The 57,671-nt window shown below is 46.5% G+C and carries 53 protein-coding genes and 3 pseudogenes (1 of these 56 only partly in view); 34 read left to right on the top strand and 22 right to left on the bottom strand.

The genetic code is table 11. The features are described from left to right. Window positions 1-410 carry the 5' portion of a hypothetical protein gene (locus RAC86_RS00550; RefSeq protein ID WP_072565913.1) on the bottom strand. It extends 121 nt beyond the left edge of the window, so the window shows 410 of its 531 coding nt (coding positions 1-410); the start codon lies at window positions 408-410; the stop codon falls past the left edge of the window. Between the two features lie 196 nt (window positions 411-606). On the opposite strand from RAC86_RS00550, the gene RAC86_RS00545 reads away from it, so the two are divergent. The 4 genes and pseudogenes from RAC86_RS00545 to RAC86_RS00530 all read left to right on the top strand — a co-directional run bounded on the left by RAC86_RS00545 (window position 607) and on the right by RAC86_RS00530 (window position 3,546). Then, window positions 607-1,479, top strand: coding sequence for an STAS domain-containing protein (locus RAC86_RS00545; protein ID WP_014112979.1), 873 nt, complete (start codon window positions 607-609; stop codon window positions 1,477-1,479). Between the two features lie 156 nt (window positions 1,480-1,635). Further along, window positions 1,636-1,803, top strand: coding sequence for a YezD family protein (locus tag RAC86_RS00540; RefSeq protein ID WP_061187094.1), 168 nt, complete (start codon window positions 1,636-1,638; stop codon window positions 1,801-1,803). Window positions 1,804-1,911: 108 nt separating this feature from the next. Further along, on the top strand, window positions 1,912-2,556 hold the full coding sequence (locus RAC86_RS00535) for a Bax inhibitor-1/YccA family protein (protein ID WP_072565914.1): 645 nt from the start codon (window positions 1,912-1,914) through the stop codon (window positions 2,554-2,556). Continuing rightward, window positions 2,556-3,546: pseudogene (locus RAC86_RS00530) on the top strand (DMT family transporter). Before RAC86_RS00535 ends, RAC86_RS00530 begins: the two are co-directional and overlap by 1 nt. Before the next feature lie 23 nt (window positions 3,547-3,569). Here the strand turns inward: RAC86_RS00530 and yetL are convergent. After that, window positions 3,570-4,073 (bottom strand): transcriptional regulator YetL, encoded by a 504-nt coding sequence (gene yetL, locus RAC86_RS00525; protein WP_072565915.1) that lies wholly within the window; start codon window positions 4,071-4,073, stop codon window positions 3,570-3,572. Between the two features lie 159 nt (window positions 4,074-4,232). Between yetL and RAC86_RS00520 the strand changes: the two genes are divergently transcribed. Further along, entirely contained in the window at window positions 4,233-5,342 is a 1,110-nt protein-coding gene (locus tag RAC86_RS00520; protein ID WP_072565916.1) for an FAD-dependent oxidoreductase, read from the top strand. Window positions 5,343-5,378: 36 nt separating this feature from the next. On the opposite strand, the gene RAC86_RS00515 is transcribed toward RAC86_RS00520, so the two are convergent. Then, a complete protein-coding gene (locus RAC86_RS00515; protein ID WP_072565917.1) occupies window positions 5,379-6,449 on the bottom strand; it encodes a DUF3900 domain-containing protein in 1,071 nt (356 codons plus the stop codon). Window positions 6,450-6,598: 149 nt separating this feature from the next. Between RAC86_RS00515 and cypD the strand changes: the two genes are divergently transcribed. The 7 genes from cypD to RAC86_RS00480 all read left to right on the top strand — a co-directional run bounded on the left by cypD (window position 6,599) and on the right by RAC86_RS00480 (window position 17,193). Further along, the gene (gene cypD, locus RAC86_RS00510) at window positions 6,599-9,784 is read left to right on the top strand and encodes a bifunctional P-450/NADPH--P450 reductase (protein ID WP_072566817.1); all 3,186 of its coding nucleotides are present in this window, start codon (window positions 6,599-6,601) and stop codon (window positions 9,782-9,784) included. A gap of 436 nt (window positions 9,785-10,220) precedes the next feature. Further along, a complete protein-coding gene (ltaS1, locus tag RAC86_RS00505; protein ID WP_003222974.1) occupies window positions 10,221-12,140 on the top strand; it encodes a lipoteichoic acid synthase LtaS1 in 1,920 nt (639 codons plus the stop codon). Window positions 12,141-12,376: 236 nt separating this feature from the next. After that, window positions 12,377-13,141, top strand: coding sequence for a glucose-1-phosphate cytidylyltransferase (locus tag RAC86_RS00500; RefSeq protein ID WP_014112990.1), 765 nt, complete (start codon window positions 12,377-12,379; stop codon window positions 13,139-13,141). 6 nt (window positions 13,142-13,147) lie between these two features. Beyond that, entirely contained in the window at window positions 13,148-14,116 is a 969-nt protein-coding gene (locus RAC86_RS00495; RefSeq protein WP_014112991.1) for a GDP-mannose 4,6-dehydratase, read from the top strand. 23 nt (window positions 14,117-14,139) lie between these two features. Continuing rightward, on the top strand, window positions 14,140-15,051 hold the full coding sequence (locus RAC86_RS00490) for a putative nucleotide-diphospho-sugar transferase (RefSeq protein ID WP_061187089.1): 912 nt from the start codon (window positions 14,140-14,142) through the stop codon (window positions 15,049-15,051). A 28-nt stretch (window positions 15,052-15,079) separates the two neighbouring features. Continuing rightward, window positions 15,080-16,243, top strand: a complete 1,164-nt coding sequence (locus RAC86_RS00485; RefSeq protein WP_072565918.1) for a glycosyltransferase family 2 protein — start codon at window positions 15,080-15,082, stop codon at window positions 16,241-16,243. A gap of 14 nt (window positions 16,244-16,257) precedes the next feature. Then, the gene (locus tag RAC86_RS00480) at window positions 16,258-17,193 is read left to right on the top strand and encodes a putative nucleotide-diphospho-sugar transferase (RefSeq protein WP_041520886.1); all 936 of its coding nucleotides are present in this window, start codon (window positions 16,258-16,260) and stop codon (window positions 17,191-17,193) included. A 28-nt stretch (window positions 17,194-17,221) separates the two neighbouring features. On the opposite strand, the gene RAC86_RS00475 is transcribed toward RAC86_RS00480, so the two are convergent. From RAC86_RS00475 to bcaP, 3 genes are all read right to left on the bottom strand, one after another. Beyond that, entirely contained in the window at window positions 17,222-18,451 is a 1,230-nt protein-coding gene (locus RAC86_RS00475) for an MFS transporter (RefSeq protein ID WP_072565919.1), read from the bottom strand. Window positions 18,452-18,562: 111 nt separating this feature from the next. Continuing rightward, the gene (locus RAC86_RS00470) at window positions 18,563-19,270 is read right to left on the bottom strand and encodes a YjjG family noncanonical pyrimidine nucleotidase (RefSeq protein ID WP_072565920.1); all 708 of its coding nucleotides are present in this window, start codon (window positions 19,268-19,270) and stop codon (window positions 18,563-18,565) included. Between the two features lie 92 nt (window positions 19,271-19,362). Further along, window positions 19,363-20,748 carry a branched-chain amino acid transporter BcaP gene (bcaP, locus tag RAC86_RS00465; protein WP_061187085.1) on the bottom strand — a complete coding sequence of 462 codons (1,386 nt, stop codon included), beginning with the start codon at window positions 20,746-20,748 and terminating at the stop codon, window positions 19,363-19,365. A 248-nt stretch (window positions 20,749-20,996) separates the two neighbouring features. Here bcaP and yfmT point away from each other — a divergent pair, with 248 nt between their 5' ends. From yfmT to RAC86_RS00435, 6 genes are all read left to right on the top strand, one after another. Beyond that, a complete protein-coding gene (yfmT, locus tag RAC86_RS00460; RefSeq protein WP_014112996.1) occupies window positions 20,997-22,454 on the top strand; it encodes a benzaldehyde dehydrogenase in 1,458 nt (485 codons plus the stop codon). A 13-nt stretch (window positions 22,455-22,467) separates the two neighbouring features. Beyond that, the gene (locus RAC86_RS00455) at window positions 22,468-23,328 is read left to right on the top strand and encodes a methyl-accepting chemotaxis protein (RefSeq protein WP_014112997.1); all 861 of its coding nucleotides are present in this window, start codon (window positions 22,468-22,470) and stop codon (window positions 23,326-23,328) included. Window positions 23,329-23,462: 134 nt separating this feature from the next. Next, window positions 23,463-25,352 (top strand): ABC-F family ATP-binding cassette domain-containing protein, encoded by a 1,890-nt coding sequence (locus tag RAC86_RS00450; RefSeq protein ID WP_072565921.1) that lies wholly within the window; start codon window positions 23,463-23,465, stop codon window positions 25,350-25,352. A 123-nt stretch (window positions 25,353-25,475) separates the two neighbouring features. Then, a complete protein-coding gene (locus tag RAC86_RS00445; RefSeq protein ID WP_072565922.1) occupies window positions 25,476-25,922 on the top strand; it encodes a YfmQ family protein in 447 nt (148 codons plus the stop codon). Window positions 25,923-26,045: 123 nt separating this feature from the next. Then, on the top strand, window positions 26,046-26,468 hold the full coding sequence (locus RAC86_RS00440) for a MerR family transcriptional regulator (protein WP_003223002.1): 423 nt from the start codon (window positions 26,046-26,048) through the stop codon (window positions 26,466-26,468). Window positions 26,469-26,532: 64 nt separating this feature from the next. Beyond that, window positions 26,533-27,723: an MFS transporter gene (locus RAC86_RS00435; RefSeq protein ID WP_014113000.1), complete on the top strand. Its 1,191-nt coding sequence runs from the start codon at window positions 26,533-26,535 to the stop codon at window positions 27,721-27,723. A 34-nt stretch (window positions 27,724-27,757) separates the two neighbouring features. On the opposite strand, the gene RAC86_RS00430 is transcribed toward RAC86_RS00435, so the two are convergent. Continuing rightward, complete coding sequence (locus tag RAC86_RS00430) at window positions 27,758-28,303, bottom strand: GNAT family N-acetyltransferase (RefSeq protein WP_072565923.1); 546 nt, start codon at window positions 28,301-28,303, stop codon at window positions 27,758-27,760. A gap of 192 nt (window positions 28,304-28,495) precedes the next feature. Between RAC86_RS00430 and RAC86_RS00425 the strand changes: the two genes are divergently transcribed. Continuing rightward, window positions 28,496-28,633: a hypothetical protein gene (locus RAC86_RS00425; RefSeq protein ID WP_014113002.1), complete on the top strand. Its 138-nt coding sequence runs from the start codon at window positions 28,496-28,498 to the stop codon at window positions 28,631-28,633. A 111-nt stretch (window positions 28,634-28,744) separates the two neighbouring features. Here the strand turns inward: RAC86_RS00425 and RAC86_RS00420 are convergent, their stop codons facing one another. Beyond that, window positions 28,745-30,301, bottom strand: coding sequence for an ABC-F family ATP-binding cassette domain-containing protein (locus RAC86_RS00420; RefSeq protein ID WP_072182914.1), 1,557 nt, complete (start codon window positions 30,299-30,301; stop codon window positions 28,745-28,747). Between the two features lie 171 nt (window positions 30,302-30,472). Between RAC86_RS00420 and RAC86_RS00415 the strand changes: the two genes are divergently transcribed. Both RAC86_RS00415 and RAC86_RS00410 read left to right on the top strand, forming a co-directional pair. Continuing rightward, window positions 30,473-31,603 carry a DEAD/DEAH box helicase gene (locus RAC86_RS00415; protein WP_072565924.1) on the top strand — a complete coding sequence of 377 codons (1,131 nt, stop codon included), beginning with the start codon at window positions 30,473-30,475 and terminating at the stop codon, window positions 31,601-31,603. Window positions 31,604-31,670: 67 nt separating this feature from the next. Beyond that, window positions 31,671-32,111, top strand: a complete 441-nt coding sequence (locus RAC86_RS00410; RefSeq protein ID WP_072565925.1) for a GNAT family N-acetyltransferase — start codon at window positions 31,671-31,673, stop codon at window positions 32,109-32,111. Window positions 32,112-32,163: 52 nt separating this feature from the next. On the opposite strand, the gene RAC86_RS00405 is transcribed toward RAC86_RS00410, so the two are convergent. From RAC86_RS00405 to RAC86_RS00380, 6 genes are all read right to left on the bottom strand, one after another. Next, window positions 32,164-33,183: an NADP-dependent oxidoreductase gene (locus RAC86_RS00405; protein WP_072565926.1), complete on the bottom strand. Its 1,020-nt coding sequence runs from the start codon at window positions 33,181-33,183 to the stop codon at window positions 32,164-32,166. Window positions 33,184-33,289: 106 nt separating this feature from the next. After that, the gene (yfmF, locus tag RAC86_RS00400; protein WP_072565927.1) at window positions 33,290-34,087 is read right to left on the bottom strand and encodes a Fe(3+)-citrate ABC transporter ATP-binding protein YfmF; all 798 of its coding nucleotides are present in this window, start codon (window positions 34,085-34,087) and stop codon (window positions 33,290-33,292) included. Between the two features lie 12 nt (window positions 34,088-34,099). Next, window positions 34,100-35,101: a Fe(3+)-citrate ABC transporter permease YfmE gene (gene yfmE / locus RAC86_RS00395; RefSeq protein ID WP_014113011.1), complete on the bottom strand. Its 1,002-nt coding sequence runs from the start codon at window positions 35,099-35,101 to the stop codon at window positions 34,100-34,102. Then, window positions 35,098-36,099 carry a Fe(3+) dicitrate ABC transporter permease FecD gene (fecD, locus tag RAC86_RS00390; protein WP_041520887.1) on the bottom strand — a complete coding sequence of 334 codons (1,002 nt, stop codon included), beginning with the start codon at window positions 36,097-36,099 and terminating at the stop codon, window positions 35,098-35,100. Before fecD ends, yfmE begins: the two co-directional genes overlap by 4 nt. 72 nt (window positions 36,100-36,171) lie before the next feature. After that, complete coding sequence (yfmC, locus tag RAC86_RS00385; RefSeq protein ID WP_072565928.1) at window positions 36,172-37,119, bottom strand: Fe(3+)-citrate ABC transporter substrate-binding protein YfmC; 948 nt, start codon at window positions 37,117-37,119, stop codon at window positions 36,172-36,174. Between the two features lie 109 nt (window positions 37,120-37,228). Beyond that, window positions 37,229-37,597, bottom strand: coding sequence for a YfmB family protein (locus tag RAC86_RS00380; RefSeq protein ID WP_072565929.1), 369 nt, complete (start codon window positions 37,595-37,597; stop codon window positions 37,229-37,231). 240 nt (window positions 37,598-37,837) lie between these two features. Here RAC86_RS00380 and RAC86_RS00375 point away from each other — a divergent pair, with 240 nt between their 5' ends. The 9 genes from RAC86_RS00375 to nosA all read left to right on the top strand — a co-directional run bounded on the left by RAC86_RS00375 (window position 37,838) and on the right by nosA (window position 48,179). Beyond that, window positions 37,838-38,185: a YflT domain-containing protein gene (locus tag RAC86_RS00375; protein ID WP_003223026.1), complete on the top strand. Its 348-nt coding sequence runs from the start codon at window positions 37,838-37,840 to the stop codon at window positions 38,183-38,185. A 192-nt stretch (window positions 38,186-38,377) separates the two neighbouring features. Then, entirely contained in the window at window positions 38,378-39,640 is a 1,263-nt protein-coding gene (locus tag RAC86_RS00370) for a pectate lyase (protein ID WP_072565930.1), read from the top strand. A 128-nt stretch (window positions 39,641-39,768) separates the two neighbouring features. Further along, complete coding sequence (locus RAC86_RS00365) at window positions 39,769-41,205, top strand: anion permease (RefSeq protein WP_014113016.1); 1,437 nt, start codon at window positions 39,769-39,771, stop codon at window positions 41,203-41,205. Window positions 41,206-41,384: 179 nt separating this feature from the next. Further along, window positions 41,385-42,971 (top strand): two-component sensor histidine kinase CitS, encoded by a 1,587-nt coding sequence (gene yflR / locus RAC86_RS00360; protein WP_072565931.1) that lies wholly within the window; start codon window positions 41,385-41,387, stop codon window positions 42,969-42,971. 13 nt (window positions 42,972-42,984) lie between these two features. Then, window positions 42,985-43,665, top strand: a complete 681-nt coding sequence (gene citT / locus RAC86_RS00355) for a two-component response regulator CitT (RefSeq protein WP_072565932.1) — start codon at window positions 42,985-42,987, stop codon at window positions 43,663-43,665. A 2-nt stretch (window positions 43,666-43,667) separates the two neighbouring features. Continuing rightward, window positions 43,668-44,627: a tripartite tricarboxylate transporter substrate binding protein gene (locus tag RAC86_RS00350; RefSeq protein ID WP_072565933.1), complete on the top strand. Its 960-nt coding sequence runs from the start codon at window positions 43,668-43,670 to the stop codon at window positions 44,625-44,627. Between the two features lie 189 nt (window positions 44,628-44,816). Then, window positions 44,817-46,118, top strand: coding sequence for an Mg(2+)/citrate complex secondary transporter CitM (gene citM, locus RAC86_RS00345; RefSeq protein ID WP_003242978.1), 1,302 nt, complete (start codon window positions 44,817-44,819; stop codon window positions 46,116-46,118). Between the two features lie 55 nt (window positions 46,119-46,173). After that, window positions 46,174-46,968 carry an MBL fold metallo-hydrolase gene (locus RAC86_RS00340; protein WP_072565934.1) on the top strand — a complete coding sequence of 265 codons (795 nt, stop codon included), beginning with the start codon at window positions 46,174-46,176 and terminating at the stop codon, window positions 46,966-46,968. 119 nt (window positions 46,969-47,087) lie between these two features. Further along, on the top strand, window positions 47,088-48,179 hold the full coding sequence (gene nosA / locus RAC86_RS00335) for a nitric oxide synthase (protein WP_072565935.1): 1,092 nt from the start codon (window positions 47,088-47,090) through the stop codon (window positions 48,177-48,179). Here the strand turns inward: nosA and RAC86_RS00330 are convergent. Next, window positions 48,170-48,445, bottom strand: coding sequence for an acylphosphatase (locus tag RAC86_RS00330; protein WP_013307940.1), 276 nt, complete (start codon window positions 48,443-48,445; stop codon window positions 48,170-48,172). The genes nosA and RAC86_RS00330 overlap by 10 nt on opposite strands. A gap of 66 nt (window positions 48,446-48,511) precedes the next feature. On the opposite strand from RAC86_RS00330, the gene RAC86_RS00325 reads away from it, so the two are divergent. After that, window positions 48,512-49,177 carry an MOSC domain-containing protein gene (locus RAC86_RS00325; protein ID WP_377885325.1) on the top strand — a complete coding sequence of 222 codons (666 nt, stop codon included), beginning with the start codon at window positions 48,512-48,514 and terminating at the stop codon, window positions 49,175-49,177. A gap of 47 nt (window positions 49,178-49,224) precedes the next feature. Here RAC86_RS00325 and RAC86_RS00320 read toward each other — a convergent pair whose 3' ends face one another. The 4 genes from RAC86_RS00320 to map all read right to left on the bottom strand — a co-directional run bounded on the left by RAC86_RS00320 (window position 49,225) and on the right by map (window position 50,938). Continuing rightward, window positions 49,225-49,356 carry a YflJ family protein gene (locus RAC86_RS00320; protein WP_014113026.1) on the bottom strand — a complete coding sequence of 44 codons (132 nt, stop codon included), beginning with the start codon at window positions 49,354-49,356 and terminating at the stop codon, window positions 49,225-49,227. A 172-nt stretch (window positions 49,357-49,528) separates the two neighbouring features. Further along, window positions 49,529-49,684: a hypothetical protein gene (locus RAC86_RS00315; protein WP_014113027.1), complete on the bottom strand. Its 156-nt coding sequence runs from the start codon at window positions 49,682-49,684 to the stop codon at window positions 49,529-49,531. A 109-nt stretch (window positions 49,685-49,793) separates the two neighbouring features. After that, window positions 49,794-50,108, bottom strand: a complete 315-nt coding sequence (locus tag RAC86_RS00310; protein WP_014113028.1) for a DUF3243 domain-containing protein — start codon at window positions 50,106-50,108, stop codon at window positions 49,794-49,796. An 80-nt stretch (window positions 50,109-50,188) separates the two neighbouring features. Continuing rightward, window positions 50,189-50,938 (bottom strand): type I methionyl aminopeptidase, encoded by a 750-nt coding sequence (map, locus tag RAC86_RS00305; RefSeq protein WP_003223067.1) that lies wholly within the window; start codon window positions 50,936-50,938, stop codon window positions 50,189-50,191. Between the two features lie 170 nt (window positions 50,939-51,108). Between map and nagE the strand changes: the two genes are divergently transcribed. Further along, complete coding sequence (gene nagE / locus RAC86_RS00300) at window positions 51,109-52,467, top strand: N-acetylglucosamine-specific PTS transporter subunit IIBC (RefSeq protein WP_072565937.1); 1,359 nt, start codon at window positions 51,109-51,111, stop codon at window positions 52,465-52,467. A 33-nt stretch (window positions 52,468-52,500) separates the two neighbouring features. Here the strand turns inward: nagE and ltaS are convergent, their stop codons facing one another. After that, window positions 52,501-54,450, bottom strand: a complete 1,950-nt coding sequence (ltaS, locus tag RAC86_RS00295; protein WP_014113030.1) for a lipoteichoic acid synthase — start codon at window positions 54,448-54,450, stop codon at window positions 52,501-52,503. Window positions 54,451-54,707: 257 nt separating this feature from the next. Between ltaS and RAC86_RS00290 the strand changes: the two genes are divergently transcribed. Next, complete coding sequence (locus RAC86_RS00290) at window positions 54,708-55,100, top strand: DnaJ family domain-containing protein (protein WP_061187068.1); 393 nt, start codon at window positions 54,708-54,710, stop codon at window positions 55,098-55,100. 127 nt (window positions 55,101-55,227) lie between these two features. Further along, the gene (locus tag RAC86_RS00285; protein ID WP_014113032.1) at window positions 55,228-56,643 is read left to right on the top strand and encodes an alanine/glycine:cation symporter family protein; all 1,416 of its coding nucleotides are present in this window, start codon (window positions 55,228-55,230) and stop codon (window positions 56,641-56,643) included. Here RAC86_RS00285 and RAC86_RS00280 read toward each other — a convergent pair. Together RAC86_RS00280 and RAC86_RS00275 are read right to left on the bottom strand one after the other, a co-directional pair. After that, window positions 56,640-56,951: pseudogene (locus tag RAC86_RS00280) on the bottom strand (endospore germination permease); the annotation flags it as partial. The gene RAC86_RS00285 and the pseudogene RAC86_RS00280 sit on opposite strands and share 4 nt — an antisense overlap. Further along, window positions 56,951-57,648, bottom strand: a pseudogene (locus RAC86_RS00275) (spore germination protein); the annotation flags it as partial. The pseudogenes RAC86_RS00275 and RAC86_RS00280, both read right to left, overlap by 1 nt. Window positions 57,649-57,671 lie beyond the last annotated feature (23 nt).

Raw genomic sequence — 57,671 nt, 5'->3', positions numbered from 1 at the left:
AACCAAAATGAGCTGCCGTTGGTTAACCAAACATAGGTAAACCGGAAGAGGCAAGGCTGAATGGCAACGGGTTCAACTAAATAAGCAACTCCCTGAGGGCTCTGCGGCTTTTTCGGTTTCGCCGGCTTTTTTGAAGGCGGGGGTCCCTGCGGCGCACCGCCGAAGCCAGGCGTAGCCCCGCTGCCAATGCCAGGGCCGGAGCCGCCGCCGAAGCCAGGCACAGCCCCGCCGCCAATGCCAGGGCCGGAGCCGCCGCCGAAGCCAGGTACAGCCCCGCTACCAATGCCAGGGCCGGAGCCGCCGCCAATGCCAGACCATGGGTAACCATCTGGATAACGATATTCGTAATCAAAAGCAGGCCATGGCTCATAAAAATGCCCGGCAAACATATAAGGATCAACATAATACATGTGATAACGTCCTTTCTCATTGTAAACTGTACATTTGCAATTTATGCGAGCGGACGTTTATTGGTGCATTCGCCTATGAATGAAATTGGAATGCGCTCAGGATGCAGAATCATTTGATTTTTCCCTAGTCCCATTCACAATTCCGATGTATCATTTTATAATGAAAGAGCTTCTATTATGAAAAAGGAGACAGACCGTGAATATCGATCAATTATTATATCAATATATCATAGACCACACGGCGGATATTACGGAGAAATGGTTCAGTTTGCGATGTCAGCTGAAAGGAGAGCTATATTCCGCCGACAATTTAAGTGAAGAAACGAAAAAGCTTTTAACCAAGCAGCATACGTTTACCAATATAACGATCGCAAGCGCATTCCTTGAGGATCAAACTGAGTTTCAAGAACATATGACAAAATGGGCGCAAACCGTTGCGAAAAACAGGGTTGAGCAAGATGTTCAGGTGCATGAGGTTGTGGAAGCCATATCAAACTCAAGAATCTCATTCTGGGATGCTGTCGTTGCGTTTATTAAAGAGAATCGGGATATCGTCACAGATGAGGATGCCGATCGATGGAACCGCATAGTGAATCAGGCGTTCGATAAGCTGATCATTGAATTTTCCGAGCAGTACCAAAAATTTATGCTGATGAGGCTCACATCTCAGCAGGAACTGATATCTGAGCTGGGCTGCCCGGTGATTTCCATTGCGGATGGAATCGGGATATTGCCGCTAATCGGCTCCATTGATACGAAACGGGCACAGGTCATTTTAGAAACAGTGCCGGTCCGCTGTATCGAGAGAAAAATCACAAGCCTTGTCGTTGACCTTTCGGGTGTTCCGATTGTGGATACCATGGTGGCGCAGCAACTGTACAACCTGTCAAAAACGCTTTTCTTATTAGGCGTCAAAGCCGTATTTTCAGGGATTCGCCCAGATGTGGCCCAGACATCGATTCAATTGGGGCTTGATTTCAGTGAATATGAAACGTACGGCACGCTGAAGCAGGCATTAGAAAACATGGGTGTTCGCTGCATTGTTGAGGAATTGGAAGAAAACAAATAGGACGTTTGACCAGGCATATGATTGTCCGCCATCGGGTGATCATATGCCTTTTTGAATTGGTCAGAAAACACCATTGATTTATCGAAAAAAACATAATATTATAATTCTTATAAGAATACTGTGAATTAAAATAAGTTCAACAGGGGGGAAGGTCTTTTGGTTTCAAAATCAACGATTGATCCGGAAGTGATTGAAAAAATAATCAGCTCGCTGGAAACACTCGATTTCGGCACCGTTCAGATTACGGTTCATGATTCTCAAGTTACCCAGATTGAGAAAATAGAAAAGCACCGTTTTTCGCTGAAAAGGAAAGAACCAAAGTGATCGTATAAGGGCGTTTGTTTTCATTAAATTCTCCTTAAAACATATACATATTTCATCCAATTTTTATATAATAGACCTTTAAGATCATTTTTTAGGAGGATTTTTGACATGCAAGCTACGGTTTACGAGAGTAAGCAATCGATCATGCAGCGCATTTTGACAGTCTTTGTCTTCACACTGCTAATCGCGACTATCGGTCTATTTATCGGCCAATTTGTTCCTGTCGCTTTGATGCTGCCGCTTTCTATTCTAGAAGTGGGGATGATTATTCTGGCCTTCTGGATGCGCAGAAGAAAAGCGGTCGGATATGCGTTTGTATATACATTCGCGTTTGTTTCCGGCATTACCTTATTTCCGATCGTCAGCCACTACGCTTCCATCGCCGGCGCATATGTCGTGCTTGAAGCCTTTGGCTCTACATTTGTCATTTTTGCCGTTCTGGGCACAATCGGCGCAAAAATGAAGAAGGATTTATCTTTCCTATGGTCATTTCTGCTGGTAGCGGTTCTCGCGCTGGCGGTGGTTGGCATTTTCAACATTTTCAGTCCATTAAACTCAGCGGCTATGATGGCGTATTCCGTTATCGGAACCATCGTCTTTTCCCTTTACATTTTGTATGATCTAAACCAAATCAAACACCGCCATATTACGGAAGACTTAATTCCGGTTATGGCATTATCGCTGTACCTTGACTTTATCAACTTGTTCATCAATCTGCTTCGCTTCTTCGGCATCTTGAGCAGTGATGATTAATCAGAGAGCGCCTGTCATTGGATAGGCGCTTTTTGCCATACATAAAAAGGGTGGTGGAGTTATGATGCAAAAACAACTGGTCGCTTATGTTTCCTTGGCAACAGCCATGGCGATCGTCGGCAGCTCGGTCGTCGTCGGCAAGCTGATGGTCGAGCGCATTCCGGTCTTTCTATCCTCGGGACTGCGTTTTTTGCTGGCTGCTATTGTATTGCTGACGTTGCTGTTTTACATTGAAAAAGGGTTTCCGGCTTTGACAAAAAAAGATGTGTTTGTATTGCTGGTACAATCATTCACAGGCGTGTTTTTGTTCAGTATTTGCCTGCTGTATGGTGTTCAATATACGACTGGAACGGAAAGCGGCATTTTGACAAGCACAACCCCGATGGTAATCGGTATTTTATCCTTTTTCCTGCTGAGAGAAAAAATAGAGAAAAAGACGCTGATCGGCATTATGCTGGCGGTTTGCGGCGTGATGGCGATTAATCTATTTGGAGCGGGGAGCCAAGACGGGACGCCACATGCCTTATTTGGCAACATGCTAATCATTGCTGCAGTCATTGGCGAAGCGTTGTTTACATTGCTGGCCAAGCTGTTATCTCCGCATATTTCGGCATTGGCGATTTCGACCGTCGTTTCGCTCTTCGGTTTTCTGTTTTTTCTACCGTTTGCTTTGTTTGAGGCCTCTTCATTTGATTTTAGCGTGCCGACAGTTTTGGATTGGTCGTATGTGTTGTATTACGCGCTTTTTGTCACCGTTTTGGCGTTTTACTTATGGTATAGCGGGTTGAGGAAGGTGCCAGCGGGGGTGTCGGGCATTTTCACATCCGTTCTTCCGGTCTCCGCTGTCATTTTGTCAGGTGTGATATTGAAGGAGCCGTTTGAGCTTGTGCATTTGATTGGTATCGCATGTGTCATCAGCGGCGTATTTGTTACGGTTATAAAGAAAAACAGCCGGATACGTATCCGGCTTCAGAAGAGAAGACGCTGTAGCCTGTCCTGGTCGGACGGGTTTTTTAGTCTTTAAACACGCTTAGCCTTTCAAAAAGATCACCAAGCATCTTCACGAACATGTCTTTTTCCTCGTCGCTGTAGTTTTCCATGACCGCGGAGATTTTGCTGAAATGGCCGGGCAGAAATTGCTCTAGCCGTTCTTTGCCCTCCTTTGTGAGTTCAATGCTGATTCTTCGTTTATCCTCTGTGTGATGCCTGCGGCTGACAAAACCGTCCCTCGCCAGCCCGTCCAGCAGTCCTGTAATTGTTGCTTTCGTGACGTTTGATTGCTTGGCAAGCTCTGTCGGACTTAAGGTCTGATCCTTGGCATCAAAGAGCAGCATCAAGATTTTGAATTTTCCTTCTGACAGCCCGCTGCCTGCAAAGTAATGCTCCATCACATGATTCATTTTTTTAGAGATATCAAATAGAGATAAAAACAATTCAAGAGAACCGGCGTCGATATTGGCATACGTCTCGGCGTGCTCTGTTATATGCTTATATTTCGGTAAATGTTTTAATTCCATGATAATAAGCTCCCGTACGTTCGTTGTGACACGATTATAAAGGAGCGAAAACCATAACGCAACTGAGATTGGAGATGATTGACAGCTTTTTGCGAGACATAGTAAAGTAATATAGTTAGGTGCCTAACTATGTATAGAGCTGAAAAGGTGGTTATTGATATGAAACATATTTTAATAGCAGGAGGCGGAATCGGCGGATTGTCAGCGGCCATTTCTCTTAGTAAGGCAGGGTTTTCTGTCACCTTGTGTGAAGCGGCTTCAGAAAACCGCAAAACAGGTGCAGGAATTCTTCAGCCGCAAAATGCACTGGCTGTCTTGAAAGAATTGGGCGTATTCGAAGAGTGCTGTAAGCATGGCTTTCAAACAGAATGGTTTAAAACGTTTGATGAACAGGGGAATTTGCTGTTTCAAGTCAGTGAATCCTTTTTAGATGACACACTTCCGGGACGCAATAATATCCTTCGAAAAACGTTAAATGACATTCTCGTTAAGCATGCCGAGGCTGCGGGTGTAAACATCAAGTGGGGGAAGAAGGTTGTCGCCTATGAAGAAACGGTTGAATCGGTCACTGCCGTATGTGAAGACGGAGAAAAGATGAAGGCTGACATTCTGGCAGGCTTTGACGGCATTCACTCCGTTGTTCGCGATATAATGCTGCAAAAGGAGACGGAAAAAGAGCATCTCGGCATGGGGGCGTGGCGCTTTTATATCGAGCTTCCTGATTTTACATTTGAGGACGCGACATTGATGTACAGAAGCGGAGACACACAAATTGGCGTCGTGCCATTGGCAGAACACGCTGGCTATGTCTTCGTCCTCCAGCCTTGCACGAGCGATTATTGGGATGAGGAAGATACCCGGTTTGATAGAGTAAAAGAGATTCTCTCTGGCTTTTCGGGGCTGGATTTTGTCACAAAGCATATGTCAAAAGAGCATCCTGTCATGTTTAACAAACTGGAACAGGTCGCAGTGCACGAGCCATGGCACAAAGGCCGTGTTGTCATCGGCGGAGACGCCGCCCATGCCGGAGCGCCGACCTTGGCACAAGGAGCGGCGATGGCCGTCGAGGATGCTATCGTGCTCGCCGAAGAACTCAAAAATCACGACGACATCAAAACCGCATTTCATGCGTATTACGAAAGAAGAGCCCCAAGAGCGCTCAAAGTCCAGAACCTCTCCTCAGAAATCGTCCGCCGCGGGCTGAAAGGAGAGCCGGGAGCGGAAGAGTTGATTGGGGAGTGCTATGCGGTGTTGAGGGAAGGGTATTAAATAGGAAAAGTCCAGAAAGTGATTTCTGGACTTTTTTTATTCTTGCTCTGTTTTGTGGCTTATCCGCTCAATCACCTCATGCAATCCCTCAGGCTTGTAAAACTCCACCGGCGAACTCCCCTTCTCAAACGAAATCGTCTCGGCTTCAATCAGCGCGACATAGCGCCCGTTCACTTTTGCGAGATGAATCGAATCGCCAAAATCCGCTAGCAATCCCTTAATCTCGGTTTCTCCGACTTTCATTTTCAGTTGGGCCTCTGGTGTGTGCTCGATGATTTGGGCGGAGGCTTCGATCACTTGATGGGTGTCGAGACGCTCTTGGATTTCCCGTTTTTCGCTCGCTTCCCAAATTTCGATGTCTTGTTCAAATTGCTTGAGCTCTTCGCTGTTGTCTTCAAATGTCTCGTAGACGTGCTCCTGCACCATGTTCATGACCTGGTTTTTCATGATTTCCGGCATCGATTCTCCGTACTCGACGAATTTCAGAAAGTCCTCAAAATAGCGGGCGTGCGAGGCCTGGTGGATTTTCAGCTCGCCTTCCTCGACCATTCCCTCTTCGGGCATGTACGGGTATTGGATGCTTTTCATGTTTTTTGTCGTGATCGCCATTTCGACTTTTTTAATGAGGGAAGATGCGTCTGAGATGCGGGCGACCTTCGGCTCAAAATCACATTTCATAATGAAGACAAATGACTCGTCGAAGTATTTTCTCGGCATGGCTGAAGCGACGAGGAACACGCCGCCGCGGACTGCGCTCGTGTCGAGGTACGTGCGGACGAACTGCTCGCTCAGCTCGTTAAAGTCTTCTTTTGTTTCCGCCAGTCGCGCCCGGTTGAACATGTTGTAATTCGGGTTGGAATCGAGCTCGTGGCCGGGCTCGACGATAAAATGGCCGATTTTCGTCGGCACCTGTTCGGACTGCGGATGGCGGTCGGCTTTCCGTTTGACGATTTTTTTCAGCTCCCCGTCGAGAAAGTCCTTCAGCTCGCTTTCTTCAAATTCACCCGTATCAAGGGTTTGGAAGTGCTTGAACTGCTTGTTCGCCTGCTCATCCTTGCCTTCCACCTGTATGACATAAAAGGATAAAAATCGAATTTCAAAATCCATATATGAACTCACCTTATTCGCGTATTGTACAGCTTCTCAAGTATAGAAAAAACAGCGATCATGCGTCAATTGGGAGAATGGAATAATCATGGCCATGAAAGGGAAATGTAGTCAGATAGAAGGCATTTCATATGGAAAGGAATGGTTCGATGAAGGAAACAAGCCCGATTCCTCAGCCTAAGACCTATGGTCCGCTCGGCAATCTGCCTTTAATTGATAAAGACAAACCGACACTGTCGCTGATCAAATTGGCAGAAGAGCAGGGCCCGATTTTTCAAATCCATACACCTGCGGGCACGACGATTGTAGTGTCCGGACACGAACTGGTGAAAGAAGTTTGTGATGAAGAGCGATTCGACAAAAGCATTGAAGGCGCCTTGGAGAAGGTTCGCGCGTTTTCCGGTGATGGATTGTTTACAAGCTGGACGCATGAGCCTAATTGGAGAAAAGCACACAACATTCTGATGCCGACGTTCAGCCAGCGGGCCATGAAGGACTACCATGAGAAAATGGTCGATATCGCCGTTCAGCTCATTCAAAAATGGGCCAGGCTTAACCCGAATGAAGCAGTCGATGTCCCAGGGGATATGACCCGGCTGACGCTCGACACAATTGGGCTGTGCGGGTTTGACTATCGCTTTAACAGCTACTACAGAGAAACGCCCCACCCGTTTATCAACAGCATGGTGCGGGCGCTGGATGAAGCGATGCACCAGATGCAGCGGCTTGATTTTCAAGATAAGCTTATGGTCAGAACAAAGCGCCAATTTCATCATGATATTCAAACAATGTTTTCATTAGTCGACAGCATTATTGCGGAGCGGAGATCGAATGGAGATCAGGATGAAAAAGATTTGCTTGCCCGCATGCTGAATGTGGAAGATCCGGAAACAGGTGAAAAGCTCGACGATGAAAATATCCGCTTTCAAATCATTACGTTTTTGATTGCCGGGCATGAAACCACGAGCGGACTGCTTTCCTTTGCGATCTACTTTTTATTGAAGCATCCTGACAAACTGGAGAAAGCGTATGAAGAGGTCGACCGGGTGCTGACGGGTGCAGCGCCGACCTATAAACAAGTGCTCGAGCTGAAATACATACGGATGATTTTAAATGAATCACTGCGCTTATGGCCGACGGCTCCGGCTTTCAGCCTTTATCCAAAAGAAGACACAGTCATTGGCGGAAAGTATCCGATTACAACCAAAGATAGAATTTCTGTGCTGATTCCGCAGCTTCATCGTGATCAAGACGCTTGGGGAGAGGACGCTGAAGAATTCCGTCCAGAACGGTTTGAACATCAGGACCAAGTGCCTCATCATGCGTACAAACCGTTCGGAAATGGACAGCGGGCCTGTATCGGCATGCAGTTTGCCCTTCATGAAGCTACACTTGTGCTGGGCATGGTTTTAAAATATTTCACGTTAATTGATCATGAGAATTATGAGCTTGATATCAAACAAACCTTAACACTCAAGCCGGGCGATTTTCGTATCAGGGTTCAAACACGGCATCAGGAAGCCATTCATGCGGACGTTCCGGCAGCTGAAAAAGCGGCGCCTGATGAGCAAAAAGAGAAAACGGAAACAAAGGGCGCATCGGTTATCGGTCTTAACAACCGCCCGCTTCTCGTGCTGTATGGATCTGATACCGGCACCGCAGAAGGCGTAGCCCGCGAGCTTGCCGATACAGCCAGTCTTCATGGCGTAAGGACTGAAGTGGCACCTCTGAACGACCGGATTGGAAAACTGCCGAAAGATGGAGCGGTTGTCATTGTGACCTCGTCTTATAACGGAAAACCGCCAAGCAATGCCGGACAGTTCGTGCAGTGGCTTCAAGAAATCAAACCGGGTGAGCTTGAAGGCGTCCATTACGCGGTATTTGGCTGCGGTGACCACAACTGGGCGAGCACGTACCAGTACGTGCCGAGATTCATTGATGAGCAGCTTGCGGAGAAAGGCGCGACTCGGTTTTCTGCGCGCGGAGAGGGGGATGTTAGCGGTGATTTTGAAGGGCAGCTTGACGAGTGGAAAAAAAGCATGTGGACAGACGCCATCAAAGCATTCGGACTTGAGCTTAATGAAAACGCCGATAAGGAACGAAGCACACTGAGCCTTCAGTTTGTCAGAGGGCTGGGCGAGTCTCCGCTGGCTAGATCGTACGAAGCCTCTCACGCATCCATTGCCGAAAATCGTGAACTCCAGTCCGCAGACAGTGATCGCAGCACCCGCCATATCGAAATCACATTGCCGCCGGATGTTGAATATCGGGAGGGCGATCACCTTGGCGTATTGCCGAGGAACAGCCAAACCAATGTCAGCCGGATTCTTCACAGATTCGGCCTGAAGGGAACCGACCAAGTGACATTGTCGGCAAGCGGGCGCAGTGCGGGGCATCTGCCATTAGGGCGTCCTGTCAGCCTGCATGATCTTCTCAGCTACAGCGTCGAGGTGCAAGAAGCCGCCTCAAGGGCGCAAATACGGGAGCTGGCGGCATTTACAGTCTGTCCGCCACATAAACGCGAATTAGAAGATCTGGCGGCAGAGGGTGTCTATCAGGAACAAATATTGAAAAAACGGATTTCTATGCTGGATCTGCTTGAACAATATGAAGCGTGTGATATGCCGTTTGAACGATTTCTAGAGCTTTTACGGCCGTTAAAACCGAGATATTATTCGATTTCAAGCTCTCCAAGGGTAAATCCTGAGCAAGCATCAATTACAGTTGGTGTCGTGCACGGCCCTGCGTGGAGCGGCCGCGGCGAATACAGGGGCGTATCTTCAAATTACTTAGCTGAGCGTCAAGCGGGTGATGATGTCGTGATGTTTGTCCGCACACCGGAATCCCGGTTTCAGCTTCCGGAAGACCCTGAAACCCCAATCATTATGGTCGGGCCGGGCACAGGAGTAGCGCCATTCCGCGGTTTCCTCCAAGCACGCGCAGTTTTAAAGCGGGAGGGAAAAGCGCTCGGCGAAGCTCATCTCTATTTTGGATGCAGGAACGATCATGATTTTATTTACCGTGACGAGCTTGAGCAGTTTGAAAAAGATGGAATCGTCACTGTCCACACAGCCTTTTCCCGAAAAGAAGGCATGCCGAAAACGTATGTCCAGCATCTCATGGCTGACCATGCAGAAACATTGATTTCGATTCTTGATCGCGGAGGCAGGCTCTATGTATGCGGTGATGGCAGCAAAATGGCCCCAGATGTGGAGGCCGGACTGCAAAAAGCGTATCAGTCTGTTCATGGCACCGGTGAACAAGAAGCACAAAACTGGCTGAAACATCTGCAGGATACCGGTATATATGCAAAAGATGTTTGGTCGGGGATTTAAAGACTGGAGATATCCAGTCTTTTTTTTTGCTCTTTCGAAAAAATTGTGATCACGCTAAACATGAGTGCATACAATAGCCACAGTCCGCCAGAGGGCGGGCTTTCTGCAAAACCTATTTTTCGTTTTTGCTAGTTTATGTTATTCTTATACTCGGTATCTATTTCTTTTTTCAAAGGCACACATGACAAAAGAAACCCTTTTTTTATTTCCGAGAAAAAATGTGAAACGAAATGAAGGCTTCTTTCGTCCAGTGTTTGGTCGAAATGGTTGCAATAAAATTGGTATGGTGCGAAGCGTAAATATTCCGGCTTACCGCGGTGTATTTATTTGTTGTGTGATGCCTTGATTTTGTTTGGAAAGAAGGAATTGAAAGGCAGGATAAAGAGCAGGTAAATATGAATGAAGACTTAAAGTGTTTAAGAAAGTAGAGGTTGCCATGAAGAAACTTTTTTCTTACAAACTTAGCTTTTTTGTGCTGGCTGTTATACTGTTTTGGGCAAAAACGTATTTATCCTACAAGACTGAGTTTAATCTTGGGGTAAAAGGCACAACCCAGGAGATCCTCCTGGTATTTAACCCGTTCTCAAGTGCGGTCTTCTTTTTAGGACTGGCTTTGCTTGCGAAAGGGCGTAAATCAGCCATTATCATGCTGATTATCGATTTCGTAATGACATTTGTGTTATACGCAAATATTTTATTCTATCGTTTCTTTGACGATTTCTTGACATTCCCGAACATTAAACAGTCCGGAAATGTCGGAAACATGGGAGACGGGATTTTCAGTATCATGGCCGCTCATGATATTTTCTATTTCTTAGATATCATTATTTTGATTGCGGTATTGATCTGGAGACCTGAATTAAAACAATACAAAATGAAAAAACGCTTTGCATCTTTAGTGATCCTTTCCGGGGTCGCACTGTTTTTCATCAACCTGCACTATGCGGAAAAAGACCGTCCACAGCTGCTGACAAGAACGTTTGACCGCAATTATATCGTGAAATATTTAGGTCTTTACAATTACACCATTTATGACGGTGTTCAGACGGCTCAAACGGAAACGCAAAGAGCCTACGCGAGCAGCGATGATTTAACAAGCGTCGAGAATTACACGACGTCTCACTATGCGAAACCGAATGCCGAGTACTTCGGCTCTGCCAAAGGCAAAAACATCATTAAGATTCACCTGGAAAGCTTCCAGTCATTCCTGATTGACTACAAGCTGAACGGTGAAGAGGTGACGCCGTTCTTGAATAAACTTGCACACGGCGGGGAAGATGTGACGTATTTTGATAACTTTTTCCATCAGACAGGCCAGGGAAAAACATCTGATGCCGAGCTGACAATGGATAACTCCATCTTCGGTCTTCCTGAAGGCTCCGCGTTTGTGACAAAAGGCGAAAACACATATCAGTCACTTCCTGCAATTTTGGATCAAAAGGAAGGCTACACAAGCGCCGTCCTGCATGGTGACTACAAATCGTTCTGGAACCGTGACCAGATTTACAAACATATTGGATATGATAAGTTCTTCGACGCAAGCAGTTATGATATGTCAGATGAAAACATCGTGAATATGGGACTCAAGGATAAGCCGTTCTTTACTGAATCGATTCCAAAACTTGAATCTCTTAAACAGCCGTTTTACGCCCATTTAATTACGTTGACAAACCATTATCCATTTAACCTGGATGAAGAAGATGCGTCCATTAAGAAAGCGACAACCGGTGATAAAACAGTTGATAATTACTTCCAGACAGCCCGTTATCTTGACGAGGCGCTTGAGCAATTCTTCAAGGAGCTGAAGGAAGCCGGTCTGTATGACGACTCAGTCATCGTGATTTACGGTGACCATAACGGTATTTCTGAAAATCATAACCGTGCGATGAAGGAAATTCTTGGAAAAGAGATCACAGATTATCAAAACGCGCAAAACCAGCGTGTGCCGCTGATGATCCGTGTTCCTGGCAAAAAAGGCGGAGTGAACCATACGTATGGCGGCGAAATTGATGTCATGCCGACACTTCTGCACTTACAAGGAATTGATTCGCAGAAATATATCAACTTTGGTACTGATTTATTCTCTAAAGACCACGACGATACAGTGGCGTTCAGAAACGGAGACTTCGTGACGCCGAAGTACACATCTGTCGACAATGTCATTTACGATACGAAGACTGGTGAAAAACTGAAAGCGAATGAAGAAACGAAGAATCTGAAAACAAGAGTGAACCAGCAGCTGAGTCTGTCAGACAGTGTCTTGTACAAAGACTTGCTGAGGTTCCACAAACTCAGCGATTTCACAGCCGTTGATCCGTCTGACTATCATTACGGCAAGGAAAAAGAAATCAAATAAGACGAGAAAGAGCCTTGAGCGGGCACATTGCCTTCGCTCAAGGCTCTTTTTTTTGGTTACATAACCAACTTGAAAAAATAGATTCCATTTGGTCACCAAGGCCGCCTTTCTCTCATATCATTACAGTAGATTTTGAAACCGGTATTGAAGTGGACAAATTATCGGGGAAACGCCTTGATAGATTGTAAAGATGTACCAGGTTTCGAACTCAATATTCATAGAGATGAGGGGTAGAGATGAAAGCGGTCATTCTCTGCGGCGGAAAAGGAACGAGAATGAGTGAAGTCACGAATGACATTCCTAAACCGCTCGCCATGATAGGCGGCAAACCGATTCTATGGCATATTATGAAAATCTATCAGTACTACGGAGTAAACGAGTTTATTCTGCTTTTGGGCTATAAAGGAGAAAAAATCAAAGAATACTTTCTCGACTATGAATGGAAGCACAACAGCCTGACTCTCGACAGCTCTACGGGAGAGGTACAGATGCTGGGGCAGCCTGAAACGTGGAAAATTACGTTTTTGGAGACAGGGGAAGACACACTGACAGCCGGAAGAATCTTGCAGGCAAAAGACTATATCGGCGATGAAACGTTTCTGCTCACCTATGGGGACGGGCTGGCCAATATCAATCTTTTCCATCTCATCAGCTATCACCAGACAAAAGGGGCTGCCGCGACTGTCACCGGCATTGACAAAGTCTCGCAGTTCGGCACCTTGACGGTTGAGGACGGCATGGCGAAAACATTTTCTGAGAAGACATCAAGTGACGGAATCATCAACGGCGGATTCTTTGTTCTCAGTCCCAAGGTTTTCGATTATTTGCCGAAGGACGGGAACATGATGTTCGAAGATGAACCGCTGAAGAACCTTGCCAAAGACGGGGAGCTTGCCGTGTACCGCCATTATGGATTTTGGACGGCCATCGATACGTATAAAAATCTCTTAGAAGTCAACAAAATGTGGGATCAAGGACAACAAGTATGGAAGGTATGGTGAACTGATTTGAGTTTCTGGAAAAATAAAAACGTATTTGTTACGGGGTGTACAGGTCTTTTAGGAAGCTATTTGGTGAAAGAGCTGATCGAACAGGGCGCAAACGTTACGGGGCTTGTCAGGGATCATGTGCCTCAATCCAACCTTTATCAGGGAGAACATATCAAGAAAATGAACATCGTGCAGGGCTCTCTTGAAGACTTGCCTGTGATTGAACGCGCGCTTGGCGAGTATGAAATTGACACAGTCTTTCACCTCGCTGCACAAGCAATTGTCGGCGTGGCCAACCGCAACCCGATTTCTACCTTTGAAGCGAATATCCTCGGCACATGGAATATTCTCGAAGCCTGCCGCAAGCATCCGTTAATAAAGCGGGTGATTGTCGCTTCAAGTGATAAAGCTTACGGCGATCAAGAAAACCTTCCGTACGATGAAAATATGCCGCTGCAAGGCAAGCATCCGTACGACGTCTCAAAAAGCTGCGCAGATCTGATCAGCCACACGTATTTTCATACGTACGGGCTTCCGGTCTGCATCACGCGTTGCGGGAACCTGTACGGCGGCGGGGATTTGAACTTCAATCGCATCATTCCGCAGACGATTCAGCTTGTGCTGAACGGGGAAGCGCCGGAAATCCGCAGCGACGGGACCTTTGTCCGCGACTACTTCTATATTGAAGATGCTGTTCAGGCTTATTTGCTTCTGGCAGAAAAAATGGAAGAAAACAATCTTGCCGGAGAGGCCTTTAACTTCAGCAATGAGATCCAGCTGACTGTACTTGAACTGGTAGAAAAAATCTTGAAGAAGATGAACAGTGATCTGAAGCCGAAAGTGCTGAACCAGGGAAGCAATGAAATCAAACATCAATATTTATCCGCGGAAAAAGCAAGAAAGCTGCTGAATTGGACACCGGCCTACACCATTGATGAAGGACTTGAAAAAACGATTGAGTGGTATACGGAATTCTTCAAAAAGTAATGTGAAACGAGGTGAACATGACTGTGACCAGCGCGTATTGCACCGTTTTATCAAAAGGGAGATTATATCAGGCAGTCGCCTTATTTAAGTCTTTAGAGCAAGTTGACCAAGACAGTCCCATTTTTACGCTATGCATGGATGAAGATACGCACCGCGTCTTACAGAAACTGAAGATGAAGCAGCTGAATCTTGTGCCGGTGGCCGCGCTCGAAAATGAAATGCTTCTGAAGCTGAAGGAAACTAGAGATCAAAGCGAGTACTGCTGGACGATGAAGCCGATCTTTCTGCAAGCTGTGCTAAACAGCAATCCCGAGCTGGAGCGTGTAACGTATATTGACGGAGATCTCTTTTTCTACGCTGATCCTTCGCCGATTTTTGAAAACCAGCCGGACTGTTCGGTGCTGCTTTCACGGGGTGATATCGTAATCCCTTCCTTTGAGAAAGAGCAGATTGACATGCTGCAGCGTCTTTTAGGCAAATATAACTCAGGCTTTATCAGCTTCAAGCATGATGATGCCGGCACGGACTGCCTGGAGTGGTGGAAGGAACGCTGTCTTGAGGAATGCAAAAATGCCCCGGGTGAAGGGAAATTCGGTGATCAGGGCTATTTGGATTATATGTCTGAGCTGTTTCCGAATGTGTGTGACATTACGACACCCGGTGTGAACATCGGCCACTGGAACTACGGACAGCATACGTTTTCCTGGGAGGATGGCCGGATTGTGCTGGAGGATGGCAGCCCGCTGATCTTTTACCATTTCAGCGGATACCGAATCGTCAGCATCAATCAAATCAAACAGATTCATGAAACAACCCGCACCGATCTGCCGTTTATGCATGAACTGTACCAAGAGACGCTGCCGCATATCATTCAGCACATCAAAACGTTAGATCCTGAATTTAACGGTTTTGCTTCAAAAGATGACAACAAATAAATGATTAAATACAGGAAGTGAAAATGAAGTGAAAGCAAGCGTTATTATTCCTGCATATAATTCAAAGGAGCGCCTGTATAACAGCCTTCTGTCATTAAACCAGCAGGAGTGCGATGAAGAATTTGAAGTCATTGTAGCAGACAATGGCTCTGAGGACGGGACGCTCTCAATGCTTGAGACATTTCAAGCAGACTTTCCGCTGATCTTTACACGGATTAAGGAAAACAGGGGCATTGCGTACGGAAGAAATCAGGCAGTTCGCAATGCCAGAGGAGATATCTTGATTTTCCATGATAGCGATATGCTTGCGGCAAAGGACCTTGTGGCAAAGCATATTAAAGCCCATGAGAACGAAGAGAATCTCGTCGTGTGCGGTTTGTTTTGGAAACGGATCTACAGTTTTTATTATGAACGCTTTGAAGATGAACATAAGGAACAGCTCGCAAAGCTCGTAGACGAAATGCCGATAAAAGACAAACAAAAGCTGCTGCAGGAAGCGGACATCAAAAACGGAAGCTTTCTGGATAAAAGCTTTGACCTCGATACCGATTTTATTGACGTGCTCAAGCGGATTTTAGAGGAGTACGGCGATGACCTGAAAGGCTATCATATGCCATGGCGCTTTTTTATCACGAATAACTCTTCTGTTAAACGCAAGCATGTGGTTGACCTCGGTTTATTTGATGAAGGCATTGTGCGGTACGGGTTTGAGGATTATGACCTCGGGATCAGGCTTCATCAGGCCGGACTGACGTTCAGGCTGCATCGCGACATTGTCAGTGTTCATCAGGAGCACCCGAGCAATTGTAAGTCTGTAGACGATATTCGGGCAAACATTGCCTATATGTGCGATAAATACAACAATATTCGCTCCTTAGACGTTCATCTCGCTTTTAACGGTCCGTTCCCTCCTGACATGACGAACGGCATCATGGCTGATATTCATAAGCTTTTGGAATCTCAGAAATACGACATGCTGCTGAATGTGTTTCTTGAGCTGCTCCATGTTGTTAAAGAGCGCAACATTGACCCGGATTGGCGAAAGAAAGCCCCAAGGGTGACGGCGAAAAGCTTTGATTTGCAAACTGTCCGTAAGCTTCTGCCAAAAGCGAAGAAAAAGCTTGGCGTGAACGATTTTGCCAACGCACTGTATGCGCTTGTCAATGATTTGCTGCACGTGGATCTTAGATAATTGGATGTGGTATAGTGAGTACATTTCATTTTTCAACGATAGTGTCAAGGACGCATATCTTTAAGCTAATGCCCATGATTCATTCTCTCCATGAGCATTGCGATGATTTTCATTTGTATGTGCTGTGTGTCGATCAGAAAGCGTATGAATTGCTTCAGCACGTACCATGGGAGCATGTGACCTTTGTGCAGCTGCATGAAATGGAAGACCCGGAGCTGCTGCAAGCGAAAAGCAATCGAACGTTTCATGAATATTGCTGGACATTGAAGCCGGCCTTTCTGTTCCATGTCATGAGCAAGTGGGATGACGCAGAATACTTTGCTCATATGGATACCGATCTGTTTTTCTTTTCTGATCCGGCACGTATTTTTACGGAAAACCCAACGGCTTCTCTGTATTTGACCGATCACCGCAACTCGCCGCGGTTCATAACCTACTATGAGCGGACCGGCCGCTTTAACACAGGCTTTGTCGGTGCCGGGAATACGAAGGAAGCATATGAAGCGGTGTGGCAGTGGAGACAGGAGTGCATTGCATTTTGCACGGTAGAAATGGATACGGAACGAAAGACGTACGGCGATCAAAGATATGTGGAGAAATGGCCAGCGCAGTATAAGGGTGTGCATGTTGTCAAGTCAATCGGAGCCAATACAGCGCTTTGGAATATCGAAAACTATAAGGTCGGGCATAAGGACGGCCGCGTGTATGTAGATGAAACGCCGCTGATATTCTATCATTTCTCCGGGTTTACACTCGTTACGGAAAAAGAGTTTAATCTTTGCTGGTATTACCGAATTGAAGATGAAGCGACAGTTGAAATGATTTATATGCCGTATGTATTAAACCTGAAAAAATGGATTGACGAAATTCAGTCAGCGTTTCCGGACTTTGCGGACGGCTTTATCCCGAAGCACGCAGTGCCTGACACTCATTTTATACAGCTGGATTAAGAAACCCCTGCCGGATGGCAGGGGTTTTTCAGCTATGCCATTCTCTCAGCTTCTGATCGCTCGGCAATAGGAAGGCTAGGATGCCGAGGACAGGGAGAAAGGCAATGGCAATCATCGTCGGGGTCAGTCCCGCGGCGTCAATCAGAGCGCCCAGCGCCACAGCGCCGATCGCGCCCATCCCGAAGGCGAGCCCGACGGTCAAACCTGACATTGTGCCGATTTTTCCAGGGACAAGCTCCTGTGCGTAGACAACCGTTACCGAAAAGCTCGACATCAGGACCAAGCCGATCAATGCAAGCACGCCATAGGCGAGCACCGGGCCGGCAAATGGAAGCACAATCGCCAGCGGCGCCGAGCAGAGCAGCGAACCGAGGATCACGAAGCGTTTTCCGAAACGGTCTGCAAGCGGGCCGCCGAGAAACGTGCCGACAGCGCCGAACAGCAAAAAGACAAAAATATAGCTTTGTGCCTGCTGAATGCTTACGTGATATGTATCCATCGCGTAAAACGTGTAAAAGTTGCCGATCGCACTCGTATACCAAGAACGTGCAAAAATGAGAAATATAATAATGATAAGAGCAGATACAACAGACTTGGTGATGGCCGTGTTTTCAGCTGTTTTCTTTTGTTTGCCTGACTTCTGGGCAAGGCTTCCGATACGTGCGGCATACCATCTCGCGATATACAGCAGAAACATAACCGCGAGCGCGGCGACAAGCGTGAACCAAACGGTGCCGAATTGTCCGAGCGGCACAAGAATCAGCGCGGTAATCAGAGGCGCCATCGCCTGGCCTGAGTTTCCGCCCACCTGATAGATCGACTGGGCGAGCCCGCGTTTTGTGCCGGCGGCCATATACGCCACACGGGAGCCTTCCGGATGGAAAATGGCGGAGCCTAATCCGATAAAAAACACACAGCATAAGATCGTTATGAATGAAGGGGCAAATGCAAGGCCCAAAATGCCGAGCATGCTGGCGGTCAAACCGATTGGCAACGCGTACGGCCGCGGCCGTTTATCGGTATACCAGCCGACGACAGGCTGCATCACAGATGACACCATGTTTAATGTGAAAGCGATGATGCCGAGCTGTGTAAACGTCAGGCTCATGGAGCGTTCCAAAATAGGGAACATGGCCGGAATCACGGCTTGCAGCGAATCGTTGAGCATATGGCAGATTCCGATGATAATCAAAATCGGATACACCGTGGTGCCGGGTTTTTGAACTGTTTTTTCTTTTAGCGGGGCGGCGATAGCCAAATGAGTCTCCTCCTTACATATATAGCCAAAGCATACCACCATATTATTCATAAGGTGAAGAATTTATCAAGAGGAAAAAAGACTCTTCTAAAAGAAACGCCGCCAGCATGATTAGCAGCTGACGGTATGTTCGATATTCAAAATGTGATACAGCTTTTCAAGCTTGTGAATCTCATAAGTTGGCATGATCTCTGACTCATTTATCTTCATGTCAGGGTTAACCCAGCAAGTATCAAGCCCGGCGAGCTGTCCGCCTTTGATATCAGCAGTGAGTGAATCGCCGATGATTAATGTATGCTCTGCCGAAAATTGGGGAATCCGTTCAAATACGTAATCGAAGTATTCCTTCATCGGTTTTTGAAAGCCTGTATCTTCAGAAACGAAAATATCCTTGAAGAACGGAAATAATCCTGAATCACGGAGGCGCTTGTACTGTGTCTTAGACACGCCGTTTGACACGATATACAAATCAAACTGATGCTGCAGACTTGAGATGAGATCGAAGGCGCCGTCAATAAGCTGATGCTCTTCTTCAAGAAAGCTGCGGTATTTTTGTTCAAGCAAGGCACCATCCGCCTCATAACCATATTCCTTAAACAAAGCAGAAAAACGGGTGTTCAGGACTTCATCCCGTGTCATTTTTCCTTCTTCAAAGGCTCTCCACAAACCTTGATTGATTGTTTTATACTGCGTCTTCATTTCAGCTGTTAAAGGAATAGTCTGATCTTCAAACAGCAAACGCAGCGCTAATGCTTCTGCCGCTTTAAAATCAAGGATGGTATCATCTACATCAAATAATAAAGTGCGGTATTGTTTCATCGGTTTGTCTCCCTTTCTCATATGTACTCAAAAGTATAGCACATAAAAAAAGGAAAAAGCCGGCGGGTGAGGCACCGCCGGCTGAAAAGAGATTATTTGTTTAATAAGCTGTGTTTTCTTGCATACAGGAAATAAACCAGCGTTCCGACAGCGATCCAGATGACAAATGAAAGCCATGTGACGCCGGGAAGGCTGTACATGAACCATAGACAGATACCTGCACTGATAATCGGCACAACCGGAACAAACGGCACTCTGAAGGACGCTTTGATTTCCGGGTATTTCTTTCTTAACACAATGACAGCAATTGAAATGACCGTAAACGCCGCCAGCGTTCCCATGTTCACCAGGTGGGCCAGCGTTCCAAGGTTAATAAACCCGGCGATTCCCGCTGCAACGATACCAGTCAGCCATGTATTGCGGAACGGGGTTTTAAATGACGGATGAACCTTTGCGAACAATCCAGGCAGAAGGCCGTCTCTGCTCATGGCAAATGTCAAACGGACCTGAGCGTACAGCAAAGCGAGCATAACCGTCGTAATCCCGATAATCGCACCGACAGAAATAATTCCGGCAACAGCGTCCTGGCCGACGAATTTCAGCGCAAAGGACACCGGATCTCCGACATTCAATTTCGTATAAGGCATCATGCCTGTCAGCACAAGCGATACCGTGATGTACAGAACGGTACAAACGGCAAGAGCTGAAATAATGCCGACGGGCATGTTTTTTTGCGGATTTTTCACTTCCTCTGAAGCGTTAGACACCGCGTCAAACCCGAGGTACGCGAAGAACACAGTTGCCGCGCTGACAATGACGCCTTTCAACCCGAACGGCATAAAAGGAGACCAGTTATCCGGTTTGACATAGCCGAGGCCGACAATAATGAACAATAAAATGATCCCAATTTTCATCAGTACGATGACGTTGTTAAAACGTGTGCTTTCCTTGACGCCTCTGCTGACAATCGCAGTGATGATGAGAATGATCACTGCAGCCGGAAGATTAAACACGGCGCCCGGCGTGCTTCCTGGCGCTCCTGACAGTGCAGCAGGAATATGAAGGTTGAAGCCGGCAAGCAGTGATTGAAAGTATGATGACCAGCCGGTGGCAACCGCTGATAATGCAATGACATATTCAAGCATGAGATCCCATCCAATCAAAAAGGCGAGCATCTCTCCAAGTGTCACATAGGAGTATGAGTACACGCTTCCCGAAATCGGAATCGAAGACGAAAACTCAGCATAGCAGAAGGCAGCAAGCGCACAGGCGAGCCCGGCTAAAATAAACGATATGATGAGGGCGGGACCTGCACCGGTTGCGGCCACTGTTCCTGTAATGACAAAAATCCCTGTACCGATCACACAACCGATACCAAGCAAGGTTAAATCAAATGCGCTTAACGTGCGGGCAAGGCTTTTTGACTTGCTCTGCGCACTCAATGTTTCAAGCGGTTTTTTTCTGAATAATGAACTCATCAAAAGTTCCTCCCGGAAAATTCAAAATATTCTAATCATTATATACAGTTCTTGTTGTATTATATTGTCGAAATTTGGCGCAGTCAATCATATATTTTTCTGCTTTAAATGATAGAAGCGAAACAGCGTTGTCGTAAGATAGGATAGTAATTTATTACTAATAACATATTCAATTTTATGCAGGGCGAACCGATAGAAAAAATAGATTCGCCCAATTTTGACTTGCGGTTAAAAAGGAGATGCTGACCATGTTTCAATATGAAGAGTTGAATAAACAATTTATCGGCGGGAAATGGCAGGAGGGCAGCAGCCCAAATGTATTGGAAAACAAAAATCCTTATACTCAAAAAACATTCACAACCTTCCAAAAAGCGACTGTTGACGATGTAGATGAAGCGTACCGGGCAGCGGCGCTGGCGAAGAAAAAATGGGATGCGGTCAATCCGTTTGCAAAAAGAACCATTTTAGAAAAAGCCGTCACGTATATTGAAGAGAACGAAGAAGCCATCATTTATTTGATTATGGAGGAGCTTGGCGGGACAAGGCTCAAAGCGGCCTTTGAAATCGGGCTTGTCAAAAACATCATGAAAGAAGCGGCGACGTTCCCTGTCCGCATGGAAGGAAAAATTCTTCCGTCAACAATAGACGGCAAGGAAAACAGATTATATCGCGTGCCGGCAGGCGTTGTCGGTGTCATCAGTCCATTTAACTTCCCATTCTTTTTATCTATGAAATCAGTGGCGCCCGCGCTTGGCGCAGGCAATGGCGTTGTTTTAAAGCCGCATGAAGAAACGCCGATTTGCGGCGGTACGCTGATTGCGAAAATTTTTGAGAACGCGGGAATCCCAGAGGGGCTGCTGAATGTCGTTGTCACAGACATTGCAGAAATTGGAGACAGCTTTGTAGAACACCCGGTACCGCGGATCATCTCATTTACAGGTTCTACGAAAGTCGGCAGCTACATCGGCCAGCTTGCGATGAAGCATTTTAAAAAGCCGCTTCTTGAACTCGGCGGCAACAGCGCCTTTATCGTGCTTGAGGATGCGGATATCGAATATGCGGTCAATGCGGCAGTGTTCAGCAGATTTACCCATCAAGGGCAGATCTGTATGTCAGCCAACCGCGTACTTGTTCACTCATCAATTTATGATAAGTTCCTTGAAATGTATCAGGCAAAAGTGGAATCACTGAAAGTCGGCGACCCGATGGACCCTGATACGATTATTGGGCCATTAATCAACAGCAGACAGACGGACGGGTTGATGAAATCTGTTGAGAAAGCGATTGAAGAAGGTGCTGTTCCAGTCAAGCTTGGCGGATTTAACGGGACGATCGTGGAACCGACGATATTAAAAGATGTGAAACCGTTCATGAGCATTGCCAAGGAAGAGCTGTTCGGACCTGTCGTTTCCTTTATGAAGTTTGATTCAGAAGACGAAGCGGTGGATATCGCAAACGAAACGCCGTTTGGCTTGAGCGGTGCCGTACATACGTCAAATCTTGAACGCGGCGTGGCTTTTGCGAAGCGCATTGAAACAGGCATGATTCATGTCAATGACACGACAATCAATGATGAACCGAATGTGGCCTTTGGCGGTGAAAAGCAATCCGGTCTCGGCCGATTGAACGGCGAGTGGAGCCTTGAAGAATTTACGACACTGAAATGGATCTCGGTCCAGCACGAAAAACGCAGCTTCCCTTATTAATGAATAGGAGTGAATGGAATTGAGCATAAGAACGGAAAAAGAAACCGCAGATCTTCTGGACGCGTTTATCAAAGTAGCCCCTTATCTAAACAGCCTGGTCCAAGATGATATTACAATCGGCATTTACGATACGGAAAAACTGCTTGTGAATATACCGGCCAAAACCTTTTCTCTAAACGTAAAAGCCGGTGACCCGTTGCAGGAAGGGGATATTATCACAGATGCCATCCGCACCAATCAGAAGAAGACGAGCATGGTTCCGAAAGAATTGTTCGGCTTCCCATTGATTGCACGTGCCATCCCGCTCCACGACGAGAATGGAAGAGTGATAGGGGGCGTCGGCCTCGGAACGAGCCTTGAGGAGTCGTCAAAGCTGCATGATGTGGCGGAAAGCTTATCAGCTGTCGTTGAACAAACGGCCGCAGCCATTTCCGATATTTCTAATTCAATCAACGGGTTTTCAACTCAAATGTCGGGCATTTCCTCTCAGGCGAAAAAGGTAAGCGAAAGCGCCGGTGAAATCGCCGATATTTCAGTAACCGTGAAAGGCATCTCTGACCAAAGCAACCTGCTCGGCTTGAACGCCGCAATCGAAGCGGCGAGAGCAGGAGAGTCCGGAAAAGGCTTCTCTGTCGTCGCAGATGAGATCAGAAAGCTAGCGACGCATTCAAAAGAAAATGTCGGCCAGATTGACCAGATCACGAAAAAAATCCACAGCCTGCTGAAAGGGCTGGAGGAATCAATTGAGTCGATTAATCAGCATACAGACGGTCAAGCCGCTGCCGTTGAACAAATTTCCGCCACGATGCAGGAGATTTCAGGAAGTGCACAGCATCTCGCAAAAATGGCAGAAAAAGCGCTAGAAGAAGAATAAGAGACCGGGGACAAATGTTCCCGGTCTTTTTTCTATCCTGTATTTCCATGAAATTTGTCTGACGTTTTACTAGTTTTATTCCAGCGGCTGATTTAAAATGTACACATGAACTTACGTGAGGATTGATAGGAATCATGAGTATATTAAAAGCGGAAAATATTTACAAAACATACGGAGATAAAACATTATTTGACCATATCTCCTTTCATATTGAAGAGAATGAGAGAATCGGATTAATCGGACCGAATGGAACAGGAAAATCAACGCTGCTGAAAGTGATCGCCGGCTTGGAATCTATTGAAGAGGGAGAAATTACGAAATCCGGCAGTGTGCACGTCGAATTTCTTCATCAAGACCCGAAGCTGCCTGCGGGGCAAACTGTGCTGGAGCATATCTATTCCGGTGAATCGGCTGTGATGAAAACCTTGCGTGAATATGAAAAAGCGCTGTATGAACTGGGGGAAGATCCCGAAAATGAACAGCGCCAGAAGCACCTGCTGGCGGCGCAGGCGAAAATGGATGCGAACAACGCGTGGGATGCGAACACCCTGGCGAAAACCGTATTGTCTAAGCTGGGCGTCAACGACGTAACAAAGCCAGTCAACGAGCTCTCAGGCGGCCAGAAAAAACGGGTGGCCATTGCCAAAAACTTAATACAGCCAGCTGATCTGCTCATTTTAGACGAGCCGACGAACCATTTGGATAATGAAACGATTGAGTGGCTTGAAGGATATTTAAGTCAATATCCCGGCTCCGTCATGCTGGTGACGCACGACAGGTATTTCTTAAACCGTGTCACGAACCGCATTTATGAGTTAGAACGAGGCAGCCTCTACACGTACAAAGGCAACTATGAAGTGTTTTTAGAAAAACGAGCGGAACGGGAAGCGCAGGCTGAGCAAAAGGAAACGAAGCGGCAAAACCTGCTGCGCCGCGAACTGGCCTGGCTCAGACGGGGAGCGAAAGCCCGTTCCACAAAACAAAAGGCGAGAATTGACCGAGTGGAGACGCTTAAGGAGCAGAAAGGCCCCCAGTCATCGGGCTCACTCGACTTTGCGATTGGCTCCAACCGTCTTGGCAAACAGGTCATTGAAGCGGAGAACGTGATGATCGCTTATGACGGCCGCGTGCTCGTCGACCGCTTTAATGAATTGGTCATACCGGGTGAACGGATCGGGATTATTGGACCGAACGGCATCGGAAAAACAACGCTGTTAAACACCCTTGCCGGCCGTCATACTCCAGACGGCGGCCATATTACGATCGGACAGACGGTCAGAATCGGCTACTATACTCAGGATCACAGTGAAATGAATGGCGAGGTAAAGGTCATTGAATATATAAAAGAAACGGCGGAGGTCGTAAAAACAGCGGATGGCGATATCATTACAGCTGAACAAATGCTGGAGCGTTTCCTCTTCCCGCGTTCGATGCAGCAGACGTATATCCGCAAGCTGTCCGGAGGGGAAAAACGCCGTTTATACTTGCTTCAGGTTCTCATGCAGGAGCCGAATGTCCTGTTTCTCGATGAGCCGACGAACGATTTGGATACTGAAACATTAAGTGTCCTAGAGGATTATATCGATCAATTTCCTGGCGTCGTCATCACCGTATCCCATGACCGCTACTTCCTTGACCGTGTCGTCGACCGTTTGATTGTGTTTGAAGGAAATGGCGTCATTTCCCGCTTCCAAGGCTCCTACAGCGACTATATGGAGGAGTCAAAAGCGAAGAAAACCGCTGAAAAACCGGCGGCTGAAGTCAAACTGGCTGAAGCCGAGCCAAAGAAAAAAAGAAAAAAGCTTTCTTACAAAGATCAGCTTGAATGGGACGGCATCGAAGATAAAATTGCCCAGTTAGAAGAGAAGCATGAGCAGCTCGAAGCTGATATCGCCGCAGCAGGCAGCGATTTCGGAAAAATCCAAGAGCTGATGGCCGAACAGGCCAAAACAGCGGAAGAGCTTGAGGCTGCTATGGACCGTTGGACAGAATTGTCTCTCATGATAGAAGAGCTGGAAAGCTAAAAAAGTGCGGCCCGCAGCAGGCCGCGCTTTTTTCACATAATGTACAAAAACGAACCGGCCAGCTTATGATAGGATGGAATTGTGTGTCAGCGGCACATGGAAAACTAACGGAGATGATGAAGTATGACATGGACGATCGTGATGTTAATCCTCATGAGTCTGGTGAAAATCGTATTAACCTGTCTTCCAACAGGCGTCATGGAATGGCTGCTCAGCAAATTCGCAGTGCACGCCAAGCTGAGTGACGAAAATGCTGTTCTCTCCCTAGATGGAAAACGTCTCGAGGGTGAAGAGAAACAGAAAGTGATTGACCATTTTAACGAAGCTGTCTTCCTGGAAAAGTATTATATATACCCAGGTGACGAAGAGCGTTTTTTACATCCGGAAAACGGCGGCACGCCGCTGGTGATAGATACGAAAAAAGGCAAAAAAGATGTGAAGCTGTTTGTATACAGCTATGACGACCATATCGACGTCGTGAAGCAGTACAAGAAGAAAGTGATTGCGTATCAATTGCTTTCTGAAAGCCTTCAAAAGCAGCCTCTGTCAGTGACAGGAAGTTTGGCTTAAACAGGATAGTGAAAGACGGGTGATTGATGCACTCGTCTTTTTTATTGATTTTTAAAACTTAACGTTTACGTTAAGGTTCAAAAGGTGTATAATGGGAACAGAAACGGCGAAGGGGGATTTACCTTGGAATGGATGAAGATTGACCAAGTAGCCAAAAGAAGCGGGCTGACTAAGCGGACCATCCGGTTTTATGAAGAAATCGGCTTGATTCCAGCGCCGAAACGGACAGACGGCGGCGTAAGGCTTTATTCAGAGGATGATATGGAGGAGCTTGAGAAAGTCATCAGCACAAAAGAGGTGCTCGGTTTTTCCCTTCAGGAGCTTCAGCATTTCATGGAAACCAGCCGCCAGCTAGAGTTAAACAAAGAGGGGTATTTGTTGTCACTGGATCCTAAGGAACGGAAAGAAAAACTGGAGGAAATTCAGGAAACCCTGAATCACCAGTTGGATTTGATTGATGAGAAAATCCGCACATTCGAAAGCTTTAAAGAACGCCTGCAAGGCATGAAAGGTAAAGCGGAACGTGCCATTCAATCAATCGAATGAAAGTTTGCCAAACGCTATTTTTGTAGCGTTTCTTTTAATGGAATAAAGATGGAGGTCAGGTCAAATGGATAAGACAAAACAAGTGAATCAGAAAACGGGCTTGCTCAGTCAGCCGAAAGCTGTATGGGCTGTCGCTTTTGCCTGTGTGATTTCCTTTATGGGAATCGGGCTGGTCGATCCAATTCTTCCGGCAATTGCCGCACAATTACATGCTTCACCTAGTGAAGTATCACTCTTGTTTACAAGTTATTTGCTTGTTACCGGATTTATGATGTTTTTCTCAGGAGCCATTTCCAGCCGCATCGGCGCGAAATGGACATTAATTCTCGGACTTATTTTTATTATTGTGTTTGCGGCGCTTGGCGGCAGCTCAAGTTCAATTGCTCAGCTAGTCGGCTATCGCGGCGGCTGGGGATTAGGTAATGCTTTGTTTATTTCAACAGCGCTTGCGGTTATCGTCGGCGTGTCAGTCGGGGGCAGCGCCCAAGCAATTATTTTGTATGAGGCTGCGCTCGGTCTCGGGATTTCTGTCGGGCCGCTTGCAGGCGGAGAGCTTGGAAGCATGTCATGGCGCGCACCGTTCTTCGGGGTATCTGTCCTGATGTTTATAGCGTTAATTGCGATTTCTTTCATGCTGCCGAAATTGCCAAAACCGGCAAAACGCGTCGGTGTGTTTGATGCCATGAAGGCGCTCAAATATAAAGGGCTATTGACGATGGCGGTATCTGCGTTCTTATACAACTTTGGATTTTTTATTTTGCTTGCTTATTCTCCGTTCGTACTGGATTTAGATGAACACGGTCTCGGATATGTCTTCTTCGGCTGGGGCCTTCTGCTGGCGATTACGTCAGTCTTTACGGCGCCGCTCGTGCACAAAGCGCTGGGCACAGTGCGTTCACTCGTCGTTCTCTTTATTGCCTTTGCGGCCATTCTCATGATCATGGGAATCTGGACAGATCATCAGACATTGATTATTACATGTATCGTTGTCGCCGGTGCTGTCCTCGGTATGGTCAACACCATCATGACGACAGCTGTGATGGGGGCTGCGCCTGTTGAACGATCAATCGCGTCTTCAGCCTACAGCTCAGTCCGCTTCATCGGCGGCGCACTCGCTCCGTGGATTGCGGGAATGCTGTCAGAACACTTCACCGCAAGCACACCATATACAGTAGGCGGAATCGTCGTTTTTGTCGGCATGCTTGTCCTTCTCATGGGACGTAAACATCTTGCCGGAGTTAAGGCGGGTCATTAATAACGAAAGACACTGCACAGATGCAGTGTCTTTTTTAATCATGGAACCTTCCCATTACAACCGTATTGTAGTAGTTTCCGTCAGAAAGCAATTTCTCCTTTTTTAAGATTCCTTCTGCTTCAAATCCGTACGTCTTATATAGTGAAATGGCTCTTTCGTTTGTTTCCAGGACATTCAGTGAGATTTTTTTAATTCCGTTGGTATCCGCCCAAGAGAGAGATTGCTGTAAAAGATGCTTCCCGATGCCATAACCCCAAAATTCTTTTAACACGCATACACCGAACTCCGCTTTATGCGAGGATCGCTTTAAATCAGTTCCCTCACATCTGGAAAACCCCGCGAGCCTGTCCTGCACTTCAGCAACTAAAAATAAGTTTCTCTCTTTCTCAGTATCTTCCTTTATCCGTTGTTCAAAACTCGATGCATCTATGAAATCCTCACCCTTCTCGCGATCCATGTATTCCGTTTCTCCATCAATTTTCAGCCTTAATGCAGACAGCTTCTGTGCATCCTCTGCACAAGCTGATCGAATGGTGTTTTGAAGTTCATTTACATTGAATTCTTTTTTGCCGATGATCATGTTATACCCCTTCACTATCAGTAAGTATTATTCGTTATAATGGCATTATAATCGAATTGGTGCAGGAAAGGACATCCGCTTCGGTCAGGCATCGACGCCGCGGGCATTTATCTTGAAGAAACTGAGGATGTATCCGTTCATTTACGATTGCCATATCAGGTGATGGTTCATGCTGAAGAGGGGACGTTTGCCATGGATAAGGCAAAGCCTGACGAATATGATCAGAAGTGTTTACAGGTGCTCTATCATTACATACACAGCGTCATGAAAAACAGCTTTTCGGTTGAATGGTTCACCGCATGGGCTGATGAAAAGAGAGCTGACACTTGATGAATTCACATCGCCATTGCAGCTCATTTTAAAAGACAGAGAGCTCCCGAGAATCGTTCAGAAAAAATGGCAGTAAAAAACCCGCCCTTCAGCAGGCGGGTTTTCTTCGATTTAAAGCACTTTTGTCGTCCAAGACTCGCAGTTCCATGTTTCTGTCGCGATATCCATATAAAACTCTGGCTCGTGGGAAATGAGCAGAATCGAGCCTTTATATTCTTTGAGGGCGCGCTTGAGCTCTTCCTTTGCGTCGACATCCAAGTGGTTTGTCGGCTCATCGAGCACCAGCAGGTTTGTTTCTGAATTGATCAGCTTGCATAATCTGACTTTTGCTTTTTCGCCTCCGCTTAATACGGAGACGCGGCTTTCGATATGTTTTGTCGTCAGTCCGCATTTTGCCAGAGCGGCTCGGATTTCATACTGCGTGTAAGAAGGGAATTCGCTCCATACCTCTTCGATACACGTATTGTTGTTTGTTTCCTTGACCTCTTGCTCGAAATAGCCGGTATAGAGATGCTCGCCGCGTTCTACAGAGCCTTCAAGCGGCTGGATTTCGCCAAGCAGGCTTTTCAGCAAGGTCGTTTTTCCGATCCCGTTTGCGCCGTAAAGAGCGATTTTTTGGCCGCGCTCCATGCGGAGGTTGAGCGGACGTGATAGCGGGGAATCGTAACCGATCACCAGATCCTTCGTTTCAAAAATCAGCTTGCCTGACGTTCTCGCCGGCTTGAAGTGGAATTCCGGTTTTGGCTTTTCTGCCGCCAGCTCGATCATATCCATCTTATCGAGTTTCTTTTGGCGGGACATCGCCATGTTTCTCGTGCTGACACGGGCTTTGTTGCGGGCAACGAAATCCTTCAGCTCTGCGACTTCCTGCTGCTGCTTTTTGTAGGCCGCTTCAAGCTGCTGTTTCTTCACCTCGTAGACTTCCATAAACTGATGGTAGTCGCCGACATAGCGTGTCAGTTCTTGATTTTCAACATGATAAATCAGGTTGATGACGCTGTTTAAGAACGGAATATCATGGGAAATCAGGATGAACGCGTTCTCGTATTCCTGCAGATAGCGTTTCAGCCATTCGATATGCTGCTCATCAAGATAGTTGGTCGGCTCATCGAGAAGCAGAATTTCCGGCTTTTCAAGGAGAAGCTTGGCGAGAAGAACCTTGGTGCGCTGTCCGCCGCTCAGATCGGTGACATCGCGCTCTAATCCGATATCGCTCAAGCCGAGGCCGCGGGCGATTTCTTCCACCTTGGAATCAATGATATAAAAATCATTGTTCGTCAGCGCGTCTTGAATCACGCCGACTTCTTCAAGCAGCTTTTCGAGCTCGTCGGGATCAGCTTCACCCATTTTGTTGTAAATCTCGTTCATTTCTTCTTCCATCGCAAATAAATAATGGAATGCGTCTTTCAGGACGTCACGGATGGATTTTCCTTTTTCCAGCACGGTATGCTGATCCAGATAGCCGACACGGACATTTTTTGACCATTCGACTTTTCCCTCATCAGGTTCAAGCTTTCCGGTAATAATATTCATAAAGGTTGATTTTCCTTCACCATTTGCGCCGATCAGTCCGACGTGCTCGCCTTTTAACAGGCGGAAGGAGACGTTATTAAAAATGGCCCGGTCACCGAAGCCGTGGCTTAAATCCTTTACAGATAAAATACTCATGTTTACACCTCTATCGTTTGAACACGCACAATCGGCGTGAAATATTCACCCTTTTGATTATAAAGGAGGAATCGGAATGTTGAAAGGTATAGGAAAGAAAAAGAAAAATTGCGTTCCGGGCGAGGTTTTGAGATACTATGGAATAGATTTCAGGAATTGAGGAGAACAAAAATGACGCAAACTTGGCCATTTTTACATAATGCACAATCATTTATACAAGAGAATTGGAATGCTTCCGGCTTTCAAAAGCCAACCCCTGTTCAGGAGCAGGCAGCACAGCTGATTATGGACGGAAAGGATGTCATCGCGGAATCTCCGACAGGCACAGGCAAAACACTTGCATACGCACTGCCGGTCTTGGAACGGATCAAACCAGATCAGAAGCATCCGCAGACGGTGATTTTAGCGCCTTCGCGTGAGCTGGTGATGCAGATTTTTCAGGTGATTCAGGATTGGAAAGCGGGCTCAGAGCTGCGCGCGGCTTCCTTAATCGGTGGGGCGAATGTGAAGAAGCAGGTCGAAAAGCTGAAGAAACATCCGCATATCATTGTTGGTACGCCGGGCAGGGTGTTTGAACTGATTAAAACGAAGAAACTCAAAATGCATGAAGTGAAAACGATTGTACTGGATGAAACGGATCAGCTTGTCCTGCCGGAGCATCGCGAAACGATCAAGCAGATCATTAAAACGACATTAAGAGACCGGCAGCTTCTATGTTTTTCTGCCACTCTTAAAAAGGAAACAGAAGACGTGCTCCGTGAATTGACGCACGAGCCTGAGATTCTGAATGTGGCTAGAAGCAAAGCGGAAGCAGGCAAAGTGAAGCACCAATACCTCATTTGTGACCAGCGTGACAAAGTAAAGCTGCTGCAAAAGCTTTCAAGACTTGAAGGCATGCAGGCGCTTGTGTTTGTGAGAGACATCGGAAACCTGAGCGTATACGCGGAAAAACTGGCGTACCATCATGTGGATCTTGGCATTCTTCACAGTGAGGCGAAAAAGATGGAGCGGGCGAAGATCATTAAAGCGTTTGAACAGGGCGAGTTTCCGCTGCTGCTGGCGACTGACATTGCCGCGCGCGGCTTGGATATCGAAAAGCTGCCGTACGTGATTCATGCTGATATTCCTGACGAAGACGGCTATGTTCACAGATCAGGCCGAACAGGACGGGCTGGGAAAGAAGGCAACGTGCTGAGCCTCGTAACGAAACTGGAAGAATCAAAGCTGAAAAAAATGGCGAAGAAGCTTGGCGTGGAGCTGAGTGAAGCTGTTTATGCAGGCGGAAAATTGAAGACGAAATAAAAAGGAGGGCGGAAAGCCCTTCTTTTTGTTGTAAAATAATAGAAAAAGGTTCGTGCGGGGTGAGGAGATGGCTTCAATAGACAGATTTCAAATATTGAAGGAGCCTGAGCTGAAAATTCTTGAACACTGGTTCGAAAATGAGGATACCATGCGAAGAATGGATGGGATGCTGCCATTAGATGTGTGGTATGCACGAGTGAATAAAGATGAAGACAATACTGTCATCATGGCATATGACGGGCAGCTGCCGGCAGGGATGGTCGTTATGGAGTTCGTGGAGGAGCGGGCGTATATTGGATTGATCGTAAATCCTTTGTGCCGGCTTCAAGGGTACGGAAAACAGATATTAAAAAAACTGCTGAATGACCCTGATTTTACTAGAGTGCGGGAATGGGCTGCATGCATTGAAGAAGACAATCGAATCAGTTTGGCTTGCTTTCAAGCAGCTGGATTTACTATGGAAGAACCTGATGAAGATGGCTTTCTCACTTTGATTCTTCGGACCTGACCATACACAAAAACAAGGAGGGCAAAAAGCCCTCCTTGTTTTCATTATCATGTCAGCTCGGATCACTGACTTTGATCAGCTGTTTTCCTTTATTTTCGCCTTTAAATAAGCCGAGAAACGCGTCAGGAATGTTTTCGAAGCCTTCTGTGATGGTTTCCTCGTAATGGAGCTTTCCGTCCTTCAGCCATTCGGCCAGCTGTTTTGCTCCCTCAGAAAAGCGATCGGAGTAGTCGCCTACAATAAACCCTTGCATTAGAGACTTCGTTTTGATCAGCTTCGATTGGACGCGAGGTCCTATGTCATCTGCTTCACTTTCCGCGTTGTAGGAAGAAATGGCGCCGCACACCGGAATGCGGGCAAATTCATTGAGCAGGTTCATGACCGCATCTGAAATCGGCCCGCCGACATTGTCAAAATACACATCGATACCGTCAGGACAAGCGTCTTCAAGCGCTTTCTGGATATCTTCTGCTGTTTTGTAATTGATGGCTTCGTCAAATTGCAGCTCCTGTTTTAAATACGCTATTTTTTCATCAGAGCCTGCGATGCCGACGACTCGCGCGCCTTTGATTTTGGCAATTTGCCCGACCGCTGAACCGACGGCTCCCGCAGCTCCGGAGACGACCACGGTTTCACCTTCTTTCGGGCGCCCGATGTCCAGCAGTCCGAAATATGCCGTCAAGCCGGTCATTCCCAAAATGCCGAGATAGGCCGAAGCGGGAGCGAGGCTTGTATCAATTTTTCGCAAGGCAGACTCGCTGACAGCCGAAAATTCCTGCCAGCTGAGGTTTCCGATGACGATATCGCCTTTTTTCAGATGCTCACCGTCTGACACGACTTCAGCGATAACCCCGCCAGAGAGTGCTTCATCCAAGCCGAACGGTTCAACATATGACTTCGTATCCTGCATACGGCCGCGCATATAAGGGTCAACCGATACATAAAGCGTTTTGACAAGCACTTCACCCTGTTGGGGTTCAGGGACGGGGATCGTTTCAAAGCGGAAGTCTTCATGAACGGGAACCCCTTGCGGACGTCTGGCTAATTGAATCTGCTGTTGAGTTTTTGTCATATTCATCCTCCTATTACTTGATTGACACCAATGTAACACGGACTAGTGATGAAATACAAAAGGTACGCAGGCATAGAAAAAAGGAGAGGGTTTCCTCTCCTTTTCATTACGCCCGTAATTTCGGGCACAGGCCCGTCGGCAGGCACATGGGCTTCTGGTCGATCGGGCTTCTCATGATGCAGCATTCCAAGCCGAAGACTTCACGGAAAAACGGCTGGGTAAACACATCTTCCGGTGTTCCGGCATTGTATATTTTTCCGTCCAGCACACTGATCAGATAGTCAGCATATTGAGCGGCCTGGTTTAAATCATGGAGCACCATCACAACGGTGCGGCCATGATCGCGGTTTAGCTTTTTCAGCAGCTCGAGCACTTCAATCTGGTGTGAAATGTCTAAATACGTGGTCGGTTCATCAAGCAAAAGCAAATCAGTGCCTTGCGCAAGCGCCATGGAAATCCATGCTCTTTGTCTTTGGCCGCCTGACAGGGCATCCAGTGTCCGTTCTTTCAGATCAATCATGCCCGTTGCGTCCAGCGCCCACTCTACCATGTCGTGATCCTCTTGGGTATGCTTGGATAACAGCTTTTTGTGAGGATGTCTGCCGAAATAGCATAATTCCTCAACCGTCAATCCTTCAGGAGCCTGAGGAGATTGAGGAAGAATGGCCAGTTTTTTTGCGACTTCTTTTGATGGCTGGCGGTGTATATCTTTTCCTTCCAATAGGACCGTACCGCTTTTTGGAGCCATCAGCCTGGCGAGCGATTTGAGGATTGTTGATTTCCCGCAGCCATTGGCGCCGATGAGCGCAGTGATTTTTCCTTCTTCTATCTTTAAATCGACTCCGTCAATAATCACTGTACTGTCATATGAAAGAGTGAGCTGGTCTGCAGCCAGTTTTCCCATGGTATCCTCTCCCTACTGTTTCCTCGCTTCGAACTTCAATAAATATAAAAAATAAGGCGCGCCGATCACGGCTGTCAATATTCCGGCCGGTATTTCAACCGGAGGCATGATGCCGCGCCCTAACGTATCTGCAATTAATAATATAATAGCACCAATCAATGCTGATGCAGGCAGTAAATATTTAGCTTTTTCTCCGGTAAGCCGTCTGGCGATATGCGGAGCAAGCAAGCCAATAAAACCGATTGAGCCGACGACGGCTACACAGCTTCCCGCCAGTGCAACCGCGGTGAAAATCAGGATGAATCTCAGCCGGTTTGCGTTTTCGCCGAGACCCTGCGCAAGCTCATCACCGAGTGACATAAGATCCAGCTTCGGTATGAGAATGCAGACGATCGGAAAAAGAACCAAAAGCCATGGTGCAAGCAGCTTGACTTCTTCCCAGTTTCTTCCCCATAGGCTCCCTGTCAGCCAAATGAGTGCAGCATTCACGTCGCCCGGAAACTTGACCATCATATATTGCATCCCGGCGTGGCAAACCGCGCCTAAGGCAATGCCTGATAAAGCCAATGAAGAGGGCTGAATGCTTTTTTTGCGGGCTATCATTAATAATAGTACAGCAATAATGGCTGCTCCGGCAAATGCAGAGAACGGAAGCACGTACACCGGCGATTCAGGAAAGATCAGAATGACAGCCATCGCCGCAAGTCCGGACCCTTTTGAAATGCCGACAACGTCCGGGGAAGCGAGCGGGTTGCGGATGACACCCTGCAAAATCGCTCCGGCCGCGGCAAGCCCGGCACCGGCCAAAATCGCTAATATAATCCGTGGCAGGCGGTATTGCTGGATGATGAATTCAAAGGAATGATCCAGTCCCAACAAGTTCGTCACTACCGCATCCGGTGAAATGTATAATGCACCGAAGCCGATGCTGATGACGGACAGAACGATCAGAATCACGGCCAATATGAGTATCGCCAGCAAGGGGCGTTTTTGTTTTCTGGTTGTTTTCTTCATTTCAGATTTCGCCCTTTCCTTGCCAAATATAAGAAGAACGGTGTTCCGATAATCGCGGTGACGATGCCGACCGGTGATTCATAAGGAAATGCAATCCACCTGGCCAGAACATCTGCGTACACCAGCAATATGGCACCGAGCAGCGCCGAAAACGGAAGCACGTATTGATAATGTTCTCCGATCAGCTTGCGGACAATATGTGGAACGAGCAGTCCGACAAAGCCGATCGGCCCGGCGACAGCTACAGAAGCACCGGATAGAATTAAAATGATAAAGCTGATCAGAATCCGGATGCCGTTCATATTTTGCCCAAGCCCTTTTGCTGTTTCGTCTCCGAGACCAAGTACAGAAACAGAACCGGAAAACACGAGGGCAAGCCCGATGCCGATGACAGAAAACGGAGCGATGGTCATGACGTCCTGCCAATTGCTTCCGTCAATCGCGCCTGTCATCCAGTACAGAACATCCTCTCCCGACTCATTTAAAATAATGATGGCCTGTGTCATGGAGGAGAGGAACAGATGCACCGCCATTCCCGACAATGCCAGCTTGACAGGTGTCATTCCGCCGGATGAGGCAATCATATACACAATCGCGCCGCCTGCAGCCGCACCCGCAAAAGCGAATACAACGGAAGAATAGGGCGATGCCGGCAGAATGACGAGAGAAGCAACGACAAAAAGCGATGCACCCGCATTCACACCGAAAATTTGAGGTGAAGCCAGAGGGTTTCTGGTCATGGCCTGCATCAGCGCCCCTGCTACGGCCAGGCTGGCGCCGACGAAAACGCCGATCAATGTGCGGGGAAGGCGAAGAGTAGAGATGATGAGCTGTTCCTTTGAACCATCCCATACAAAAAGATATTTCAATGAATCTATGATGCCGATGTCTGAGGCTCCTACTGAAAGATTCAGCCCAAGCCCGAATATCAAAATGATCAGTGCGATGATGAACATCATCAGTCTTGATGATGAGCGCCGTTTGGGTGAATGATACAACAGTCTCACTTCCTTACTGCGTCTGGTTGCAAAAACGAAGAAGCAAGGATTTCCCCTCGCTTCTCATTTGTCCTATTTATTATACACTTTTTTAAGCACGTCTTTGGCGCTTGTTTCACTAGACTTGATGCCTCTGAATCTTGTCCAAGTGTCACGGTCCGCATCATAGACTTGTCCGTTTTTCACCGCTTTGAGATTTTTCCAGAGCGGGTTCTTTTTCCACTCGTCTACAATTGTCTTGCCTTCGTTGGCTGAGATGAACAAAATATCAGGATCGATTTTGCTCAATTGCTCGAGGCTGACCTCTTGATAGGCGTTATCTGACTTCACAGCGTGTGTAAAGCCAAGCATTTTAAAGATTTCTCCGTCATAAGATGATGACGTATGAAGCTGGAAGGAATCTGCTCTTGCAACCCCGAGAACGATGTTGCGGTTTTCGTCTTTCGGGAGTTCCGCTTTTAGATCGTTGATGACTTTTTTATGCTCGGCAAGCTTTTCTTTTCCTTCATCTTCTTTATTTAATGCTTTAGCAATGGTTGTAAAGCTGTCGATCGTTTCGTCATATGTCGCTTCCCGGCTCTTTAATTCTATCGTCGGGGCGATTTGTTTCAGCTGTTTATAAATGTTTTTATGGCGCTCAGCGTCAGCGATAATTAAATCAGGCTTCAAGGAACTGATGACCTCAAGATTTGGTTCGCTGCGTGTGCCTACAGATGTATAATCAATGGAGCTGCCGACAAGCTTTTTAATCATATCTTTTTTGTTGTCATCGGCGATGCCCACCGGCGTAATGCCAAGATTGTGAACGGCATCCAAGAATGAAAGCTCAAGCACTACCACCCGCTTAGGTGTGCCGCTTACTGTCGTTTTTCCTTCTTCGTCATGGATCACTCTGGAATCCTTAGACTTGTTTTCGCTGCTCCCGCTGTTATTCTGGCTGGATGAACAGCCGGATACAATGAAGCAGGCGATTAATAAAACACTCATGATGGCAATCAACTTGTTAGAATAGGTGCGCATGTCATTCTTCCTTTTTTTAGATTTAGTAATGAGAATCATTATCACATGTAAACACTATAATAGCATGGCTCATCATGTCAATATTTTTTTAGTAAAGAAAGCTTCGGTATTACTGCTTTCTCATGAAAGCATCATCAGACACAAATAAATGGTATACAGCATTGCCGTGTCTGCGGGATAAAAACGCATTGGCATTGGTTTTAGAGGTTTCGAGCATTTCAGCGTTGACATATGGAAGGAGAGCGCCGAGATAGCCGGACAATTTCTTTTCTATTTCTTCTGCGAGTGCGAATTCAATGTCGCCGATATTCATAATAATCGAGAAAACAAAGTCGATATCGATATGAAAATGTTCCTCAGCAAAGACCGCAAGCTCGTGAATTCCGGGTGAACAGCCGGATCGCTGATGAAAAATCTGTTTGACTAAATCACTCACAACCCATGCATTATATTGCTGTACTGGTGAAAAATATTGCATTAGACATACCTCCTGCTTGTACGGATAAAGTGCAATTCATGATCGTTTGCTCCGCGCAGCGGTTTCTCTTTGATTTTGACTTTTCTGAAAATAGTTCCGTTCCTACCACTTTACCATGGGCCGAAAATAAATGGCTACTACCATTCTTCCTGTTTTTCTATTCAATGTTCTGGAATCTGTTTCGTCCATAGGTGATCGGGTATGAAAGAAATATAGTAATCATGAAGGAGGAATGTCGGAATGAAACCAGTTGTAAAAGAGTATACAAACGACGAACAGCTCATGAAGGATGTAGAAGAATTACAGCAAATGGGTGTTGCGAAAGAAGATGTATACGTCTTAGCTCACGACGATGACAGAACGGAACGGCTGGCAGACAACACGAACGCCAACACGATCGGAGCCAAAGAAACGGGTATCAAGCATGCGGTAGGAAACGTGTTTAATAAAAAAGGGGACGAGCTCCGCAATAAAATTCATGAAATCGGTTTTTCTGAGGATGAAGCCGCTCAATTCGAAAAACGTTTAGATGAAGGGAAAGTGCTTCTCTTTGTGACCGATAATGAAAAAGTGAAATCCTGGGCGTAATGCAGGGAAAAAACCCAAAAGGCCAACTTCGGCTTTTTGGGTTTTTTTGCGGTCTTTGCGGTGTAGTTTTGCAGAATGCCGCAATAAGATAGCGGAACATTTTCGGTTCTGGATGTCCCTCAATTTGCTATCATATCTTTGTGAGAAATTGGAATATAATCTCACAAAATAGAAAATGGGGGTTCATAGTGAATGAAAAAAGTGATGTTAGCCACGGCTCTGCTGTTAGGGTTGACTCCAGCTGGCGCGAACGCGGCGGATTTAGGCCATCAGACATTAGGATCAAATGATGGCTGGGGCGCGTACTCGACCGGTACAACAGGCGGATCAAAAGCGTCGTCCTCGAATGTGTATACCGTCAGCAACAGAAACCAGCTTGTCTCGGCATTAGGCAAGGACACCAACACAACGCCAAAAATTATTTATATTAAGGGAACGATTGACATGAACGTCGATGACAATCTGAAGCCGCTTGGTTTAAATGATTATAAAGATCCAGAGTACGATTTGGACAAATATTTGAAAGCCTATGATCCTAGCACATGGGGCAAAAAGGAGCCGTCGGGGACACTAGAAGAGGCGAGAGCACGCTCTCAGAAAAATCAAAAAGCACGAGTCATGGTGGATATTCCTGCAAACACGACGATCGTCGGTTCAGGGACAAATGCCAAAATCGTGGGCGGAAACTTCCAGATCAAGAGTGATAATGTCATCATCCGCAACATCGAATTCCAGGATGCTTATGATTATTTTCCGCAATGGGATCCGACTGACGGCAGCTCAGGAAACTGGAACTCACAATACGACAACATCACGATAAACGGTGGCACGCATATATGGATTGACCACTGTACATTTAATGACGGCTCACGTCCGGACAGCACATCGCCAAAGTATTTCGGCAGAAAATATCAGCACCATGACGGCCAAACCGATGCCTCTAACGGCGCTAACTATATCACGATGTCTTACAACTATTATCACGATCATGATAAAAGCTCCATTTTCGGATCAAGCGACAGCAAAACATCTGATGATGGCAAATTAAAAATTACGCTTCACCATAACCACTACAAAAATATCGTCCAGCGCGCACCGAGAGTCCGCTTCGGACAGGTTCACGTATACAATAACTATTATGAAGGCAGCACAAGCTCCTCAGATTATGCCTTCAGCTATGCGTGGGGAATCGGAAAATCATCTAAAATCTACGCTCAAAACAATGTCATTGACGTACCGGGACTGCCAGCTGCTAAAACGATCAGCGTATTCAGCGGGGGAACGGCTTTATATGACTCAGGTACACTTCTAAATGGCACGCAGATCAGCGCATCGGCTGCAAACGGGCTGAGTTCTTCTGTCGGCTGGACACCGTCACTGCACGGCACAATCGATGCTTCCGCGAATGTAAAATCGAATGTTATATCTCAAGCGGGTGCGGGTAAACTAAATTAAGAAATGTAAAAACACAAAGGGCTGCTCACCTTTGTGTTTTTTTAATTAATTAAAATGTTTATTAACTTAGTTAAGGAGTAGAATGGGAAAGGGGATCGGAAAACAAGTATATAGGAGGAGACCTATTTATGGCTTCAGAAAAAGACGCAGGAAAACAGTCAGCAGTAAAGCTTGTTCCATTGCTAATTACTGTCGCTGTGGGACTAATCATTTGGTTTATTCCCGCTCCGTCCGGACTTGAACCTAAAGCTTGGCATTTGTTTGCGATCTTTGTCGCGACAATTATCGGCTTTATCTCCAAGCCCTTGCCAATGGGTGCAATTGCAATTTTTGCATTGGCGGTTACTGCACTAACTGGAACACTTTCAATTGAGGATACATTAAGCGGATTCGGGAATAAGACCATCTGGCTTATCGTTATCGCATTCTTTATTTCCCGGGGATTTATCAAAACCGGGCTCGGTGCGAGAATTTCGTATGTATTCGTTCAGAAATTCGGGAAAAAAACCCTTGGACTTTCTTATTCACTGCTGTTCAGTGATTTAATACTTTCACCTGCCATTCCAAGTAATACGGCGCGTGCAGGAGGCATTATATTTCCTATCATCAGATCATTATCCGAAACATTCGGATCAAGCCCGGCAAATGGAACAGAGAGAAAAATCGGCGCATTCTTATTAAAAACCGGTTTTCAGGGGAATCTGATTACATCTGCTATGTTCTTAACGGCGATGGCGGCGAACCCGCTGATTGCCAAGCTGGCCCATGATGTCGCAGGGGTGGACTTAACATGGACAAGCTGGGCAATTGCCGCGATTGTACCGGGACTTGTAAGCTTAATCATCACACCGCTTGTGATTTACAAGCTGTATCCGCCGGAAATTAAAGAAACACCGGATGCGGCGAAAATCGCAACAGAAAAACTGAAAGAAATGGGACCGTTCAAAAAATCAGAGCTTTCCATGGTTATCGTTTTTCTTTTGGTGCTTGTGCTGTGGATTTTTGGCGGCAGCTTCAACATCGACGCAACCACAACCGCATTGATCGGTTTGGCGGTTCTATTATTATCACAGGTTCTGACTTGGGATGATATTAAGAAAGAACAGGGCGCTTGGGATACGCTCACTTGGTTTGCGGCGCTTGTCATGCTGGCCAACTTCCTGAATGAGCTAGGCATGGTGTCTTGGTTCAGTAATGCTATGAAATCTTCTGTATCAGGATTCTCTTGGATCGTGGCATTCTTAATCTTAATTGTTGTGTATTTCTATTCACACTACTTCTTTGCAAGCGCGACAGCCCACATCAGCGCGATGTATTCAGCATTTTTGGCTGTGATCGTGGCAGCGGGCGCACCGCCGCTTTTAGCAGCGCTGAGCCTCGCATTCTTCAGCAACCTGTTCGGGTCAACGACTCACTACGGTGCTGGAGCGGCTCCAGTCTTCTTCGGAGCAGGCTACGTTCCGCAAAGCAAATGGTGGTCCATCGGATTTATCCTGTCGATCGTCCATATTGTCGTATGGCTTGTCATCGGCGGATTATGGTGGAAAGTACTAGGAATATGGTAGAAAGAAAAAGGCAGACACGGTCTGCCTTTTTTATTTTAAAGCAATTCCCTTATCTTCATTCAACTAATCTGCAAAACATATTTCCTCCTATTGTTTACCTTCAAAGATATGGATTTTGAAAAATGAGAAAATTCCCTATGAAAAATGGTATGATCTAGGTAGAAAGGACGGCTGGTGCTGTGGTGAAAAAGCGGTTCCATTTTTCCCTGCAAACAAAAATAATGGGGCTGATTGCGGCTCTGCTGGTTTTTGTCATTGGTGTGCTGACTATTACGTTAGCCGTTCAGCATACACAGGAACAACGGAGACAGGCAGAGCAGCTGGCGGTTCAGACGGCGAGAACCATATCTTATATGCCGCCGGCTAAAGAGCTCATTGAGAGAAAAGGCGGACATGCGGCTGAGAAGCAAGAGGTCATTGAACGAATGAAAGAACAGACTGGCGCGTATGCCATTTATGTGTTGGACGAAAAAGGAGACATTCGGAGCGCCTCGGGTAAAAGCGGCCAAAAGAAACTGGAGCGCAGCAGAGAAATTTTGTTTGGCGGCTCGCATGTTTCTGAAACAAAAGCGGATGGACGAAGAGTCATTAGGGGGAGCGCGCCGATTATTAAAGAGCAGAACGGATACAGCCAAGTGATCGGCAGCGTGTCTGTTGATTTTCTGCAAACCGAGACAGAACAAAGCATCAAAAAGCATCTGAGAAACTTGAGTGTGATCGCTGTGCTTGTGCTGCTGCTCGGATTTGCCGGTGCCGCCGCACTGGCGAAAAGCATCAGGAAGGATACGCTTGGCCTTGAGCCGCATGAGATCGCGGCTCTTTATCGGGAGAGGAATGCAATGCTTTTCGCAATTCGAGAAGGGATCATTGCCACCAATCGTGAAGGCGTCGTCACCATGATGAATGTATCGGCGGCCGAGATGCTAAAGCTTCCCGAGCCTGTGATCAATCTCCCTATTGATGACGTTATGCCGGGAGCCAAGCTGAAGAGTGTGCTTGAGCAAGGAGAAATGCTGCCGAACCAAGAGGTAAACGTCAATGATCAAACTTTTATCATCAATACGAAAGTGATGACTCAAGGCGGGCAGGCGTATGGGATTGTCGTAAGCTTTCGGGAGAAAACAGAGCTGAAAAAGCTGATCGATAAACTGACAGAGGTTCGCAAATATTCAGAGGATCTTAGGGCGCAGACCCATGAATTTTCAAATAAGCTTTACGCGATCTTAGGGCTGCTTGAGCTTGGTGAGTATGATGAAGCCATTGATCTGATTAAAGAGGAATACGCGATACAAAATGAGCAGCATGATATTTTATTCCATAACATCCATTCGCAGCAGGTGCAGGCGATTTTATTAGGAAAAATAAGCAAAGCATCGGAAAAGAAGGTCAAGCTGTCTATTGATGAGAACAGCTCGCTCGCGCCTCTTCCTGCACATATCGGCTTGTCTCATCTCATTACGATTATCGGCAACTTAATTGATAACGCTTTCGAAGCTGTAGCGGATCAAAGCGTGAGGGAGGTATTGTTTTTCATCACGGATATGGGCCGTGATATTGTCATCGAAGTATCAGACACAGGGCCTGGTGTACCGCTTGATAAGACAGAAGCTGTGTTTGAAAGAGGTTATTCCTCAAAGGGGATGAAGAGAGGCTACGGTCTGGCCAATGTGAAAGACTCAGTGCGTGAACTGGGCGGCTGGATCGAACTGGCGAATCAAAAAAATGGCGGTGCGGTATTCACTGTGTTTATACCGAAGGAGAAATAAAGGGGGAATCCATTTGATTCACATCGCGATTGCGGAGGATGATTTTCGGGTTGCGCAAATCCATGAGAGATTGATTGAACAGCTTGATGGATTCAAGATTATCGGCAAGTCGGCCAATGCCAAAGAAACAATGGCGCTTTTGGAGAAACAAAAGGCTGATTTGCTTTTGCTGGATATTTATATGCCGGACGAGCTTGGGACCACATTGATTCCTGAGATAAGAAGCCGATTTCCTGAAGTGGATATTATGATCATCACAGCGGCTACAGAAACCCGTCATTTGCAGGAAGCGCTCAGGGCAGGGATTGCCCACTATTTGATCAAACCCGTAACGGCTGACAAGTTCAGACAGGTGCTGCTTCAGTATAAAGAAAAAAGGAAGCTGCTTTTGTCTCAGCCAGAGGTCAGCCAATCCATGATTGATCATATTTTCGGGAACAGTGTGAAGGCATCTTTGCCGGCAGAGGATTTGCCGACAGGCATTAATTCGATTACACTGCGAAAAATTAAGGAAGCGCTTCGAACTGCGTCAGAAGGATTGACAGCGGAAGAGCTTGGAGAAAAAATGGGAGCGTCACGAACGACTGCCCGCCGCTATGCCGAGTACCTTGTGGCAAAGGATGAAGCAAGAGCCGAGCTTGAATACGGGATTATCGGCAGGCCGGAGAGAAAATATTATTTGGCGGCGGACTAGATATGAAAAAATGTATGATTCTATTGATTGCTTTATTGGTCTTTATGCAGGGGGACATCAGGCAGGCGGCTGCGCCGCGCCTGCCTGACGGGCCGATTGAAATTGTCGTCCCCGCTGAACCTTCTGGCGGCTGGGATGTCACAGCGCAGGCGATCCAAGCCGTTTTGAGGAAGAAGCAGATCGTGAAGGATGAGGTTCATATCGTCTATAAACCCGGCGGCGGGGGAGATAAAGGCTGGAAATATGTCAACGAAAGCAGCAAACAGACCATCAGCATGACGTCCAGTTTAATACTGAGCAATGATCTTCTTGGGCAAAGCAAATTAAAAATTGACGATTTTACTCCGCTCGCCATTCTCTCCAAGGAATGGCAGACGGTTGCATTGCCAAAAGGATCGGCGTTAACTAACGGCAAGGATTTGCTGAATGAAATTAAGATGCATCCCGGCAAGGTGAAAATCGGCTTTGCCCCGGGCCTTGGCAATGATGATCAGCTCTCGTTCGTCAGAGCGGCAGATATGTACGGCATTGACTCTTTTGACATTCAATTTTTGCAGTATGACAGCAGTGAACAGCTCATTCAGGCGCTGATCAGACATGAGATAGAAGCGGCTTCAATGACACTTTCTGAAGCGAAACCATATGAGCGGCACGGCGATATCACGTTAGCTGCTGTAACGTCTGATAAAAGACTTCCCGGTTTTCCTGATGTACCAACGTGGAAAGAGCAGGGGATTCCGTTTGTTTTTTCACATTGGAGAGGGGTTTTGGGTCCGAAAAACATGTCGGAGGAAGAGATTTCTTTCTGGGATCAAGCGCTAAAGAAGGTCACATCCTCGCCTGAATGGAAGCGGAAAATAAATGAACTGGACTGGGAAAGCTTTTATTTGAACAGCAGGGAAACGAAACGGTTTCTTGACCAGCAATCCGCTTTTTACCAAAGCATTATGACAGGGAATTAAGATCCCGGCATTCCGGGATCTTTTTGATGTGCCCAAAAATGATCAAAAAGAACAAAACGGTTATAAAAAATTAAAAATACATAAAAACCAAATTATTTACTTGCGAGTGGTTTTCCCATACGATGGCAAAAAGGCAAGGGGAAGTAAGGGAGAAAAAATGTAAGCGGATTCATTTAAGGAGGAATGGATGTGTTAGCAATTTTAGGCTTTCTCATGATGCTCGTGTTTATGGCATTGATCATGACAAAACGGCTTTCTGTTTTGACAGCATTAGTTTTGACGCCGATTGTGTTTGCACTTATCGCCGGATTTGGATTTACTGAAGTTGGGGACATGATGATTTCGGGGATTCAGCAAGTCGCGCCGACTGCGGTCATGATTATGTTTGCGATCTTATATTTTGGAATTATGATTGATACAGGGCTGTTTGATCCGATGGTTGGCAAAATTTTAAGCATGGTCAAAGGCGACCCTTTAAAAATTGTGGTCGGGACAGCGGTTCTTACGATGCTCGTCGCCTTGGACGGAGACGGTTCGACAACGTATATGATTACGACAAGCGCAATGCTTCCTCTCTATTTGCTGCTTGGCATCCGGCCGATTATTCTGGCGGGAATCGCGGGAGTCGGCATGGGAATCATGAACACGATTCCGTGGGGTGGCGCGACGCCGCGGGCGGCGAGCGCGCTGGGGGTTGATCCAGCTGAGCTTACAGGGCCGATGATTCCTGTCATTGCAAGCGGAATGCTTTGTATGGTGGCGGTTGCGTATGTGCTTGGAAAAGCGGAACGAAAGCGCCTTGGTGTGATTGAACTGAAACAGCCGGCCAATGCCAATGAACCGGCGGCTGCGGTTGAAGATGAGTGGAAGCGGCCGAAGCTTTGGTGGTTTAATTTATTGTTAACGCTTTCTTTAATAGGATGTTTGGTATCGGGTAAAGTCAGTTTAACCGTACTGTTTGTCATTGCGTTTTGTATTGCACTGATTGTGAATTATCCAAACCTTGAGCATCAGAGACAGCGCATCGCAGCACACTCCAGCAACGTGCTGGCCATCGGCTCCATGATTTTTGCTGCGGGGGTGTTTACGGGGATTTTGACAGGCACCAAAATGGTTGATGAAATGGCGATTTCGCTCGTATCTATGATTCCTGAACAAATGGGCGGGTTGATCCCGGCGATTGTGGCCTTAACAAGCGGCATTTTCACATTCCTGATGCCGAATGACGCGTATTTCTACGGGGTGCTGCCGATTTTATCAGAAACGGCTGTCGCATACGGTGTGGATAAAGTGGAAATTGCCAGAGCCTCTATTATCGGCCAGCCGATTCATATGCTTAGCCCGCTTGTGCCGTCCACTCATTTGCTTGTCGGACTTGTCGGAGTTTCTATTGACGACCATCAAAAATTCGCCTTGAAATGGGCGGTTCTCGCAGTGATCGTCATGACGGCTATCGCTCTATTGATCGGTGCGATCTCTATTTCCGTATGATAATTCAGGCGTAATGACACACACTAACGGCATACAACATACCGGAGGTGTCATCATGAGTGATCCTTATATGCCGATGACTTCAGTCAGAAGCGGAACGGGGTTCGAAGCGGCAAAAGGGGTGCACGGCCTGACCGTGCAAATTGCGAATGTCTATTTTATTCAGCTGCCTTCTGAACCTCGCTCATTTGTTTTAATTGATGCCGGCATGCCTCAATCAGCCGGCATGATTGTAAATGAAGCCAAACAAAGATTCGGCGATGATTTTCAGCTGAAGGCGATTATCCTCACACACGGGCACTTTGATCATATCGGGGCGATAGAAGAAATCCTTGAGCATTGCGATGTTCCTGTTTATGTCCATTCTCGGGAAATGCCTTATGTAACAGGTAAAGAGGATTATCCTCCGGCTCGTCCTGACAGTAAGAGCGGGCTGGTCGCCAAACTGTCGCCGCTGTTTCCGCGGCACTCCATCGATATTTCCTCACATGTGCAGGCACTGCCGGAAGACGGCTCTGTACCGTTTCTTGACGAGTGGATGTGGATTGCGACTCCCGGACACACACCCGGCCATATTTCGTTATTCCGCGAGGACGGGCGCGTGCTTGTGGCAGGTGATGCAGTCATTACAGTGGAACAGGAGAAAATGGCAGACGTCTTGATTCAAAAACAGGAGCTTCATGGGCCGCCGGCTTATTTCACGCCTGACACAGCGACTGCTGCCGAATCCATTCAGAAGCTTGCCAGCCTTGAACCGGAAGCACTGCTGACGGGGCATGGCATACCGATGACCGGCAAAAACTTTCGCAGTGACTTAATTGAATTGGCAAATCGTTTATCGTCTCTTTGACACCCGCGGACACACGGGTGTTTTTTATGTTTTCCAAGAAGATACAGAAAAATCATTTGTCTTCCGGCTTAAAAACGATACAATGAAAAGCATGAATGTGATTTGAAGGGGAGAGTTTGTTGGAAGAAAAAGAAATACTCTGGAACGAAGCGAAAGCGTTTATTGCCGCATGCTATCAGGAATTGGGAAAGGAGGAGGAAGTGAAAGACCGTCTCGATGGCATTAAAAGTGAAATTGACCGGACCGGAAGCTATGTACATACGAAGGAAGAAATCGAGCACGGGGCGAAAATGGCTTGGAGAAACAGCAACCGCTGCATCGGCAGATTGTTCTGGAATTCGCTGACTGTCATCGACAGACGTGACGTCCGGACGAAGGAGGATGTGCGGGACGCCCTCTTTCATCACATAGAAACCGCCACCAATAACGGGAAAATCAGGCCGAGCATTACGATTTTCCCTCCGGAAGAGAAGGGTGAAAAGCAAGTCGAAATCTGGAATCATCAGCTGATCCGGTACGCTGGATATGAATCAGACGGGGAAAGAATCGGTGACCCGGCTTCCCGTTCCCTGACCGCAGCCTGCGAGCAGCTTGGCTGGCGCGGAGAGCGAACGGATTTTGACCTGCTACCGCTCATTTTTCGCATGAAAGGCGACGAACAGCCGGTCTGGTATGAGCTGCCGCGTTCACTTGTGATCGAGGTTCCAATCACACATCCTGAAATCGAAGCGTTTTCTGATCTGGAGCTGAAATGGTACGGCGTGCCGATTATTTCTGATATGAAGCTTGAGGTCGGGGGCATTCATTATAATGCTGCGCCGTTTAATGGCTGGTATATGGGAACGGAGATCGGAGCAAGAAATCTGGCAGATGAAAAGCGGTATGACAAGCTCAAAAAAGTGGCGTCCGTTATCGGCATTTCTACTGATTACAATACGGATTTATGGAAGGATCAAGCGCTTGTTGAATTGAATAAAGCTGTACTGCACTCGTATAAAAAGCAAGGTGTCAGCATCGTTGACCATCATACGGCCGCAAGCCAGTTTAAACGGTTTGAAGAACAGGAGGAAGAAGCGGGCAGAAAGCTGACGGGGGACTGGACGTGGCTGATTCCGCCGATTTCACCCGCTGCCACGCATATCTTCCACCGTTCCTATGACAACTCAATCGTTAAGCCGAATTACTTTTATCAGGATAAGCCTTACGAGTAAACAACGGAAAATCGATGATGGCCTTCAAGGCTGCGGGATTCTGTGACAGAGACGTCGGTAACCTTAGAGAAAGGGCTGCCTTTCTTTACAGCCTCAAGAAATGATTGTAAGGCGTTTTCCGGGCCTTCTGCCAAAATCTCGACACGTCCGTCATCACGGTTTTTGACCCAGCCGGCCAGTTTTCGCTTATCGGCTTCCATTTGAACAAAATAGCGAAAGCCCACACCTTGAACCCGGCCGCCTGCAACGATTCGGTATTGAAGCATGTAAAAATCACCTTTTCTTTTTATGATACTCAATCATTTTACAACCTGTAAAGGGGATGTGCTCGTATGAAGTCACTGCACTATCCAGTTCTTTCTCTTAATCTCGGAAAGCCGCAGACGCTTGAGTATGACGGCAAAAAAATCGAAACCGGCATTATGAAGCAGCCCGCTGATTCCGCTGTTATGCTGTATCGGGAAAACTTTGAAGGTGACGGACAGGCGGATCTCGTGAATCACGGCGGAGCTGATAAGGCTGTCTGTGTCTACCCGGCCGAACATTATCCGTTTTGGAGAGAGCTTCTCTCAAGACCGTTGCCAAGCGCCGCATTTGGTGAAAATCTGACGGTCGCGGGCCTGACCGAGGAGAACGTTTGCATCGGGGATGTGTTCAAGCTTGATGAAGCTGTTGTTCAGGTCAGCCAGCCGCGCCAGCCGTGTGTAAAGCTGGCGAAAAAGTTGGGCGTAAAGGAAATGGTGCTCAAGGTTCAGCAAACCGGCTATACCGGCTTTTATTTTCGCGTGCTGGAAGAGGGCAGGGTGGCTCCCGGCGCCAAACTGGAATTGCTATCCAAGGGTGAGAAAGACATATCAGTCCAATTCGCAAATCGAATCAACTACCATGATGCAAAAAATCTCGCCGTCATTGAACGGATTTTAAGTGAAGACACACTGTCGGAAAGCTGGATAGCGTCCTTTATGAAAAAAAGGGACAGGCTGCTGCCTGTTGAATAGAAAAAAAGCCGCGCATATCAACGAGCGCGGCTTTACCATTCTTATGATCATTTTTTCTTTGTTTCAAGCAGGTTGGCAAGAAAATAGGTTTTATAGCTTTGAAGCTTTCTTCCTTCATGGTGCGTGATCCCCTGCTTTTTTAATTCTTCAACATACCAGCCTTTACTGCCGTAATGCATGTCAGAAAACTCCTTTCCCTATCTCTCCCAATGGAGAGGGTTTTACCAAGCGATTGGCATTGTAACATCTATGGAAAGATGCTGAAAAGAGATGCGGGAAAAACTGAGCCTTTCGCACTAGCTGTACGAATGTTCTTCTGTATGTATATGCCGAGTAAAAGCTGAATATGATTTAATGGCCGGTTAGTTTGATCATGACAACGCCGAATGTCATAATGCTGAAAACAATGCCGATATATGTGAGCATCCCGTTTTTTTTCTTCACGCCGTAAACGGTCATCATGATGCCTTCAATGAAAAAAATGATGCCAAAAATAATAAACCACATGCAGATAAAGGCTCCTTTCACAGACATAATAGTAGTGTAGCATATCTGGAAGAGCCGGGCTGTGACAATATCAAGAAAGCCGGGCAGCATATGCGCCCGGCTCGTATTTTTATTGCTTATCAACCAATTTGACCAGCAGCTGTGCCAAATGTTTTTTCTCATCTTCATCCGCAACACCCCAAAGCTCTTGCAGCAGCATTTCTTCACTGTTGTGCGGCTCTTCATGCTTAGCGAGGTAGTCTCCCAGGATCGCGGCGCTTTTCACAAGCTTGCCGTCATCCAATCCCAGCTTTTTGCCTCTGTTCACTTGTTTACTCAAGTAGTCTTTAAATTCCTCAAAGTCTTTTAAAATTTCTTCTTTTGTTGCGCCATGCATTGCATTCATTTCGTTTTCAATTTGGATTTTTTCTTGATCTCTGTTCATTGCCATACCTCCTCCTGCGAATAGTGATGTTTTACCTGCAATTGGAGGAGGTTAAACCATCCGGCAGCCCGGAATGTGTTTTACAGTTTTGTCAGGATAATCGGTTCATCTTTTGTGATAACGATGGTGTGTTCAACTTGGGCAACCATGCTTTTATCCGGTGTCTTGAACGTCCAGCCGTCTCCAGCTTCAACAATCGTTTCCGCTTTCGTTGAAATAAACGGTTCAAGGGCGATGACTGTGCCGTTTTTGAAAAGCGCGTTATCAAACGGATCATAATAGTTCATGATGTGGTTCGGCGCTTCATGCAGGCTTCTGCCGATTCCGTGGCCGGTCAGGGTTTTGATGACGGTAAAGCCTTGAGAGCGTGCTTCATGATAAACGGCTCTTCCGATTTGGTTTTGGCGCTTTCCTGCTTTTGCCTGCTGCAGCCCTTTCTGAAAAGCGTCTTCCGCGCATTGGCAAAGCTTATGAAGGCGTTCTTCTCCTTCACCGAGCACAAATGAGATGCCTGTGTCGGAATAGAAGCCGCCAAATTCAGCGGAGATGTCAATGTTCACAAGATCTCCCGCTTTTAAAATTTTGGAAGTGCTTGGTATGCCGTGGGCCACTTCATCATTTACGCTGATGCATGTCACACCCGGAAAGTCGTATTCTTTCTCAGGTGCTGAAACGGCGCCATGTTCATCAAGCACCGCTTTTCCGATAAGGTCAAGGTCTTTTGTGCTCATGCCAGGCTCTGCCTTCCGTTTCATTTCTTCACGCGCCAGCGCGACGATTCTTCCGATTTTTTTCAGGCCTTCTAATTCTTGATCGTTTGTTACAATCATCTGTCATTCCCGCTTTCTTTTTAAATAATCTAGTTTAAGCTTACCACAACTGTCTTAAAAATAGGAAACACACGGACTTGGGAAAAAAGAAATACCCTGGGAAAATTGGTATAGATCACTAGATATCCTATATGGTATATTTGAAAAAAAGGGGTATGAGGGGGATGGGTATGCTTTCATTTTTACAAAAACTCGGGAAGTCATTTATGCTCCCGATTGCGGTTCTGCCTGCAGTCGGGATTATCCTTGCGCTTGGCAGAGAGGATTTATTTAATATCCCGTTTGTCTATCAAGCAGGGACGGCGGTGTTTGATCATCTGCCGCTTATTTTCGCGATCGGAATTGCCATTGGCATTTCAAAGGACAGCAATGGGGCCGCGGGGTTGTCTGGAGCAATATCATATCTGATGCTTGACGCGGCGACAAAGACAATTGATAAAACAAACAACATGGCGGTGTTTGGGGGAATCATTGCCGGTTTAATTGCCGGCTACACCTATAATCGCTTTAAGGATACAAAGCTGCCTGAATATCTTGGATTCTTCAGCGGCAGACGGCTTGTGCCGATTGTAACAGCCATTATTACGATCATTTTAGCAGGCATATTCGGAGTTGTCTGGCCGCCGATTCAATCGGCCATTAACGAGTTTGGAGAATGGATGCTTGGGCTCGGCGGCATCGGGGCTGGCATATTCGGCCTGTTCAACAGGCTGTTAATTCCACTTGGCCTTCACCACGTGCTGAACAATATTTTCTGGTTCCAATTCGGAGAATATAACGGAGTGACAGGAGATCTGGCGCGCTTTTTCGCGAAAGATCCGATAGCAGGGACATATATGACCGGATTCTTCCCAATCATGATGTTCGGTCTTCCGGCGGCGTGTCTAGCTATGGTTGTGACTGCAAAGCCTTCAAAACGGAAAGCAACTGCGGGAATGATGATCGGGTTTGCCTTGACTGCGTTTATCACAGGGATTACGGAGCCGATTGAGTTTGCATTTATGTTTTTATCTCCGCTATTATACGCTGTTCACGCGGTCTTAACCGGGCTGTCTTTATTTATCGTCAACTGGCTCGGCATCCGCTCAGGCTTCTCTTTTTCAGCCGGAGCCATTGATTATGTGCTGAGCTACGGAATTGCAGAAAAACCGCTGCTGCTGCTTCTGGTAGGTATATGCTATGCGGCTGTCTATTTTATCGTGTTTTATGTACTGATTAAGGCATTGAATTTAAAAACGCCGGGACGCGAAGACGATGATGTGGATGAAGTGCTGGATGAAAATACTGTTCAGGATGTCAATGAAAACATCATGCTGAAAGGGCTCGGCGGAAAAGAAAACCTTCAAACCATTGATCATTGCGCCACAAGACTGCGGCTGACTGTGAAGGATACCGCTTTAGTGGATGAAACGCTGCTAAAGAAAGCAGGCGCAAAAGGGGTCGTCAAATCAGGCGGGCAATCGGTTCAAGTGATCATTGGCCCGAATGTCGAATTTGCAGCGGAGGAATTGAGAGCTGCGGTGAAATAAAAAAAGCAGAGAGGCTAGCCTCTCTGCTTTTTCTTATTTATCTTCATCATCCGTTGACGTTTCGGAAGAATCTTCGTCATGTTTTGTGTAATCATAATCGGAAGGGTTCACCTTCGTAAAACCTTTCGGCTCATAGAACCGCAGCAGGTCTCCGTTTATGATTTTATCGGACATTTCAAGTTCCTTCTTGACGAGTGAGTCTTCTGACTTGTCGATTTCAGCTTCATCAAGCTCTTTTCCGGTTTTCGTATCGTAATACTTGCCGGATACTTTCGTGTACTTCGGTGAAATAAAGTCTCCGTTACGGAACGGAATCACTTCACGGTGTTCTTTAGATAAAATATCAGAACCGGACATCAGGTAGTCTTTCGTGTCCACTCCGAGCAAATGCAGAATGGTAGGAGCCACATCGACGTCTCCGGCATATTTATGAACTTGCTGGCCCTTCACGCCGGCAGCGTGGATAAAGAGCGGCACCCGTTGAAGCTGGGCGTTGTCATAATCAGTGATTTCATCTTTGCCAAGAACTTTAGCCATCGCTTTATTGTGGTTTTCAGAGATGCCGTAATGGTCTCCGTACATCACAATAACCGATTTATCATATAACCCGTCTTTTTTCAGGTCATTGAAGAATTGTTCAATGGACTGATCAAGGTAATGGGCTGACTGGAAGTAGTTGTTGACGACAGAGTCACCAAAGTCTCCAGCCGGGAAGTCTGTATCACCCTCATCCATTCCGAATGGGAAGTGGTTAGATAGGGTAATGAACTTCGTATAGAACGGCTGCGGCAGGCTTTCTAACAGCGGCATTGATTCTTTAAAGAACGGTTTGTCTTTCATGCCGTAGTTTTTCGTGTTTTCTTCGTTCATGTCATAGTAGGCAGAATCGAAGAACTTATCGATGCCTTCCGCTTTGTACATTTCGTTACGGTTCCAGAACGTCTGCGTGTTTCCGTGGAACGCAGCAGATGTGTAATCCTTAGACTTCAGAATCGCTGGAACGGATTGAAGCGTGTTTTGCGCTTTGTTTACGAAAACTGAACCTTGAGCCAGCGGGTACAGAGAGTTTTCCATCATAAATTCCGCATCAGATGTTTTACCTTGTCCCGTTTGGTGGAAAAAGTTATCAAAGTAGAACGTTTCGTTATCGTGAGCCAGTTTATTTAAGAATGGTGTGACTTCTTTGCCGTCAATTTTATAGTCGATGATAAATGACTGCAGAGATTCAAGTGAAACGTAAATGACGTTTTTTCCTTCCGCTTTGCCGAAATACACGTTATTTGGCACGTCGTAATTGGCTTTCATGTAGTTTTCCACTTCCGTCACGTCGCTGGAATCGGCAAGCGCGCGCTGGCTGTTGGATTTGATATTCTGCACAGCGTCATAAATCGTAAAATTGTACGTGCCCAAGTATTTCACAAGATAGTTTCGGTCGAATGATCTTGTCAGCAATTCAGGTCTGTCTGATTCCGCAACTGCCAGGTTGATTAAGAACACAAGAATCGAAGATGCAAGAACGATTCGGAACGATTTTTTGCTGGACGTTTCGGCAGGCTTGTTCACTTTGATCGCCAAGATGATCAGAATGATCGTATCGATAAAGTAAAAGGCGTCAGTCGGTCTCATCAGCGAAAATGCGCTGTCACCGAGTTGGCCGCCGTTTGTTTTAGCCTGCATAATGACCGGAATTGTAATAAAATCATTGAAAAATCTGTAGTACACAATGTTTGCGTACAGTAAAAAAGACATTAAAAAATGAATCACTATAATGGCTGTCTGCTGTAATTTTTTCTTGAACAAGAGTCCAAAGCCAAGAAAGAACAAGCTTGAGCTTAAAGGATTCACAAAAAGCAATATTTTTTGTATCGTGTTGTCTATTCCTAAGTTGAAGTTCAGGACATAACCGACATACGTTTTGATCCACAACAGGACGACCGCAATTAAGAAGAAGGCCAGTCCTCTTTCTTTTATAAATGTTTTCATTGTTACACTCCTTTTTTCCGATCACAGTTCGAGCGAAACGATAGAAAAAACGAACGTATCCAATATAACACGAATCAGCAGATTAGAAAAGTGAAAATCGTCGGGTGGAGAAAGTGGCGAAAAACGCCGTCGAATCAACGTTTCGCTTGACATATTGCTAAATGTAAAATAAGGTTTCTTTCTAGAAACACAGGAATAAAATGGTACTTAGGGAGGTGTGATAAAATATAAGGAAATAAATGAAAAGAGGTGAACTGATGGATTTTTCCCATATTGTGTCTGAAGATAAAATTAAGCGTGCCATCAAAGACGGAGAATTTGAAAACCTTCCGGGAATGGGAAAACCGCTGCCAAAGGATGACGCGGCACACTTGCCGGAATCGCTTCGCATGAGCTACCGTATGTTAAAAAATGCGGGAATGGCAGAGGACGAGGGCGCGCTCAAAAAAGAGCTCATGACCATCGACCATTTAATCGCAAAATGCTATGACGAAAAAGAACGTGAGCTATTAATCAGAAAAAAAAACGAAAAGCAGATGCTGCTTGATAAGCTTGTTGAAAAAAAAGGCATGTTTTCAAAGCCAGCGTCCGCTTTTTATAAGAATAAAGTATATGACCGGCTTGGACGAAACAGACCTTCTTCCAGCTGATTTGTCTTGTCTGAAGGATGGCGATTGATAAAGGCCATCCTCTTTGTGTTCCAGTGGTCTCTGTCTAAAAGGTTTATGTTTAACCGTCTGTGGGGAAATGACTCATAAACGAAAAAAGGGTGATGGGATGGAACAACTATTGGAATGGATAGAGCGTATATCTGATTGGCTGTGGGGTCCGCCGCTAATCATCTTGCTGACGGGGACGGGATTGTACTTCACCATTTTGCTGAAATGTTTTCAATTTCGCTATCCCTTATACATTTTGAAGCAGACGATCGGCAGTGTAGGAAAAAAGCCGAAAGGAGAGGGCACAGTCACTCCGCTCCAGGCATTGACGTCAGCCCTCAGCTCAACGATCGGTGCAGCGAACATTGTCGGGGTGCCTGCCGCTATTATGTTTGGCGGACCCGGAGCGGTTTTTTGGATGTGGCTTATTGCCTTATTTGCCATGGCGATTAAGTTTTCTGAAAGTGTGCTCGCTGTTCATTACAGAGAAAAAAATGAGCAGGGGGAATTTGTCGGGGGACCGATGTATTACATAACAAAAGGGCTGCACATGAAATGGCTCGGCGTATTTTTCTCTGTTGCGCTGATCGTGGAGCTGATTCCGAGCATTATGGTTCAGGGGAATTCGGTTTCAGTCTCTCTTGCCGAAACGTTTTCTTTCAATAAAATATATGCGGGAATCGGCATTGCGTTTTTGATCGGGTTAGTGGTAATAGGAGGGGTAAAGCGGATTGGAAAAGTAACAGAGTTTGTCGTGCCTCTTATGGCAGGGGCATACGTGGGAGCCGGTCTCCTGATTGTTCTGATGAATCTTTCATCAGTGCCGGCGTTTTTCTCTCTTATCTTTTCGAATGCGTTTACCTCTTCTTCAGCAGTTGGAGGATTCGCTGGTGCTGCCCTGGCTGAAACCGTTCGCTGGGGATTTGCCCGCGGTCTGTATTCTAATGAAGCCGGAATGGGAACAGCCCCGATTGCACATGCGGCGGCAAAGACTGATCACCCTGTAAGGCAAGGGTTCTGGTCTGTGATCGGAATTGTCATTGACACTTTGATCATCTGCACCACCACGGCTTTTATCGTCCTTTCATCCGGTGTCTGGACAGGGAAGAATGCCTCAAATGACCCGGCAGCACTGACGACGGCTGCATTTCAGCACTATTTTGGTTCTGGCGGAGGGTATTTCGTCTCGGTTTCTCTCGTTTTCTTTGTTGTATCGACCATTATGGTTGTCATTTTTTACGGCGTAAAGCAAGCTGAATTTCTGTTCGGGCGGCTGGCAGGACACGTGATCAAATTCGTTTATTTAGCGGCTATTATCATAGGTGCCGCAGGCGGAGCAAAAGCCATCTGGGGCATATTGGACTTAGCATTAGTTTTTATTGTTGTCCCGAATGTGATTGCGCTGCTGTTATTGAGCAGAAAGGTAAAAGCGCTATATACCGAATTTTTTACATCTGAACAGTATTACCTGAAAGATAGAGGGAAAACGAAACAGGACCCTGTTTATCAAACAAAAGAAGCCAAAAATTCTTAGCGTTTTGCTTTGGCGCCGAACATCGCTTTGCTTTTGATGATCAAATAGATGAATAAAGGCAGCAAAAAAGAAATTACCTTATTAATGATCGGCTTGATTCTATTAAAGTCGATCAGCTGATTTGTATTCAGGAAGAACCAAAAGCTGCATACAAGCGAAAACATGCCGGTTGGTGTATACATGGCTTTCAGGTCGATTTTTGAGTGTAAGAAGGAAAGCCCATATACCACAATATAAAGCGAACCAGCTATCTTCACCATAATGACCGGAATCCATAAGGGTGCGATGATCAGGTCTGAACGATCCAGGATACGACAATCACCATGGGGGCAGACGCAATTTCCGCTTCAGCGGCTGTCCCAATGACAAGAGCGCCGAGAATGCTGACCGTCTGGCCAACGGTTTTCGGCAGGCGCATCCCTCTTCACGGAGAGCCTCAAAAGAAATTTCCATAATCAATGCTTCTATGATGGCGGGGAAAGGAATCAGCCGTGCTGAACATTATACCCTGAGGCTTTCAGTGAAGCCCTCTCTTGATCCTCTAATGGTTGATTCTGTTATCGGTTATTCAATGCTTCTTCTTTGACCGCCTTTTATTTTTAAGATCAGGCATTTTGAATGCCCGTCTGCAAATAAACCCGCGTTCCCCTCAATGATGGATGCAGCCACTTTGCTTACACTAGTTTCTGACGCAACGCTTGAAATCGATAATGTGTTTTGCAGCGACTCTTCATGTTCATCTATCTGATCCGTCAGATGCCTCAAGAAAGGACGGAGGGCGTGATCCTGAATATGTTCAGATTTTACAATTCCTTCGATATAAATAAATCCGCACAGCCCGTTTCCAAAATCAAATTGTCTAAATACGATGTTTAAGCAGCCTTCTGTTAATAAGGTCAGAGTATCGAGGTTTTCCTTTAAATCGGGAGAGATCGGTCTGTCCTGATGTTCTTCAAGCTCTTTGATGAGCTTAAGCGCTTTATCGCGTTTATCCTGCTTTTTCAATGTCTTATTCAATAAGTGCTTGT

It is taken from the genome of Bacillus sp. LR_5 (assembly GCF_042709275.1).
This window is presented reverse-complemented; position numbering and strand designations above follow the sequence as displayed.

Bases quoted from the DNA above. Each gene is read 5' to 3' on its own strand.
- RAC86_RS00315 (WP_014113027.1), bottom strand. From the start codon at position 49,684: ATGTGGTTTATTATTTTTGGCATCATTTTTTTCATTGAAGGCATCATG.
- RAC86_RS00515 (WP_072565917.1), bottom strand. From the start codon at position 6,449: ATGGATTTTGAAATTCGATTTTTATCCTTTTATGTCATACAGGTGGAA.
- RAC86_RS00320 (WP_014113026.1), bottom strand. From the start codon at position 49,356: ATGCATTACGGCAGTAAAGGCTGGTATGTTGAAGAATTAAAAAAGCAG.
- yfmC (WP_072565928.1), bottom strand. From the start codon at position 37,119: ATGCGCACCTATTCTAACAAGTTGATTGCCATCATGAGTGTTTTATTA.
- RAC86_RS00290 (WP_061187068.1), top strand. From the start codon at position 54,708: ATGGATTTTTCCCATATTGTGTCTGAAGATAAAATTAAGCGTGCCATC.
- RAC86_RS00520 (WP_072565916.1), top strand. From the start codon at position 4,233: ATGAAACATATTTTAATAGCAGGAGGCGGAATCGGCGGATTGTCAGCG.
- RAC86_RS00455 (WP_014112997.1), top strand. From the start codon at position 22,468: ATGGAATTGAGCATAAGAACGGAAAAAGAAACCGCAGATCTTCTGGAC.
- RAC86_RS00450 (WP_072565921.1), top strand. From the start codon at position 23,463: ATGAGTATATTAAAAGCGGAAAATATTTACAAAACATACGGAGATAAA.
- RAC86_RS00435 (WP_014113000.1), top strand. From the start codon at position 26,533: ATGGATAAGACAAAACAAGTGAATCAGAAAACGGGCTTGCTCAGTCAG.
- ltaS (WP_014113030.1), bottom strand. From the start codon at position 54,450: ATGAAAACATTTATAAAAGAAAGAGGACTGGCCTTCTTCTTAATTGCG.
- RAC86_RS00535 (WP_072565914.1), top strand. From the start codon at position 1,912: ATGCAAGCTACGGTTTACGAGAGTAAGCAATCGATCATGCAGCGCATT.
- RAC86_RS00445 (WP_072565922.1), top strand. From the start codon at position 25,476: ATGACATGGACGATCGTGATGTTAATCCTCATGAGTCTGGTGAAAATC.
- RAC86_RS00310 (WP_014113028.1), bottom strand. From the start codon at position 50,108: ATGAACAGAGATCAAGAAAAAATCCAAATTGAAAACGAAATGAATGCA.
- RAC86_RS00405 (WP_072565926.1), bottom strand. From the start codon at position 33,183: ATGACAAAAACTCAACAGCAGATTCAATTAGCCAGACGTCCGCAAGGG.
- RAC86_RS00500 (WP_014112990.1), top strand. From the start codon at position 12,377: ATGAAAGCGGTCATTCTCTGCGGCGGAAAAGGAACGAGAATGAGTGAA.
- RAC86_RS00380 (WP_072565929.1), bottom strand. From the start codon at position 37,597: ATGCAATATTTTTCACCAGTACAGCAATATAATGCATGGGTTGTGAGT.
- yfmE (WP_014113011.1), bottom strand. From the start codon at position 35,101: ATGAAGAAAACAACCAGAAAACAAAAACGCCCCTTGCTGGCGATACTC.
- yfmT (WP_014112996.1), top strand. From the start codon at position 20,997: ATGTTTCAATATGAAGAGTTGAATAAACAATTTATCGGCGGGAAATGG.
- RAC86_RS00285 (WP_014113032.1), top strand. From the start codon at position 55,228: ATGGAACAACTATTGGAATGGATAGAGCGTATATCTGATTGGCTGTGG.
- nagE (WP_072565937.1), top strand. From the start codon at position 51,109: ATGCTTTCATTTTTACAAAAACTCGGGAAGTCATTTATGCTCCCGATT.
- RAC86_RS00350 (WP_072565933.1), top strand. From the start codon at position 43,668: ATGAAAAAATGTATGATTCTATTGATTGCTTTATTGGTCTTTATGCAG.
- bcaP (WP_061187085.1), bottom strand. From the start codon at position 20,748: ATGAGTTCATTATTCAGAAAAAAACCGCTTGAAACATTGAGTGCGCAG.
- RAC86_RS00420 (WP_072182914.1), bottom strand. From the start codon at position 30,301: ATGAGTATTTTATCTGTAAAGGATTTAAGCCACGGCTTCGGTGACCGG.
- RAC86_RS00415 (WP_072565924.1), top strand. From the start codon at position 30,473: ATGACGCAAACTTGGCCATTTTTACATAATGCACAATCATTTATACAA.
- yfmF (WP_072565927.1), bottom strand. From the start codon at position 34,087: ATGGGAAAACTGGCTGCAGACCAGCTCACTCTTTCATATGACAGTACA.
- RAC86_RS00410 (WP_072565925.1), top strand. From the start codon at position 31,671: ATGGCTTCAATAGACAGATTTCAAATATTGAAGGAGCCTGAGCTGAAA.
- RAC86_RS00330 (WP_013307940.1), bottom strand. From the start codon at position 48,445: ATGCTTCAATACCGAATCGTTGCAGGCGGCCGGGTTCAAGGTGTGGGC.
- yetL (WP_072565915.1), bottom strand. From the start codon at position 4,073: ATGGAATTAAAACATTTACCGAAATATAAGCATATAACAGAGCACGCC.
- ltaS1 (WP_003222974.1), top strand. From the start codon at position 10,221: ATGAAGAAACTTTTTTCTTACAAACTTAGCTTTTTTGTGCTGGCTGTT.
- RAC86_RS00370 (WP_072565930.1), top strand. From the start codon at position 38,378: ATGAAAAAAGTGATGTTAGCCACGGCTCTGCTGTTAGGGTTGACTCCA.
- RAC86_RS00375 (WP_003223026.1), top strand. From the start codon at position 37,838: ATGAAACCAGTTGTAAAAGAGTATACAAACGACGAACAGCTCATGAAG.
- RAC86_RS00325 (WP_377885325.1), top strand. From the start codon at position 48,512: ATGAAGTCACTGCACTATCCAGTTCTTTCTCTTAATCTCGGAAAGCCG.
- RAC86_RS00425 (WP_014113002.1), top strand. From the start codon at position 28,496: ATGGATAAGGCAAAGCCTGACGAATATGATCAGAAGTGTTTACAGGTG.
- RAC86_RS00430 (WP_072565923.1), bottom strand. From the start codon at position 28,303: ATGATCATCGGCAAAAAAGAATTCAATGTAAATGAACTTCAAAACACC.
- RAC86_RS00340 (WP_072565934.1), top strand. From the start codon at position 46,174: ATGAGTGATCCTTATATGCCGATGACTTCAGTCAGAAGCGGAACGGGG.
- cypD (WP_072566817.1), top strand. From the start codon at position 6,599: ATGAAGGAAACAAGCCCGATTCCTCAGCCTAAGACCTATGGTCCGCTC.
- RAC86_RS00470 (WP_072565920.1), bottom strand. From the start codon at position 19,270: ATGAAACAATACCGCACTTTATTATTTGATGTAGATGATACCATCCTT.
- RAC86_RS00365 (WP_014113016.1), top strand. From the start codon at position 39,769: ATGGCTTCAGAAAAAGACGCAGGAAAACAGTCAGCAGTAAAGCTTGTT.
- map (WP_003223067.1), bottom strand. From the start codon at position 50,938: ATGATTGTAACAAACGATCAAGAATTAGAAGGCCTGAAAAAAATCGGA.